We start from the raw sequence: 57671 nt of genomic DNA on the forward strand, positions 1-57671 counted from the left end.
GAGAATGTTTCTCAAATACATATTGAGATGATTAGTAAAGGAGAAACTGTCTTCATAAATAACTTAACATTGATAGCGTATAGAGTAAATTGATAATGTTTATCCGGAATATTTAGTATAGATAGTTTCTACTATCTATATAGGGGAATGACATTTAAAGCTAAGAAGAAAAAATGAATCATTTATTAATCAACTCGTATAATTGTTAGAGAGGCGCCAGTTGATCCACCACCGACTAAATTGACAATTGATAAGAGACCGAATAATTGAAGAGAAATAGTATTACCTGCATTTAATATTGTAATTAAATTATTATTATAACTTGAAGTAGATAAGGCAGGAGATAGAATTGAGCTCAGAAGTGATGTAGATCCGTTTAAAATTAGTCTTGAACCCGCAAGAAGTACAGTTGTAGTATTAATTTGATAAGAAAGATAATAACGTCCCGTTACAGGGACTGTAAATAAATCATTCGCACTATTGACTGCAAAGCTATTAAGGCTTTGGTTGTTTGAGAGTAGTATGTTAGTACCCCCTAGTACAACTGAAACTGTTCCACCCACTGTATTATTTGCAAACATAGAATTTGTTGTAACGTTTATGCCGGTACTACCCGTGGGTCCGGTATTACTCATGAGTCCAGTACTACCAGTAGGACTAGTTAGTCTATAAGGAAGGATAATTGTACGTCATTATTTTTTGGGTTTTCTCTATCTTTATTTTTAATTAAAATCACCTCATTTTTATGATAAAGGAGATACTTTTCATATATTCTATTAATAATATTTTTTATAGTAACGGCATGCTGTTTAAAATACATACATTTTTAGTAAGTTACATTAAATTTGATTTTGTACAAAGATTTTAATCGAGAGATTAATAGTGTTTTTTTAGATAATTCTTTTAACATTTCGGAACATCTAACATTTAATAAATACTATAGAAGGGAGATGCAAATTTGAATCGATATGACAAATTACCAATGTCTAAGGAAGTTATGGATTCTAAAAATATTGGTCCTACATTTCCACCTCTTCCGTCTATTAATTTTCCAACCGGAGCGACCGGAGCAACAGGAGAAACAGGAGAAACAGGGGCAACCGGAGCAACAGGAGCAACCGGAGTAACAGGAGAAACAGGGGCAACCGGAGCAACCGGAGTAACAGGAGAAACAGGGGCAACCGGAGCAACAGGAGCAACAGGAATAACCGGCCCAACGGGAATACCGGGAACAATCCCAACAACAAACCTATTATATTTTACTTTTTCAGATGGGGAAAAACTTATATATACTAATGCAGATGGTATAGCACAATACGGTACAACACAAATCTTATCACCAAGTGAAGTTTCTTATATTAATCTATTTATAAATGGAATTCTTCAACCACAACCTTTTTATGAAGTTACAGCTGGTCAGTTGATTTTATTAGATGCTGAACCACCCTCACAAGGATCTTCAATTATCCTACAATTTATTATTATCAATTAAAAAGGACAGATTTCCTATAAAGAGAAATCTGCCCTTTTTGTTCTAAATTTGGTTAGTTAAAATTAAGTGACGATAAATTCAATTGTAATTGGAATTCCACCGTCTAATACATCTCCGCCAGGAATTGTAATAGCACCAGTAGGACCAGTAGTAACACTGGAGTTTACACTAGGCTGAAGAATACCGTTTATATAGAGATTGTAATACGTAAAAGTTGGGAAGGCAGTTGCAGTAGTACCCGCATCGTTTAAACAAGCTGTGGCAGCAATCGCAAAAGCAGCACCTGTGCCTGTTCCAGCTCCTAGTGTAGAGGTGAATCTTCTAGATGCCATAAATGGTTGAATGATAGGCATTTAATTCTCACTCCTATTCTAAATTTATTGGAACGAAGTTTAGAATAACTTGTCCACTATATAATATGAGAATTTTCTATATTAGAAACGGCATCCTGATTATAGTTTCAACACAATTTTTGTATAGGTAAAATACTAATTATTCTAGTATGGAAAAAGTGATGCCATTATAAGTGGAACATATGTTATCGATTGTTTTAGTGATTACTATGGATAATTAAATTGATAGGCAATTGAATTTGGGAGATAAACGTGGAAAAATAAAATAAACTCTTAAGTTTAGGTATTTAATCTAAGCAGTCAATTATTAAAAACATATAATTAATATGTGAGTCATGAACATAATTAAATTACGTTTTCAAGTTTGATTATAATTCATGTTTCCTATTTTAAGAGAAACATATAACTCAACTACTTTTTTCAATCGCATCTTTTATAGTTCTTAGAATAGGAAAACACTCAACTATAAGAAAAGCAAGGAGGAAATAAATGTCAAATAATAATTGTTTTGGTCATAATAACTGCAATCCGATTGTTTTTTCAGCAGATTGTTGTAAAAATCCACAGTCAGTTCCTATTACTAGCCAACAATTAAGTCAATTAATTACTTTACTAAATTCATTAATATCAGCTATTTCAGCATTTTTTGCAAATCCAAGTAATGCAAACAGATTAGCGTTACTCGATTTATTTAATCAATTTTTAATTTTCTTAAATTCCTTATTACCTTCTCCAGAAGTTAATTTTTTGAAACAATTAACTCAAAGTATTATAGTTTTATTACAATCTCCAGCACCTAATTTAGGACAATTGTCAACATTATTGCAACAATTTTATAGCGCTCTTGCACAATTCTTCTTCGCTCTAGATCTTATCCCTATATCCTGCAACTCAAATATCGATCCTGCAACTTTACAAGTTCTTTTTGGTTTATTAATTCAATTAATCAATGCTACTCCAGGGGCAACAGGTCCAACAGGTCCAACAGGTCCAACAGGGGCAACAGGTCCAACAGGAGCAACAGGAGGCGGAGCAACAGGAGCAACAGGAGCAACAGGAGCAACAGGAGCGACAGGAGCGACAGGAGCGACAGGAGCGACAGGAGCAACAGGAGGCGGAGCAACAGGAGCGACAGGAGCAACAGGAGCGACAGGAGCAACAGGAGCGACAGGAGCAACAGGAGCAACAGGAGCAACAGGAGCGACAGGAGCGACAGGAGCAACAGGAGCAACAGGAGCAACAGGAGCAACAGGAGCAACAGGAGCGACAGGAGCAACAGGAGCAACTGGTGGCGGAGCTATTATTCCGTTTGCTTCAGGTACAACACCATCTGCGTTAGTTAACGCGTTAATAGCTAATACAGGAACTCTTCTTGGATTTGGATTTAGTCAGCCTGGAGTTGCTTTAACGGGTGGAACAAGTATCACATTAGCGTTAGGGATAGGTTCTTATGCATTTGTAGCACCACGTGCAGGGACTATTACGTCATTAGCAGGTTTCTTTAGTGCAACAGCTGCATTAGCTCCATTATCACCTGTTCAAGTGCAGATACAAATATTAACTGCACCAGCAGCAAGTAATACGTTTACAGTACAGGGCGCACCTTTATTATTAGCACCAGCATTTGCTGTAATAGCGATTGGTGCTACAGCATCAGGTATCATACCTGAAGCAATTCCGGTAGCCGCTGGGGATAAAGTATTATTATATGTTTCATTAACAGCTGCTAGTCCAATAGCTGCAGTTGCTGGATTTGTAAGTGCAGGTATTAATATCGTCTAACTTGTTACAATGTTTGTTTGAAATTTAAACAGGCATTTGTATATAGCCCCACCTAATTTTATTAGGTGGGGCTATATTTTTTGTGGGAAATTAGAAATAAATCAATTGAAAAGTTACTCTTTGTTAAGTTGGTATATAAGAAAAATTAAAATTTATGATTTGCACTTTATTGTTTATGGAATAAGTTATATAGTTTGAAAAATTACATATAAACAAAAAAGATGAATTCTATTAAAAACAGAATTCATCCATTAAATAAACTATATACTAGTGGGTTAAATTGTTAATCATGAGCGGTGAAATGTCATTGCTCAAATTAGTAATAAACTATTTATTTTTATTACAGTTACATCCTTTTTTCTTTACATAGCCTTGCTCTGCTAAATCTCTTTGTGACTGGGAATCGGAAGATTGAGAGTTCGAAGATTGAGAGGATGCTGAAGAGCTACTATTTTTATTATTAGAGTAGTTTTTTCGATAGTTATAATTACTCATAGTACTATCACCTCCAATTAAATATATAAATATTATATGTATGTACTCTATTAATTGTTACGATAAAAAATCTCCTCGATATTTTCCGAGGAGATAAATGGTGGTTCTATTAAAATGATACTAATTAATACCCCCAGTATAGAGGGAAGTAATAAGAATCTTGGTAATATAGATTTTGTTGTTGAGTAGGGGGCTGAGTTGACTGATTTATCATGTCGCGGTTTTGATTACAGTTTCCGGGAGGACCAATTACCGTAGTGGATTGAATTGGGGATACTGCTTGTTTCCATTGTTGTTCATTGAGGCAATAAGTATGAGCCATCATATTAGCGGGAGTTAATCTTAAAATATCAGAACCAAAAATAACTTCTGGGGTTGGGGCGTCGAATATAGCTAATAAATGAGTATTATCTGCTGAAGCAATTTCATAATGCCACCACGCTTGTGGAATGTTGGCAACTTGCCCTGGTTTTATCGGTAAGTTTAATATTTGATTCGTAAATGGATTAAGTAAAGAAACAACAGCAGATCCTGAAATACAGTAAACAAGTTCAGCTGCATTTTGATGAATATGTGGTTCTACAACGTTGCCTGTACTTAAATAAATATCTAATAAAGAAGTATTTTCTAAAGTGTTTAATTGTTTTATGCCAAGTACATTTATATAATTTTGGGCATCTTTCTTAAAAAAATTACTTTTACTTAAATCATGAGTGAAATTAGTTGAGGGGGAAGTGTAGTCGATATTAGAAGTCAATTGTATTACCCGCCTTTCTATAGGTAAGTATGGATACAACTTTAGGATATGTGCCTAGTGTTAGTTATGTGCATTTGTCTGTATCATAATAAATTCACCTGTTTTATAAAGAATATAGGTTGTGCTTCTTATTTCTCATAATGTAAATACGGATAAAAATTAGAGCGAACTAATGAAAGTCGGAATTATTGATGTTAGGTTAGGAGTAAAAATATTGAAATTTATTTCGTATATTTTAATGGTTACGTTATATGAAAAGACCAATACCTTATAGAGAGGAATTGGCCTTTTATTTAAGATAGTTTTTGATGAATCATTAATTGTGCTTTAGCAGTATTGGCGTAATTTAGCCATTCTATTGCCAAGTTTTTGTTTTAAATCAAAATGGATTTCAATTACGTCTAAATGAGATATCTTTGTTTTAAGTGGAACAGGCATCCCATTTACTTTTACTTTTTTCATGCTATGTGCAATTTTTGGAAATGCAGAGAAAGAAAAATCAATGATTGTAGCACCATCAGGTAAATAAACTGGTTGTAAATCTGTAGTATAAGCTGTAATAGTATTTTCAAATAGTTCATACGATACTAAACTACGGAAAGTGATTGGATCTGTAGTTAATAAATTGTTATTCACAATTGTATCATCCATTATTTTATAAGATATTGCTTGAATATTTGCAGTTCTATCATTCAATAAAGAAAAAATACCGTTATCTTTCAACGTTTTTGCTATTTGTGTTTGAATGATAATTGTTTGTTCAGCATCATTCATATTGACTTTAGTTTTTAAGTTGTTATTAAAATGGCTATTTTCAAGTGCTATATTATCCTCGAAATAGTTTATAGTTGGTTTATATAATTGATGTATTATTCCAAGAATTTTATAGCAATCTAGTACACTTGTAGTTGTAATACAAATTTGTGTAATACCTGATACATTTTGTATTTCTTGTAATTGTGAATATGCAGTATATACTGGGGGAAACTCATAGTTTATTTCAAATGAAAGGTTTGTATTAGAAAAAGAATGTATTCCTTTTCTTAAATGAGTTATATTTTTTGAAGGTGTGGCACATATTCGGTTAAAAATTTATGTACTTCAGTATATCTTTCTTTATGTAGATATTGAAAAGCAAGATTTTCTAATTCATGCTGGATTGTATATAACCCTAATCGCTTTGCAAGTGGCGCAAATAGTGTTAATGTTTCATTCGCATAAGCTACTTGTTTTGCGGGTTTTTTAACACTCAATGTTTTTATATTGTGAAGGCGATCTATAACTTTAATAATGCCAACACGTATATCTTGTTGAGAGGATACTAGTAATTTTTTGAAATTAATTGCTTCGTATAATACTTTGTTTTGATCTTGTAGTTTTTTTTCTTTTGTTAATCCATTTACAATATATTGAATAGTCGCACCAAAATGTGATTCAATTTCTTCTAGAGAGTATTCGGTATCTTCTACAACATCGTGTAATAAAGCAGCAATCAATGTTGTAATGTCAGCTTTATAATTTAGCAGTATTTCTGTAATCGCGAAAGGGTGAATAATATATGGTTCTCCAGTTTGACGGTATTGTCCATCATGTGCTTGCTCTGCAAAATGTATAGCTTTTTTCAAAAGCTTTAATTCATCAGATCGTAGATAATTTGCCTTTTGTAATAATACCTTGCTCATATATATCCATCCCTTAAATTTATTTTTAATAATAATTCTATATAATAGAATAAATACCCTTTGAAATTGTTTTAAGTGTGTAAAAAAATAAAGATATTGAGATTAAACTATATTCGTATATCCATTCATACTTTGGATTGATGGAAAAAAGTAATGAACATGTTAATTTAATATTACATCAATCATTAAAAAGGGGTGAAGGTTCATGTCATTTAGTGAAATGATTAGAAATGAAGTACTTGGCTGGGCAGGTGTTTCTGAAAAGCCGCATCGATTTGGTGGTATTGAAATAAATTATGGTAAGAAAGAACTTGGTCATTTGCATGGCGATAAGTTAGTTGATTTACCATTTCCAAAGGTAAAGCGGGATGAATTAGTGAGCCAAGGATTGGTGAAACCACATCACGTATTACCTGAATCAGGATGGATAAGTTATTATATAAAGAGTGAAGATGATATTCCATTTGCAATTGAGTTATTTCGTATGCAATATGACAGAATAAAAAAATAATGAAATAAAATAGATAAGTAAAAATATATTTTCATAGTCACATCCCTCCTTAATCGTTCGTCTCGTATGTAGAACGGATAAGGAGGGATTTTATTATGAAACATTTTGATGTAGCAATTGTTGGTGGTGGGCTTGCTGGATTAACAGCATCTATATATTTAGCGAAAGCTGGAAGGAAAGTTATTGTATTAGAAAAGTCCAGTCACTTCGGTGGTCGAGGGATGACTATAAATAAAAACGGCATTTGTATGAATCTTGGTGCACATGCTTTATATAGAGGTGGAGAAGCGTTTATAACTTTTAATGAGCTAGGAGTAAATCTTCCAGGTGGAATCCCATCTACAAAAGCACATGGAATATGGAAAGGGGATATTTATACCATTCCAACAGATTTTCGCTCTATTTTATCAACACCGTTACTTTCATGGTCTGCAAAAGTACAGTTCGCTCGTCTTATGATTCATTTAGGAAACTTAGATGTAGAAAAAGTTCCGAAAATAAGCCTAACTACATGGGCAGAAAATGAAATTAAAGATCCAATGGTTCGAAATATATTTTATGCATTATGCCGAACAACAACATATACGTATGCTCCTACAATACAATTAGCATCTTCCGTACTAAAGCAAATACAGCTTTCTATGAAAGAAGGAGTACTTTATGTAGATGGTGGTTGGGAGACGATAATAACAAATTTAAGAGGAATAGCGAATACTAGTGGTGTAAAATTTCTGGCTAAAAAGCATGTTTTAAAAATAGAGCATTGTGAAGGAAAACAAAGAATACATTGTTTTGACGATGAAGTATTTGAAGCAGGGGCAGTTATTGTAACAACTCCACCGAAAGAGGCATGTAAAATTATAAAAGGTACAGAAGGAACAAGTTTGCAAAAATGGAGTGAACAATCTATACAAGTGACCGTGGCAGCGTTAGATATTGGTTTAAAACAATTACCAAATCCTTTGCATCATTTTGCATTGGGATTGGATCAACCTATATTTTTCACGAATCAATCGAGAGCAGCTAAATTAAGTGAAGATGGATCAATTGTAGTGAGTCTAATTAAATACCATAACCCTGTACTAGAACTGAATCATATTCAAGAAGAGAAAGAACAGTTAGAAAATATGATGGAATTGTTACATCCGAATTGGAAAAGAGAAGTTGTTGCACAGCAATATTTACCGAAAATTACGGTAGTACATGATTTTCCTCATATTGACCGTGTTGAAAAACCAGGCCCTAATATACCTGAAATGCCAGGTGTTTACGTTGCAGGAGATTGGGCTGGGCATGATGAAATATTAGCTGATGCTGCGGTAGCAAGCGGGAAACGTGCAGCGTTACACATTTTAAAGAAATTTGAAAGTGAGGCAGTTCATCATGGAAACGGAGCAGTTATATGAAGCGTATCAACCATTATTATTTTCGTTAGCATATAGAATCCTTGGGAGTGTTATGGATGCTGAAGATATCGTCCATGACGTATTTATATCGTTTAATAATATGGAGGACGTTCAATCTATAGAAAATATGAGAGCCTATTTATGTAAAATGGTAACAAATCGCTCAATTGACAAATTACGTTCGGCAGCACATAAACGTAACGTATATGTCGGAATGTGGTTGCCAGAGCCATTTGTGGAAGAGATTGATGATCCATCAGAGTCATTTGTAATGAAAGAATCAATTTCTACGGCATATTTATTACTTTTACAACAACTGACTGAGGTAGAGAGGGTTGTTTTCATATTAAGAGAGGTTTTTAGTTATGACTACGAAGAAATCGCTTCGATTGTAGAAAAGAGTAGTGTGAATTGCCGAAAAATCTTTCAACGTGCACGAAAAAGTATTTTAGATAAGCCGAAGCAGTCAACATTAAGTACGAAGAAGATGGCTGCTTACGTGGAGAAATTTGTATCATCATTGCAGTGTGGGGATACGCAAGGCATGTTAGAAGTTTTAAAAACAGATGCGATATTTAAAGCAGATGGTGGTGGTAAAGTTACAACTGCAATTAATCCGATTTATTCTGCAGATAAAATTATACGTTTGTTCTTTGGAATTGCAAAACGATTGCCAGAAAAGTATAGTGTTGATTTCAAAATAGTAAATGGTGCACCAGGCGTTATAGTTACAATAAATAATAAAGTGACGTATGTACTTTCATTCATATTTGAGGATGAGAAAATTTCAAACATTTATATGATGGTTAATCCAGAAAAACTTATGCACTTAAATGTAATAGTATAAAAAAGACGCATTTCTTTAGAAGTGCGTCTTTTTTTTTATTTTTCTAACATTTCAAGAGGTACATCTTTTTCGCCGGCTACCTCGAATTTAATTTCCCCGTCTTCTTCATAAATGCGTTTAATAATCGGTATAGTTATCATTAGTTTTTTATGCTGTTTACGTCTTCTAGCAGCATCTAAGTTAATCACGTTCATGTGTAAGCATCCTTTCTTACAGAAATATATAAACAAAAGAAAATGCGTCCGAAAAGGGCGCTTAGTTGAATTAGAAATACCGATTCATTTAAATGGGGTTTAGATTATCTTATAATTGAAAACTGATTGTAAAATAATGTGAATTAAATAATTGCACGTAGAAATTAACTTTACCAAAAAACGAAACAATATGCTATAAAAAATTTTAATTCTTTGTCGTATAACAGGAAAAAGGTGTGCATTTCGCATATAATGAAAAGTAGACGGGCATCATGTACTTTTTCATCATATTGCTTGGAAAGGCGATGGAGAAAATGAATACTCTAGATTCATTATTATTGCAACTTGAACAATATGGAGAAGAGCATGATCGACATAAAGAAAAAAGAGAAGAAAAATTAAGAAATATTTCTCGTGAAATGGGGCAGTTTTTATCAGTATTAGTAAAGGGCTGCAATGCAAAAAAAATTTTAGAAATTGGAACTTCAAATGGCTATTCTACATTGTGGCTAGCAAATGCGGTAGAAGAAACAAATGGAAATGTTATAACTGTAGAACTTTCTTCAGAACGGGTTGGAGAGGCACTTGGAAATTTTGAAAGGGCAAATCTTACACAGAGAATCGATATTCATAATCAAGAGGCTGGGGCATTTTTAGATTCGCAAGTAGATCGTTCATTTGATTTTATTTTCCTAGATTCAGAGCGCACGCAATACATGTGGTGGTGGGAACATATAAAACGTATTTTAGAGCCAAAAGGTTTTCTTGTAATTGATAATGCAACTTCTCATGCGGGGGAATTAGCTGGATTTATAAAGATGATTGAAGAAGACGTTACGTTTGAAACCGTGTTATTAGCTTTTCAAAAGGGAGCATTTGTTGCGCGGAAGAATAATTAGAAGTGGACCTAATATAATTATCACATTGAAAGATAGTATATGTCAAAAGATAGAGCATTGTATGAATTTAAGAAGGTAACTAAATGGAATTTCAAATTAATAGTCAGTGGTGATAAGTAAGGTAAGCTGTGAAGAATCCGTCTTCAGTATGTTGTTCTCTAGGTCTTAAGTCTGAGGAAAATAATGACGAGAACAGGTATACTTATACTATGAAACAGGGAATGACTGCATAAGCAGGTATTTCTTGAAAAATCGATTTCAAGCAAGCAAAAATGTATATGAAATACGATATATTAGATGAAATATAGTGCACATAAATTCGCACATATAAATAAAGGAGCGATTTTGTTGACTGAACTCGAGAAAAAAGAACCTGTATCGATTGTGAAAGATAATAATGTAGAAGTAGTAGTGGATACAGTAATAAAAGATGCAGAACTTGAAGAACTGAATAAAGAAGCAGATCTTTATGTACAAAAGTTAAATAGCGAGCAAAATACAGATTTATCAAAAGTATTGTCGCAGCTTGGAGACTTAGGGGATAAAGAGCAGCAAGCGGCAGGACAAACGCTATCAGCTTTAAAACGTCCTGTGACAGCGATGATGAATGGAAAGAATGAAGAAATTCCAAATACATTGTTAGAATTACGAAAAGTGGTATCAGAACTTGATCCAAACTCATTAAAAGCAACTGGTATGAAGAAACTTATGTTTAAAGTGTTTAAGAAAAATCCGCTTGAAAATTACGTGCATAAATATCAATCTATAGATAAGCAAATCGAGGAGATTATAAGATCACTTCTCATTGGCCGTGATAACTTGCAAGAGGATACGGTTGGTCTTGAAATGTTAAAAGAGCAATCACACGATAAAATTCACGCTCTTGATAAACAAGTATACTTAGGAAGAAAACTTGCTGGTATGCTTGAAGCTGAGAAACAAAATCCAGAACGTCAAAGGGATATTCCGTTAATAAATGATGCATTAGAAAAGATACTTGTGCGTACTCGTAATATGCAACAAGCAAAAAGTGTATTATTACAATCTATCGCATCTGTAGACATCATTAAGAAAAATAATGAAAAGCTATCAGAGGCAATTCGTAATGCAATTACGATGACACAAAACGTTATAACGGTTTCAGCTGCAATTCAGCTCGCATTAACAAATCAACGTAAAACAATTGATGCAGTTAATGCGACAAATGAAGCGATTGAATCAATGGTATTAAGCAATTCTCAAGCATTAAAACAAAATACAGAAGAAACAACAAAACTCCTAGAAAATCCTGCAATTAGCATGGATAAATTGCGTGAATCATTCCAAAATGTATTTGCCGCTATTGAAGCATCTGAGAAATCGTCAGAACGTATTATTGAGTCTAGTAAGAAATTTGTAATTGAACTAGATACATTTAATGATGAGATGAAGCAGAAACTCATTCAGCGTCCAAGGAAATAACAGACTTTTAGAGGAGGTGAAAAAATGAGTTTCATTCAAGGAGTATTATTACTATTAGGATCATTACTTTTAATCGCATTTACTGTCGTTGTTTTAGTTGTATACTTCGGACGTAAACTTTATTTTTCATGGACGAAACCATATAAGAGAGCACAAGATTCCATTGAGAAATTATCAAACAAATCGACACCGTTTTTACAAGAGTTTACGCAACATCCACTCTTTTATCGCTGGATTCGTACGGAAGGAAAGAAAGAACAACATACATTGAATACTCTTTTCTGTACATCAGGTCAACGTACGAGAGAACAAGTATTTTCAATGTTACCGAAAGAAAAACAGAAAAAAGTGCATGTAATGGCAAAAACAACGAAAAAGCTTACAAATGAAGATATCGATGTGGCCGCGATGAAAGTGAAAGATTTCTTAAGACAAGAAACGCAGCAAACTGTAAAACCGACAGACTTATCGTTTTATAAATTGTATTTCTATGATCGATATCCAGATGCATTAAATACAATTCAAGCATATAAACGCTCGATTAATCCTTCACTACAAAGAACAGTTGATGACATTACAATTTCAGTATTAAATGCATTGCCGTACTATCAAGAACAACGCATGTTTGAACAACAACATAAACTTGAAACGTTCTTAATGAAAGATTTAACAGCGATGTTATCATTAGTGGTACAATTACCACCATCACAACGTCCTGAAAAAGAAGAAGAACTAAAAATATACTTGCAAAATTTCCAAAAAGAAATGGAAGTAGTAGAGCGTGATATTCGCGACTCCATTGATCATGATTTGAATGTGAAGATGAGAGCAGCGACTGAGAAGTTTAAGAATAAATAAAAAAGGCGCCTTAAAAGCTAAGTATTTCTCAGCTTTAAGGCGTTTTTTTTGAGATTTTATTTTGCCTTAACGGTAGTAAAACTAGAAGGAATGCTTTCATTATGCAATCGATCAACTGCAGTTACCACATACGTATACGTTTCTCCAGAAATAGCCGTTTTATCTACGTAAATTTCTCCAAGTTTTGTTTTTCTTACAGTAGTAAGTAAATGTTTTGGGTTTTGTATATCCACTTCATTTTTTCCATTCACACGGTAAATGGCGTAATAAGAAGAGTCATTATCTCTATTGTCAATTATTCCTACGGCAATACCTTCATCTCTTGGAATGGCACCTTTTAAAGTAGGTTGTTTTGGCGGATCATGATCAAGCCAAGGCATAGGTGGAATTAATGCAGGGTGTTTATATATGTCTTTTGAGAGTCTATCTTTAATTCCAAGTGGATTGTTATTTATATCTTTTAAACTGAAATGCATACTACCTTTTATTTGTGGATATTGATGGTTTAAAGCGATTTGCTTTGGATATTCTTCTGGCTCAGACCAAGCAGGCACAGAGTTGTTATTTATTTTATAAGCCGCTTGACCGATGTATAGGTGAATCGGTTTGTTATTTGTTTCTTTTACCCACCAATCTACTAATATATCATATGCAGCAGGTGTGAAACCTATATTCCAATATATTTGAGGTGTAATGTAGTCAATGTACCCTTTTTGTATCCACTCACGTGTGTCAGCATAAAGGTCATCGTAGTTTCTTTGACCTGCGGTTGTATTAGAGCCAGTTGGATCGTCAGCTATATTTCGCCATACACCAAATGGACTAATGCCAAATTTCACGTATGATTTTTCTTGTTTTATAGCAGTATTTAAACCTTTTACGAGTTCATTTACATTATTGCGACGCCAATCTTCGATAGTTGAAAAATTCTCATTATTATATGATTCAAATGTTTTTTGATCAGGAAATTCTTCGCCAACTACTTTATAAGGGTAAAAATAATCGTCCATATGAATTGCATCAACATCATAATTTTTTACGATTTCTAAAGCGCCTTCCGTTATAAAGTTTTTCACATCTGGAATACCAGGGTTGTAATATAGCTTCCCGCCGTAAGGTACAACCCAATCGGGATGTTGTCTTGCAGGGTGATTATTTGATAATCGATTTATATCAGTGTGATTCATCGTTATTCGGTATGGATTAATCCATGCGTGGAATTCTATATTTCTTTTATGTGCTTCTTCAATCATAAATGCGAGCGGATCGTATCCAGGGTCTTTTCCTTGTGTACCCGTAATGTATTCAGACCAAGGACCGTAATTTGAAGGATAGAAAGCATCAGCAGTCGGTTTAATTTGTACAACGACTGCATTCATACCAGTGTTTTTTACATCGTCTAATAGTCTTATAAATTCTTGTTTCTGCTTTTCAATAGGTAAGCCAGTTTTTGAAGGCCAATCAATATTGAGAACAGATGCTAGCCATACAGCGCGTAATTCATGTTTTTTGTAAGTAGTATTTACTTCAGCATAAGTAGAGTGAGGGGAAATGAAAGAGAAAGGAGTAAACAATATGACGATACAGCACATCATTACTAAACGTTTCATAATCATTTATACGCCTCCCTATTATACGATTATTTAAAATAATATATGATGTTAGGTTGGCCCTGCAATTGAGAAAAATAAACATTGAAACATTAATTTAATAGGAAAAATATTTTTAGTGAAATTTACTTTCAGTATAACTAAATCGTTTCATTTCTTCATATGCTTGTTAGTAAAGTGAAACTTTCTTTCATTTGAAAGAAACAATTTATAAGTATAGGAGGATTCAATAATGAAAGTTTTATTCGTTTGTTCTGGAGGAATGTCCAGCGCAATTGTTGTAAACGCTTTAAAAAAAGAAGCAGAGAAAAAAGGTATGAACATGGAAGTGCATGCTATTGGAACAAGTGAGGTGGAGGAAGAAGTAAAGAATGGTTGGGATGTTGTAATGGTTGCACCTCAAGTTAGACATCGATTTGACGCTGTAAAAAAACTTACAGAACAAGAATCTATTCCGTGCGGTATTATTCCGCCGCAAGCATACACGCCGCTTGGTGGACCGGCTTTATTAAAAACTGTAAATGAATTAATTAGTTAGGGGGAAGCGTTATGAATAAGTTTGTCACGTTTCTTGATAAAAACTTATCTGGACCGATGGCAAGGCTTTCTGAACAGAGGCATTTACAAGCAATCCGTGATGGAGTTATTTCGGCGTTACCATTTATTATCGTAGGGAGTTTCTTTTTAATAGTAGCATTTCCACCATTACCGAAAGATAGTTTCATATCAGTTTGGGCATTGAAAAATCAAACAAGTATATTAATACCATATCGTTTAACGATGTTTATTATGTCTTTATATATAGCATTTGGTATAGGATACAATTTAGCGAAAAGTTATAAGTTAGATGCTTTATCAGGGGCACAGTTAGCAGTATGCTCACTACTTTTAACATTGACGCCCGAATTAATCGATAAAAAAGGATTTATGCTTCCGATGACAAATCTCGGGGGGCATGGATTATTCGTAACGATGATCGTATCTATTTTATCAGTAGAGATTTTAAGATTTTGTAAGACGAAAAATGTAATGATTAAAATGCCAGAACAAGTACCGCCGTCTGTTTCACGTTCGTTTGAAGCACTTATACCTGCTGCATTCGTAATTATTTTAATGAGTTTAGTAACTGTCGTTTTTAGTATTGATTTACATCATGTAGTTGATAAATTAGCGGCACCGTTAGTAAAAGCTGGTGATAGTTACTTCGGTGTAATCATTCCAGTATTTTTAATTACATTTTTTTGGTCATTCGGAATCCATGGTGTGTCGGTTGTTGGAACTGTTGCCCGGCCATTATGGGAAGTATATTTAGGGAAAAATGGTGAAGCAGTTGCTAGTGGAGCAGATCAGTTGCCATTCATATCACCAGAGCCGTTATACCAATGGTTTATATGGATTGGTGGTTCTGGTGCGACGTTAGGGCTTGTATTAGCTATGATTGTATTTGGTCGATCAAAATATTCGAAAGCATTATCAAGAACTTGTATTGTTCCTGGTATTTTTAATATTAATGAACCTGTTATTTTCGGATTACCGATTGTACTAAATCCAATTTTAATTATCCCGTTTATCATTACACCACTCGTAACAGCAACTGTTGCATATTCAGCAACTGCGATGGGATTTGTAACGCCAACACATATTATGCCGCCGTGGACATTACCAGCTCCAATTGGCGCGTATTTAGCCACAGGTGGAGATTGGCGTGCAGTGGTATTAGTTTTTATAAATATAGCAATATCATTCCTTATTTACCTACCATTCTTTAAAATGTACGACAAAAACATGCTTGAAATTGAGAAAAATGGTGATGGGGAAGCTGTTAATCCGTAAGTTTTATATTTTATTTTTGAGTGATAGGCATTTTGTCTATCACTTCTTTCACATTAAGTCCAGAGAGGGTGAAATAGAATGAATATAAAATTTAGCTATAAAGGTGTATTTTTATTGTTATTTGGAGTGATATGTGCAAATTTACTTTTCGTACCTTTATTAAGAATGCTAAATCTATCACAAATGCATAGTATATGGCTCGTTACAAGCTTTGCGGCAAGTATTTTGCTTACGGTAGTTGTTTCTTTCATTGATGGATCGTTTGCATCGAAAGCACAGTTGTTTTTTAGATTTATATTGTTTTCTGTAGGTTGTACGTTGTTTACTTACATAATTGTTTTTTAGTGAATAGGGGGCATGCATATTATGTATATTGCAGGGATAATGTCCGGTACATCGTTAGACGGAATAGATGTAGCGCTCGTTCATATAGAAGGGAACGGTGTAGATTCTAAAGTCGAACTCATCCATTTTACTACTGTTCCATTTTGCAATGATATAAAAAATGAGATACTGCAGGCTTTATCAATTGATACATCTAATGTTCAATTGATATGCAGTTTGAACTTTAAGCTTGGTTTATGTTTTGCCAATGCTGTGGAGGAAGTTTGTAAAAAGGCTGATTTGTCATTGGAACAATTAGATTTAATAGGTTCTCACGGACAAACGATTTATCATCAGCCAAAGCAAGAAGGCAATAGTATTTCTTCGACATTGCAAATTGGAGAACCAGCAGTTATAGCATATGAAACGAACACTACGGTTATCTCTAATTTTCGAACGATGGATATGGCAGCAGGGGGACAAGGTGCACCACTTGTGCCATATTCAGAGGTCATTTTGTATCGTCATCAAACTAAAAATAGATTACTACAAAATATTGGCGGAATCGGTAATGTTACAGTAATACCAAGTCATCTAAGTGATAAGAGTGTTATTGCTTTTGATACTGGCCCAGGAAATATGGTAATCGATGATGTATGTCAAAGATTATTTCAGTTGCCATATGATCAAAATGGTAGGATTGCAAAACAAGGAGTAGTTGTAGATGAAATTTTGACATATTGTATGAACCATCCATTTTTGAAAGTGAATCCACCGAAATCAACTGGTAGAGAACAGTTTGGAGAAGAGTTTGTAAGTGAATTATTGAAGCGGTTTGAAAAGCATGGTAAAGAAAATCTTTTGACGACTGTCACGATGTTTACAGCAAGTTCAATTGTTCATCATTATAAGGAGTTTATTCTGCCGTATTATGAAATCGATGAAGTAATTTTAGGTGGTGGGGGCAGTTATAATCGTACACTTGTTGAAATGATACGAAATGGATTGAAGGAAGAAAAGTGCGCGATATTCATTCAAGAAGATATAGGCTATTCTTCAGAGGCGAAAGAAGCAATTGCCTTTGCGATATTAGCAAACGAAACGCATCATCGTAATCCGAGTAATGTGCCAAGCGCAACAGGTGCAAAGCAATCTGTAGTTTTAGGGAATATAACATTCCCTCCAATAAGATGATGAAAATGAGGCGAACATATGAAGTATATGATTGGAGTAGATGGTGGGGGCACGAAGACAGAAGCAATTGCATTTGATCAAGACGGAAACGAAGTTGTAAGAGGTACGAGTGGGTTTGGAAATATATTAATAGATTATGAAAAAGCAGTTTCGCATATTATGGAGGCGATCGATCAATGCAAGAAAGCTTTAATAGATGGGCACTGCGTTTGTATTTGTTTAGGGTTAGCGGGTATAAGTGGAGCGAATACAAATGAATTAACATTACGATTAATAAAGAAATATGAAACGAAAATTGAAGTTTTTAATGACGCAATGATTGCACATGCAGCTGCTTTAAAAGGTAAGAATGGAATATTAACTATAGGTGGTACAGGTGCAATTTGTATAGGAAAGAAAGACGAAGTGTACGAGTATAGCGGTGGATGGGGACATATTTTAGGGGATGAGGGAAGCGGTTATTGGATTGCGTTACAAGGTTTAAAGAGAATGGCAAATCAATTTGATCAAGGAGTTAGACTTTGTCCATTAAGCTTAAGGATTCAAGACGAGTTTCGACTTTTAACATCATCTCATATAAAAAAACTAGTATATAGTTCTTCAAAAGATAAAGTTGCAGCAATTGCACCATTAATTATAGAGGAAGCGAGGAATGGGAATGATGATGCACATAAAATTATTCTGCAAGCGGCTAAGGAATTAACGATAATTACGGTGAATATTTACAACAAGATGCAGTTTGATTTATCACCTTTAATTGCAGTAAGTGGCAGTATATTGCGTTTCGTTCCTGAGATATATGCTGAATTTAAGAAATGCTGTGAGAAAAGTATGGGAGAAGTTATATTCGTATCACCATCAGAAATGGCAGTGAAAGGAACATATCATTTAATGAAGGGTGTATATTTTATAAAATAGAAGTATGAGAATTTTTGTATGATTTGTAAAAATATGATGTTAAAATATACAAAGGGATGTAAAGCAAGAAAAAGTACAATATACATATTCATTGAATATTGTATAAGTACTCCCATGTAGAAAGTGAATGATTACATGATTAATAGTATGCAATTTTTGTATTTGGTGGCTTCTTATTTATTTGGAAACATATTGACCGCTTATATAGTAACGAAATGGAAACATAATGTTGATATTCGTGAAGAAGGAAGTGGTAATCCTGGCGCAAGAAATATGGGGCGCGTATATGGAAAAGGGTATTTCGTCGCTACATTTTTAGGTGATGCGATCAAAGGGGCAATCGTGGTTTCTATTGCAAAATACCTTTTCGAAGATTCTACATTTGTAATGTTAGCTTTACTGGCTGTTATACTTGGACATATTTACCCAATTTTATTTAAAGGCAAGGGCGGAAAAGGCATTTCAACATTTATTGGAGGGTTAATTGCATTTGATTATTTGATAGCGCTTACTCTTATTGCTGTTTTCATTATATTTTATTTAATCTTTAAAGGATTTACTAAGCCCGGACTAATTACAATCGCTTGTTTACCAGTTTGCATGATTTTGTATTCTTACTCTATTGTTACGACTATTTTAAGTGCACTTATCATTGTACTTATTTTATATGTAAATCGAGAATGAAATGAACTTTTTATAAGTGGAGTTAATCTCCACTTATAATTTTTATTAAATACATAAAGGAGATACAACATGGGGTTAATTTATAAAGTTGCTGATCAAGCTTTGGAATTTGAAAGTATACATAAATTGAATTATAAAACATTTGTAGAAGAAATTCCGCAACATGAAGAAACGAAAGATCGTGTTCGTATAGATCGTTTCCATGAAGAAAATACATATTTAATTTGTTTAGATGACGATAAGTTAGTAGGTATGGTTGCATTGCGAGGAAAACGACCATTCTCGTTAGATTATAAAATTCCAAATCTAGATTTTTATTTGCAAGAACATGGAGAAAATGTATATGAAATTCGTTTACTTTCAGTAGAACGTGAATATCGAAATGGAAGAGCATTGTTAGGTTTAATTCGCTTTTTACATCGTTATTTGCTTCTAAATGGATATGAATTGGCACTCATTTCTGCTACAACACGTGAACTACCTTTATATGAGCAAATGAGATTCAAATCTTTCCATACGTTAGTTGGTACTGAAGCAGCAGCCTTCCAGCCAATGTATGTTACCCCAGCTATGTTTGAAGAGTCGAGTGTTAGGGGTATTATGACGAAAGAATATACGTTTTTACCTGGTCCAGTGGATATTGTAGAAAATGTTCGAAAGGCATTTTCTACTAAGCCTATTTCGCATCGTTCTAAGTCATTTCAAGTGACAATGGAAAATGTAAAAAAACGTTTACTGCAAATGACAAAAGCAAAACGTGTGCAAATAATGTTAGGAACAGGGACGTTAGCGAATGATGCCATTGCTTTACAGTTGAATTCTTTAAAAGGGAAAGGACTAGTTTTAACAAATGGGGAATTTGGAAATAGGTTAGTGGGACATGCAACACGTGCGCAATTACATTATGATACGCATAAAAAAGAAATGGCAGAGCCGTTTCTTTATACAGAATTAGAAAAAATAATGGCAACTGGAAATTATGAATGGCTTTGGTTTGTTCACCATGAAACATCAACTGGAATGTTAAATAATTTAGAAGAACTAAACATTCTTTGTAAAAAATATCAAATGAAACTATGTGTAGATTGTATAAGCTCAATTGGAGCAATACCAATAAATTTGAAGGATGTATATTTTGCAAGTGGTGTAAGCGGAAAAGCGATTAAATCATATACAGGATTATCTTTCGTTTTTCATAACCACATTGTAAAAGTAAACGAGGCAGTACCTGCTTATATGGACATGGTATGTACGAAGAAAATGAAAGTATCCCATACTCCCATTCATGGAATTTAATTTATGCATTGCAAGAAGCATTGAAGCGACTTGAAGATGAAGAGGCATTTGAAAAAATAAAAGAGGCGTATGCTTATATTGAGCAAGCTATTAATACTATGGGTTTAAAGCTTGTTTCACCTAAAGATCATGCCGCTCAAATTGTTCTTACCATTCAATTAAACGAAGGGCAGTGTTCTAAGGCAGTAGGTGATGCATTAGCATTACAAGGATATATTGTTCATTATGAATCAGCATCTTTACAAAAGAATAACTGGATTCAAATAGCATGTCTGAATCACTATAAAGAACGTGATATGAAGAGGATGTTAAATTGTTTGCAGATGTGTGTGTTAAAGAAAGTTCTTTTAACGTAAATGCTTGTATATTTATTATATAATTTCTACAAGGCTATGAGTCACACTTGCTAAGTGTATAGAAGTGCATTTTTTGACAAGAGTTTAAAAGAGAGCGAAAGCTCTCTTTTAAACTTACTTAAATGAATTACCCACAGATTGGAATACCGAGAACTCTCAAAGCTAGTGCTACTTGAAGAGTAATTTCCAATCTAGCAATTTCGATGCCAGCAACTGTGAGTACTAAAAAAGGTTGGCCGTTTACGAACACAATACAACTTTCCATATATACGCCTCCTTTCTAGTGATCTACTACAGTATATGAATAAAACTATAATACGTTATAGTTGGATTTATGAATTTTATAAAAATAATAGATTTACCCTATGTTTACGAAACAAATGGAGTTTCATAGTGTTAATAATTTAATTGTTAGACAAGGAAGCATCTATAATAAGATGCTTTTTATTATATTTACGTTTCAGCGTGACAATAAATAAAGTTAATCAATGACGAATTGAGAGGGAAATATATTGATAAATATTTGTATGAGGTAAACTAAGAAGGTTTTAGAAAAACGAAAAGGAATTTTTATACTTGTAACATAAAAATTCTAGGGGGATGTTAATATGGAAAAAACTATGATGGTAGAAACAACAAACATGATGATGTCTATGGAAAAAATGATGTGTGAAATGAAGTGTATGAAAATGATGATGAATAACATGATGCAAATGGATGTAGAAATGGATAAGGCAATGATGGTGAAAATGAATGAATGTGATGAAATGATGAAGACTACTATGTCTATGATGAAAGCGATGAAAGAGAAATGTTGTTGAAGTAGCAAACTATAGCGTAAAATGATGATGATCTTGTAAATTTAAATTAGTAAAGAGCCTGTTTTAGTTGGTGAATTAAAATAGGCTCTTTTAACTATTGTTCAAAAATAAATTGAGTTGACAAAAAAGAACTAAAAGATTATTTTAGTTCTTTTTTCTGTATTAACACTGTTCAAATCATTTGTTTAAAAGCTATAGATGATGGTTAGGCAGTGAGAAAAGACAAGTAAGAGCCTATCTTTCTTCGTTAAATGTGTGCTGAAGTAAATAATGATTCCATTTTTATTTTACTCTTCTCTCGAATTTCAGCATCCGCATGTCGCATTACAAATTTATGCGCTACAGCGATTGCTAAAACATCATCTAATAAGCCAATCCCAATAATAGCAGCTATATCTGGAATGAAGTCGATTGCTAATACGTAATAAGATAAAGCGGCTAATATTATGAATTTAGCTTTAGTAGGTAACCCTTTTTTCTCATTGTGTAGTATAAAATAATACTTTCATATACGCTTGATTTCCCGAGGTTTGCTGAGCTTTTTTTGAATTTTTTCCAAAGTGTCTGTTTCTCCATATAAACACTCCTTTTCCAAAAAATAGATTTTTTAAAAGGATGGACAAAGAAGCGAAAGAATAATCAATTTTATTGTTTTTTCTTATTGTATATTTCGATATTTATAAGCGAATACCTGTTCAAAATAAAACAATGCTTGTTAAGCGGATACGATTATGGAGATGGATGAAGAGAAAATCTATTTTGGAAAGCAAATAAGTTTCCGATAGAGGTTTCAATGAATTATTTGCGTTCTGCAACGAAGGCAGAAAAAACTTTTGATTTCTTAATACCAGCTATCTTGACAATAATTATTAGATTGTTTATAGCGTATATGAATCCGAATACAACAATAATATTGAAAGGAATTAAGGATATAAATAATCAATCACTTACATTCATTCCAATTTTAGCTGGTTTTAATATAGCTAATTACCTCGTTCCTTATGATTCTAGTACTTGCTGGTTCATTTGCTACAAGTATTTTTGCTGATAGAACATTTTTATCCCTAATTTACCAAAACAATCATATCGTTTTGGCGTAGGTGTTTATGAGGGCGTAGTAGCTCATAGTACAGCGACTTCTGAAATATTCAAAAGTATGAATCTCGTACATGAAGAAACGTATTTGTTCAATATGCTGTTGATTGAGATGAAACAATCCAAATCGCTAATATAAAATACATTGCATATGGTGGTGGACCTGCTGCTAATAAACGATTTGTACATGTAGAGTTATGTGAAACAGCAGACCATATAAAGCTCGAGCGTTCATATGAAAAATACGTAAAACTTTTAGCGGAAATCTTAAAAGATAACAAGTTATCTGTAAGAAAAGGATTGTGGATTCACTACGATGTGATTAAATATCTTGGCGGTACAGATCATGAAGATCAACTTGATTATTTAAAATCTCATGGGGGATCAGGAGCTCAATCCCGTGCTGATGTACAACGGGCATACAATAATTCTAGTGTGGATGTTTCTGTACCTGAAAGCCACCTAAACCAACAGAAGTACCAACAGCTGTAACCGATGGTATAGCTTATATTGAAGGCTACAACGTTAATTTACGTAAAGGACCAGACACAAGCTATTCTAAGATTCGTCAACTAAATAAATCAGAAGCTTATGTTGAATGGGGCGAAAAGCCTGGTTGGTTAAACCTTGGTGGAGAGCAATGGATTAAGAACAATCCATCCTATGTGAAGTTTAGTAAGAAAAGTACAGTAGATTCTTCTATTGTAGGAAAGCGTGTTGTTTCTAAAGTTAACATTCTACGTTTCTATGATGCTCGATCTTGGCAGGATAAAGACGTGGATGGTTTTGTAGATGTAGGTGAGGTGTTTACAATTTTCAGGAAGTTAAATATGGAAGGTTCAGTACAATTTAAGGCGCACAATAGTATAGGGAAAACATATTATATTACGATCAATGAAGTTTATGTATTTGTAACTGTATTACTACAGTATAGTACACTCATAGGAGGTAGTTATGTGTTTGATAAAAATGAAATACAAAAGATAAATGGGATACTTCAAGCTAATGCATTAAATCCAAATTTAATTGGCCCTACACTTCCCCCAATCCCACCATTTACTTTACCCACAGGTCCAACAGGAGGGACAGGCCCAACGGGAGTAACGGGAGTAACGGGTCCAACAGGAGTAACGGGTCCAACAGGAGTAACGGGTCCAACAGGAGTAACGGGTCCAACAGGAGTAACGGGTCCAACAGGAGTAACGGGTCCAACAGGAGTAACGGGTCCAACAGGAGTAACGGGTCCAACAGGAGTAACGGGTCCAACGGGAGTAACGGGTCCAACAGGAGAGACAGGCCCAACAGGAGGAACTGAAGGTTGTCTTTGTGATTGCTGTGTTTTACCTATGCAAAGCGTTTTACAACAACTTATTGGAGAAACTGTTATTCTTGGCACTATTGCAGACACACCCAACACGCCCCCGCTTTTCTTTCTATTTACTATCACTTCTGTGAATGATTTTTTAGTTACAGTTACAGATGGCACCACAACCTTTGTGGTCAATATATCTGATGTAACAGGGGTAGGTTTTTTACCACCAGGACCACCTATTACATTACTTCCACCTACCGATGTAGGATGCGAGTGTGAATGTCGTGAACGACCAATTAGACAATTACTGGATGCGTTTATCGGATCTACAGTAAGTCTTTTAGCAAGTAATGGTTCTATTGCAGCAGATTTTAGCGTGGAACAAACAGGACTTGGGATAGTACTAGGGACATTACCTATAAATCCAACTACAACCGTTAGGTTTGCGATTTCAACTTGTAAAATTACAGCTGTGAATATAACCCCTATTACGATGTAGTCTATTTCTTTCAGAAGTATCTGTTGCTACTCGATAAGAAAAGCACAGTTTATTTGTCCACCTTGAAAACGTATTGTTTTCAAAGTGGACAATCTACGTTTCTAGGATGCTCCACCTTGGAAATATAAAGATGGAGCTGGTTCTGTAGATGCAGGGATTTATGATTGATGCAAAAGTGAGTGTCAATGGTTCGCCACAGTACAAAGCACACAGCAGTAAAGGGAAAACATACTATGTTATTGCAAATGAAGCCTATTTATTCATCTAATGCACTATACCTTCATGAGTAATTAACCATGCCCCCTTACTCTTTCTATATCCTTCATTTGTAAATTTATTACTACTATATTATTGGCGTACAATACTAAATGTATCTAAATGGTTTTCTAAACGCACAAAATCCCCAAATTGATATGGTAAGGCTATAAAAATTATAATGAAAAATAATAAATATCTCTAATGCACTATTAGGATTTTTCCATTTTATATTGCAAACCATCTTTCTGAAAGATAAGCTCATATGCTAAATCAAAATGAAGGTTATATAATGCTTTCGTATTACATATTAAATTGTAGAACTTAGTTCCTTGATGTACATATTGGTGTAATTTATTTTGAATTGGTGAAACAATGATTTTTAAAATTACGTTAATATCTTCATTAAAGAAGTTATAGGAGGGAATAACTTGGGCTCATTATTTGATGTAATAGCAGATGTTATTTTATCCTCGAAATGACATGAAATTAAAACATTATATCGCAAAATTAAGTGAATTAGAGTGGTTTCGAAATCTACATGAAGATCCGAAGTATACAAGTTTAATTTGGAGTAATAGAAAAATTAAAAAGTATATTTTGACTTCTGCAAATATGGAAGCATTAATAAAATCCGAGAAAAAACAAAAAGAATTTGTTCATCTAGTACAGGATGAATATAAAAAAAGAAGATAAGAATTTTTTTATTTTTCATATTTGGCGAAACAAATGGTACAATGAAAGCTAATGTGAAAAATAAGGAAAAGAAGTGGTCTATTTGAAAAACTTTTTAGAATTAGGAATTAGTGAAACTTTTAATCATACATTACGTGAAAATGGAATTACAGAAGCAACACCGATTCAGGAGAAGGCAATTCCAGTTATTATGTCAGGTAAAGATATTATTGGACAGGCGAAAACAGGAACGGGTAAAACGTTAGCATTCGTGTTACCGATTTTAGAAAAAATCGATCCAGAGTCTAGTGATGTTCAGGCTTTAATTGTTGCACCAACAAGGGAACTAGCACTGCAAATTACAACTGAAATTAAAAAAATGCTTGTTCAAAGAGAAGATATTAATGTACTAGCGATATATGGCGGACAAGATGTAGCACAACAATTGAGAAAATTAAAAGGTAATACACATATTGTTGTAGCGACACCAGGACGATTATTAGATCATATACGACGTGAAACAATTGATTTAAGTAATCTTTCAACGATTGTACTAGATGAAGCAGATCAAATGCTTTATTTCGGATTCTTATATGATATTGAAGATATTTTAGATGAGACACCTGATAGTAAACAAACGATGTTATTCTCAGCAACGATGCCAAAAGATATTAAAAAATTGGCGAAACGTTATATGGAAGAGCCGCAAATGATTCAAGTACAAAGTGAAGAAGTAACGGTAGATACAATTGAGCAGCGTGTCATTGAGACGACAGATCGTGCAAAGCCAGATGCACTTCGTTTTGTTATGGATCGTGATCAGCCATTTTTAGCAGTTATTTTCTGTCGTACAAAGGTTAGAGCAAGTAAGCTTTATGATAATTTAAAAGGACTAGGTTATAATTGTGCTGAACTTCATGGTGATATACCTCAAGCGAAACGCGAAAGAGTTATGAAGAGTTTCCGCGAAGCTAAAATTCAGTACTTAATCGCAACGGATGTAGCAGCTCGTGGACTTGATGTAGATGGTGTAACGCACGTATTTAACTTTGATATCCCTGAAGATGTAGAAAGTTATATTCACCGCATTGGCCGAACAGGACGTGCAGGTGGATCAGGTCTTGCAATTACGTTCGTTGCAGCGAAAGATGAAAAACATTTAGAAGAAATTGAAAAAACGCTTGGTGCACCAATACAAAGACAAATAATCGAACAACCGATGATAAAAAATGTAGATGAAAATGGAAAACCGGTACAAAAGCCGGCTCCAAAGAAATCAGGTCAATATCGTCAAAGAGATAGCCGTGAAGGTTCAAGAAGTGGTCCAAGAACCGATTCAAGAAATAGTTCTAGAAATGATAACAATCGATCATTTAATAAGAAAAGTAGTACAAAACAAGGTCAGCAAAAACGTGGCCGTTAAATAGTTATTATTCAAAAAGAGTCGCAAAGTGTTGCGGCTCTTTTTTGTTTTTATACAACGAAGTCGATATAAGTACAAGGGTGATTACATAGAAACAACCTTTAAAATTTCATTCACCGTATTAAAAATAAATTTTAAAATTCATAAAGGAAATATAAAGTAGGTTGTTGTATATGTACGATAACAGGAAACTTTTCACATACTAAACATATACTTTAAATAAACCGACAGTCGGTCCATAGGAAGGAGTACATGAATGAGGATCGTAAAAGAATATGGGGAACGTAGAAATGAAATTTTAGAAACTGCTGAACGTTTGTTTGTTACAAAAGGGTATACGAAAACTACAGTAAATGACATTTTAAAAGAGATTGGTATAGCAAAGGGGACGTTTTATCATTATTTTAAGTCGAAAGAAGAAGTAATGGATGAAATTATTATGAGGATTATTAAAGCGGATGTTGCTAAAGCGAAAGCAATTGTCTCTAACCCTAATATCCCAGTTTTGGATAAGTTATTTCGAGTTTTAATGGAACAATCACCAAAATCAGGAGATGTAAAAGATAAAATGATTGAACAATTTCATCAGCCAAATAATGCGGAAATGCATCAAAAAAGTATAGTACAATCAATTATTCATTTATCTCCTGTTTTAGCAGAGATTTTAGAACAAGGAATCGCTGAAGGCATATTTTCTACTCCATACCCACAAGAAACGATTGAATTATTACTCTCTTCAGCACAAGTCATATTTGATGAGGGTTTATTCCAGTGGAAGCCGGAAGAAATGATGAGGAGGGCTAAAGCTTATATCAAAATGATGGAAGCATCTGTTGGAGCGAAAGAGGGAGCCTTTGATTACATGGTGGAGGTTTTAATCAAACAGAAATAGTAATTTTCTGTTTGGATATTATCGACCGACAGTCGGTCTGAATCGAATGAAAGGTGTGATAAGGATGTCAGCTAGTATAAGGTCTTCGATGAAAGATTTTCACTTAATGGTGAGTGGACAAATTATTACTATTTTAGGTTCAACACTTTTACGTTTTGCCCTGTCATTATATGTGCTAGATATAACAGGGCGTGCTGATATATTCGCAGGATTATATGCGGTAACGAGTATTCCGTTTTTACTAGCTCCTCTCGGCGGAGCGATAGCAGATCGTTTCAATCGCCGTGATTTAATGGTTATTTTTGACTTCATCAACGCTGCGATTGTATTAAGCTTTATAGTTTTGTTATTTACTGGACCTGTATCTATTATATTGATTGGAACAATTATGTTTTTACTAGCAGTCGTTAGTGCAATGTATTCACCTGTTGTAATGGCGAGTATTCCGCAATTAGTTCCAGAGAATAAGTTAGAGCAAGCGAACGGTATCGTAAATGGTGTGCAATCATTGTCAAATATAGTTGCTCCTGTATTTGGAGGAATATTGTACGGCATAATTGGTTTGAAAATGCTTGTAATAATAAGTTGTCTTGCTTTCTTTTTATCTGCGATTTTAGAAATGTTTATTAAAATACCTTTTATAAAAAGAGCACGAGAAAGCCATATAATACCGACAATTGTAAAGGATATGAAAGAAGGATTTATATATGTTTTAAAACAACCATTTATTTTGAAATCTATGCTTTTAGCTGCATTACTAAATTTAATACTTACACCGCTATTTGTTGTTGGCGCTCCAATTATTATACGAGTAACAATGGAAAGTAGCGACACGTTATATGGAATTGGAATGGGATTGATCGATTTTGCTACTATTTTAGGTGCATTATCGATAGGTTTTTTTGCGAAAAAGCTACAGATGAAAACATTGTATTACTGGATGCTTTTAATAGCTTTATTAGTACTACCAATGGCACTATCAGTTACGCCAGTTATTCTTAATTTAGGATACTATCCACCATTTATCCTCTTTATACTTTCTTCTATTCTAATTGCAATGATCGTGACAATTGTATCCATCTATGTGATTACTGTAGTCCAAAAGAAAACACCAAATGAAAACCTAGGAAAAGTAATGGCAATTATAACAGCGGTATCTCAATGTATGGCACCAATTGGGCAAGTCATTTATGGTTTTATGTTTGAAGGATTCAGTATGAAAATTTATTTACCTATATTAGTTATTAGTTTCATAATGATAATAATAGCGATGGTGACGAAGAAAATATTATGGAATGAAGGGAACTAGCTCCATATGATTAGGAGAATGTTAAAAAGAGATTTCTCTCAAAATAAAATGATAATTACCATTCTATTTATGTTTATCATGTTATCAAGTCTTTTAATCGCAAGTGCTTCAAGTAACGTTATAAATCTATTGAACTCAACGGATCAATTGTTTAAAGTATCAAACGCACCGCACTTCGTACAAATGCATGCCGGAGAAATAAACCAAAAGTCAATTGATTCATTTGTAGCGCAAACTCCTTTTGTAAAAAAACAACAAACAGCAGAGATGGTTCAAATAGGCGGATCTAACATTTTTATAAAGAAGAAAAATCAAGCGGAACATAATAGTGTAATGGACATTAGCTTCGTTAAGCAAAATACTATTTTTGACTTTTTATTAGATTTAAATAATGAATTGATCGATGTTAGGAAAGGGGAAATAGGTGTACCAATTTATTATATGCAAAAATATAATTTGCGTATTGGAGATAAAATTTGGGTTGTTAAAAATAATAATGAGCTAGAATTTACTATTTCGGCATTTGTTCGTGATGTTCAAATGAACCCATCACTTGTTAGTTCAAAACGATTTGTAATAAGCGATGAAGACTTCGAAAGAATAAAGGGGAATTTTGGAGAAAGTGAATATCTTATTGAATTCCAGCTAACAGATTTAACTAAAATAAATGAATTTGAAACTTTATACCAGTCATCAAACTTACCTCAAAAAGGTCCCTCTATTACGTATTCACTCTTTAAAACACTCAATTCATTAACAGATGGAATAATAGCTGCAGTACTTATCATAATAAGTGCATTATTAATGCTAATCGCGATTTTATGTATTAGATTTACGATTATGACTTCAATGGAAGAAGATTATCGGGAAATTGGTGTTATGAAAGCTATCGGCATTCAAAGTAAAGATATTCAAAAACTATATGTAACAAAATATGTTGTTATTTCCGCTATCGGATGTATATGTGGATATATCCTTTCGTTATTTGTTACAAAAATATTTACCTCTAACATCGCACTTTATATGGGGACAGCTAATAAAAGTATTTTATATTATGTTGTGCCATTGATAGTCACAACATTGTTATTTCTAGCCGTTATCCTTTTTTGCCGCATCATTTTGCGGAATTTCAGAAGAATTACAGCAATAGACGCTTTACGATCAAGAGATAAACTAGGAAAAAGAAAGATTAGAAGATTTTTCTCTCTATCAAACTAAAATTACAAATGTAAATATATTTATTGGTATACAAGATGTAGTGAAACGATTTAAGTTATATCGAGTATTAAGTATCGTTTTAATTATTGCAGTATTCATGATTGTTGTACCAGTTAACTTTTTGTACACGATTCAGTCACCGCAATTTGTTAATTATATGGGAACAGGAAAGAGTGATATACGAATAGATTTACAGCAATCTGAAAATATAGAAAAACGGTTTAATGACGTTATATCGTATGTCGGAAACGATGAAGAGGTAGAAAAATATGCAGCATTTGTAACGAGTACATTTAAAATGGTGAAAGCTGATGGTACACATGAAAACTTAAATGTAGAAGTGGGAGATTTCGCCCAATTTCCAATAGAATATGTTCAAGGTATGGCACCAAAAAATGAAAATGAGATCGCTCTCTCTTATATGAACGCAAATGAATTAAAAAAGAATATAGGGGATGAAATCGTTTTATTTGTAGAAGGAAAAGAGAAAATGCTAACTATTAGTGGTATATATCAAGATGTAACGAATGGAGGAAAAACAGCTAAAGCGAGTTTTTCTTATAATAAAGAAAATATATTATGGTACGTAGTAAATGTAGATATGAAACCCAAAGTGAATCTACAAGAAAAAGTGAAGGAGTATAAACAAAATTTTAATTCTGCAAAAATAACAGATACGGATAATTATTTATCTCAAACTTTAGGAGAGACAATTAAACAATTAAGACTCGTGACACAAGTGGCAATTTTGATTGCTATATTGATATCGGTTTTAATAACTGCGATGTTTTTTAAAATGTTATTGGTAAAAGATTCTTCGCAAATATTAATTATGAAAAGTATCGGCTTTTCATACAAAGATATTCGTATACAATATGTTACTCGTTCTATTTCTATAGTATTAGTAGGTATTTTAACAGGGACATTTATAGCTGCTACGTTTGGAGAAACACTAATAAGCTGGTTAGGTTCATTTATGGGAGCAGCTCACATAAAGTTTGTTGTTAATCCGATCATTTCTTATGTAATATGTCCAGCTATTTTATTTATATCTGTGACCGTAGCAACAATTTTCAGTAGTTTTACAGTGAAACAAACAAATGATTTAAAGCTAAATGGGGAGTAGGAGATGTGTAATTTGAAAAAAAATTTAGAAGTAAAACAATTAAATAAAGAATACGCAATGGATGGAAATAAAACTTACCATATGTTAAAAAATATAAATTTAGAGATTTATGAGGGAGAGTTTATATCGGTCATGGGACCTTCTGGTTCAGGGAAATCGACGTTACTATATAATATTAGCGGAATGGATCAAATGTCATCAGGAAGTGTGAAAGTTGATAGTAAAGAAATAACATGTATGAAAGAAGAGGTGTTAGCAAAATTACGACTCAGCGAAATGGGATTTATTTTTCAACAGAGCAATCTTCTTAGAAATTTGAATCTTTTTGATAATATAGTTTTGCCTGCGTATTTAGCAAAATTTGAGAGCAGGAAAATAATAAATAAACGTGCACTTGAATTGATGAAAAAAATGGGAATTAGTCAAATTGCAACTAATAATATAACTGAAGCATCAGGAGGAGAATTACAAAGGGTATCTATTTGTAGAGCACTCATAAATAAACCTAATATTATTTTTGCTGACGAACCAACGGGTGCTTTGAATTTAAAAGCGACAGAAGAAGTAATGGATATTTTAGCACATATAAACCGTACGGGAACTACAATTTTGCTAGTTACTCATGACGTAAAGGTAGCAGCTAAAACAGAAAGAGTTCTTTTTATGGTGGACGGAGAAATTGTTAGCGAAATACAGATGGGTAAGTATAGAAACGATGATTTGAAGGTGCGAGAAGAGCAGTTGTTAAAATGGTTAACTGTACTTGGATTTTAAAGAGATAATATTTTTGACTCCTATTGAATATAGGAGTTTTTTCTTTGTTTGAAAGTTTAAAAAGAGATATAATAATTTTCTGACTATTAATTATGGAGGGGTATAAATGAAAAGTGAAACGTTACACACTCAAGAAGATATATTAAAAATGCTGGATTCTTTATTAAGACCTGCAGTACCATTTTGGAATGAATTTTACACAAATAGAGAAAAGGATGTTCCTTTTTTTGCAAATATTCCAGATGAGAATTTAGTTTCATATATACAAAAAGAATGGATTTCAAAAGGAGAAGTGTTAGAGCTTGGATGTGGTCCAGGAAGAAATGCAATTTATTTAGCGAAACAAGGACTTGATGTAACAGCAGTCGATTTGTCTATAGAAGGGATTAATTGGGCCAAAGAGAGGGCGTTAGAAAACGGAATAGACATACAGTTTGTTTGTGAATCGATTTTTAATTTGGATTTTCAAGATGAATATGATTTTGTATATGATTCCGGTTGCTTGCATCACATTCCACCACATAGAAGAATGAATTATGTTGATTTAGTTAAAAACTCATTAAAATCGGGTGGTTATTTCGGATTAACATGTTTTGCAGCAGGCGATTTAGATGAGCGAAATGGATCAGAAATAACAGATTGGGATGTATATAGAAGCTGGAGTCTGCAAGGTGGTCTTGCTTATTCAGAAGAAAAATTAAGAGAGATATTTAATGAGTTTGAAGTGGTTGAAATTAGAAAGATGAAGCAACTTGAACAACCAAATAATATGTTTGGAGAATCATTTCTTTGGACAGCATTATTTAAGAAGAAATAAAACATAGATAATTGACAAACTCATCGTTTTTATAGACAATACACTTATAAGAATATACGTTCGGTTTTATTGTCCGATGTATGTTTTGCATAAATACATAACAAGGGGATGTCTCTAAATGGGTAACACAAATCAAAAAATCACTACGTTTTTAATGTTTGAGGGCAAAGCTGAGGAAGCGATGAATTTTTACACATCGCTATTTAATCAATCAGAAATTGTAAGTATCTCTCGTTATGATGAGAATGGACCAGGTAAAGAGGGAACTGTAATTCATGCAACTTTTACGCTAAATGGACAAGAGTTCATGTGTATTGATAGTTATGTAAAGCATGATTTTACATTCACTCCAGCTATGTCTCTTTATGTAACTTGTGATACGGAAGAGGAAATCGAAACAGTTTTTAATAAACTAGCACAAGATGGAAAAGTTCTTATGCCTTTAGGTTCATATCCGTTTAGTAAAAAGTTTGGCTGGTTAAATGATAAGTATGGTGTGTCTTGGCAGTTAACTCTTGCTGGAGATGAATAATTAAAATAATATGGTGATATTAATGTTATAAAAAATAAAAGGGATGATACAAGATAAATATGTATCATCCCTTTTATTTTTTGTTTTACAACCGTCATCGGTTGTATTTATAACGACTTTAGGGGTGCTTTTTAAGTTTTTTATATAATATAAAACTGCTAATTTAATTTTTCAGCTTATCTAGTAATTGAATTCATTAACTGGAAGAAGTATTCAGGCTTATAAGTCTTATTTAGGTTATACCATGAATGTAACGTATCTGGTGCAAATACATCAATTTTTTTCAATACTTCCATTGCAAATTCCAGAGGAGCTACTCCTGATGCAGTAATCAAATTTTCATCACATACTGCAGGTTCCATCTTATAAAGTTGTTCTCCTTTATAATTAGGACAAACCATTTTAATATATTCTAAATCATTGCTTGTATGTTTTCTAGAATCTAGGTATCCAAAATTCGCTAACCCCTCAGTTGCACCACAAATGGCAGCAACAATAGTGCCGAGTTTTAACGCTTCACCAATTTTTTTAAGATAGGGTGATGAATGCTTTCCCCCAAGTAGTCCCTCCAGGTAAAACTAAAAGATCGTTACTCTCAAGAGTACATTCATCCAGGGAAATATCTGGCTTTATGCTCAGTCCTCCCATCGTAGTAATAATTTCATTATTAGCTCCTACTGTAACTACCTTTAAAGGGGCTAACTCTTTTTGAAATATCTTCCTGAGTTTAGTTCTGCAATTAAATGTCCATATTCCCAGTCTGACATCGTATTAAATACATAAAGATAAACTTTTTTGTTTGCATACAATAACACTCCAATCACAATTGAGTTTTTAAAAAAATATTAATAAATAAATTTTACAATATTTATCATTTGGATTTAACCTATTTCCTTAAGAATTCTTTAAAAAATAATTTGGATACTTTATTTGAAGGTATGATTTACGAATTAAACAACCTTCAAAAAATATAATAGTTGAAATTTGTTGGTTTTAGAATGAAGAAATTAGGCTCAATATACCAACTTAATTATTCATAATTGAGTTGTGGTATAATTTACATACAGGGGGAAAGTAGATGACACAACATAAAGAAGAGCAAATGAATGAGGCATTAGCATTATTTTACTTTGCATATAAAACTTTTACAGAAAAACCAGATGAAATAATAAAAGAGTATAGTATACAGCGTGTACATCATAGAATTCTGTTTTTTATCGCTCGTTTTCCAGGGCTTAGTGTAAATGAGCTGCTATCACTTTTAGAAATAAGTAAACAAGCTCTTCACGGACCGTTGCGCCAACTGTTAGATAAAGGACTTATTGAGAGTAATGAAGCTGCACATGATCGTCGTGTGAAACAGCTGTCTTTAACAGAAGAAGGAACAGACTTAGAGAAAAAACTGAGCGATGTTCAAAGAGAACAAATGGGAGCTATTTTCTCACAGTTTGGCGAATCATGTGAAGAAAATTGGCATCAAGTTATGAATGAAATGGCAAATAGCCGTTCAGGATTTGATGCATGGACGTCTAAGCGTGAAATACCAGTAGAATAAAAGATAGAAACAGTATCTTGTTTTGTAGTTTGAAAAATCATAAATTTTTATCTGTATATTTGGCAACTATGGATAAAAAATTCACATTGCCAAAAACTTTATATGTGTACGTATTGAAATTTTAAAATTCATATTTCCGAGAGGGGAATTATAATGATAAAACTTGTACTCATTCGTCACGGACAAAGTTTGTGGAATCTTGAAAATCGATTTACAGGATGGACAGATGTGGATTTATCAAAGAATGGATTAAGTGAAGCGAGAGAAGCAGGAACAATATTAAAAAAGAATGGATATACATTTGATGTTGCGTATACCTCGGTACTAAAACGAGCAATTCGTACATTATGGATTGTACTGCATGAAATGGATCTCACTTGGGTCCCTATACATAACTCATGGAAGTTGAATGAACGCCACTATGGTGCACTACAAGGATTGAATAAAGACGAAACTGCAAAAAAATATGGAGATGAACAAGTTCATATTTGGAGAAGAAGTATAGATGTGAGACCGCCTGCACTTACTGAAGATGATCCTCGATATGAGGCGAACAATCCAAGATATAAAACGTTAAAAAAAGATGAATTCCCATTGACTGAATGTTTAGAGGATACGGAGAAAAGAGTAGTTGATTATTGGCATTCAGAAATTGCACCGTCATTAAAAAGTGGTGAGAAAGTAATTATTTCATCGCACGGTAATACAATTCGTTCGCTAGTGAAATACTTAGACAACCTTTCAAGTGATGGTGTGGTTTCATTAAATATTCCAACTAGCATTCCGCTTGTTTATGAGTTAGATGAAAAATTACGTCCGATTCGTCATTATTACTTAAGTATGGATGGAGAAGTACCTGAAGGGGAAATTCCGAAACATATTTCTTTTTAACATGAAAATTTGAAACGCATGCTTGTCTACATATACAATGTAGATTCATGATAAAGTGAAACTTTAATCAGTGGAGGGTGTTCATCCCGCACTGATTATTAGCCTTCACCAATCGGGCTTTTATGGGCAGTTGATCCCTCACCTAACTGAGGTGGGGGGGCTTACTGCCCGTTAATGCGGGATAAAAGACGTGGCCTGCTTCTAATGTATATGCGATGTTGCTAACTTTAGAAGGTTGTCCACGTCTTTTGTCATAAAGAGAGCTGTTTGTGCATGTAATGGTATCGTGAGTAGTTTTGGAATGGAGGGTGATGTGATTGACGATCTCTAACATTCGAATTGGCTTATTTATTTTAGCAATCGTCTTTATTGTTCTTGTTTTCTTTTATTGGAGAAATGAAGAGTTGTACGAGGAGAAGAAACAACGAATTCGAAAAACGTGGTACGGTTTGTTCATAACATCAGTCACAGTTTATTTCACGATAAAAGGAATAGATTTAACCCTCTGGAAAAATCTTTTAATGTTTACTGCGATGGTAATTTTCGTTGATATTGCATTCATTTTGACACCAAATATTTCAGAAATATGGGGCGCAAAATTCAGCGATATTGGAAAGACGGTCCAATCAATTAAAAGGTCATTAATTGCTTCAAAAGCAAGAGGAGAAATATATACGACAATTATTCAAAATGTGAATCCAACAGCCTTTGGGACAATGGAATGGCATACGGAAGAGGAATATACAAAAAACTTAAACACATTTTTAGATTCATATGGGGAAAAGATTGGTGCGAAAATTGTTGTATTTGAAGCGGTGAAGGAATTAAATACAAACTTTCGTGGTATCCGCTCTCAATTTAGTATTATTGTTCCATTAGAACACATCGAGCAATTGAATGAGCAGAAAGCGGTGCAAGTAGAAAATGTCGGAATTATACCAGCAAAAATAGTTAGTGATGTTTTCATTGTTATTGATGGGAAGAAAAATAACCTTCAAGATCGAGATTTTGAAAATGTATATAATTTAACAATTCATCATAGTTATTTTAGTAAATAAGGACAGAATCTTTTTCTGTCCTTTTCACCTATACATAAAGGGAGAACAAATTCAGACAAGCTTGTATAAAATTGGACAATCATTCCTACACTAGCACGTAGAGGTGATTGTAGTGATAAAAGATTATGACAATGATTTTTTTAAAGAAGATAATGAAGATACAACAGATTTCTCTTTAATAAAAGGAGATACTTTGCAGCAAGTAGAAGAGTTAGAAGAAGAATTAAAAAGAAAATGATACGTGTACACTCTGTCTGCATTTGCTATATAATATAAATAAAAGGTTGTATCTTTTTGAAAAGGGGGAGAAGAGATGGCAGAAGTAAATGTTCAAAAATCTTCGTTTTTTAAAACTAAAAAAGAAGAATCAAATACAGATTTCTCTCTTGTGAAAGGTGCATTAACAGAAAATATAAATCGTTTAGAAAAACTTATGGATAGTAATAGTTCGAAATATGCTCGAGTGAAAAAATACAGGAAAATGCATAAGAGCATTTTCCTGTATTTTTTTATTTTGCATTAAACTTTTCTTTTACTCTTAAAGGTAAATCCGCTTTTTGAATTTCTTCATAGGATTTTACTTCAATCGATGATATTTCATTTTTATCTTTATTTTCTTGGTCTACATAAATGCACAAAAATGCCTTTTCATTTAATTTTTGATCGTTTGATTGTTTTTTACTTCTAAATGTAATTTGTTTTCTTACTCCATCTTCATCATATGCCGGCAATGTGTAGTTCCGTAAGTTTCTACCTTCTATCTTTTCAATAAACCCTTCACCTTTTATCTGTACGTAATATACATCCTTACCGATTCTATTTAGAGAAGCTCTTTCGCACCCGATAGTTAAGTTGCAAAATAATAAACTTAGTGTAATAACAGATAAAAATTTTTTCATTTTCATTATCTCCTTTAAATTATGTATTTAAAGTATGCGGTTATTTTTTAAATAGAAAAATCGATTTTGATTACAGCACTCTTACAATCTTGTAAGAGTATAGCTTATTTACACTAAATTAAAAAATATGAGGATGGAATGAATAGGTTATAATGAATTTTTGAAATCTTAAAATAAAAGTAAAATAATGAATCATGGTATAATAATAAAGGACGTACATATTATTTTGTCAATTGGAGAGGAGCTTAAAAATGTATTCTACTTTAGAACAATTAACAAAGCACCCTGTATTTTATCATTTTGCAGAAATTTCAAAGATTCCTAGAGGATCAGGTAATGAAAAAGAAATTAGTGATTACTTAGTGAGTTTCGCAAAGGAACGTAATTTAGAAGTTATTCAAGACGAAGCGTTAAATGTCATTATAAAAAAAGAAGCTACTTCTGGTTATGAGAATGTTCCAGCTATTATCATTCAGGGGCACTCTGATATGGTGTGTGAAAAAAACCAAGCGACAGTTCATGATTTTGAGAAAGATCCAATTGAATTAAGAATTATTGGAGATATGTTATATGCAAACGAAACTACTTTAGGTGCTGATAATGGTATTGCCGTTGCATATGCATTAGCATTATTAGATTCAACAGACATCCCGCATCCAGCTTTAGAAGTTGTTGTTACAACTGAAGAAGAAACGACAATGGGCGGTGCATTCGCTGTTGATTCAAATCATTTTGATGGAAAAATATTTATTAATATTGATTCTGAAGAAGATCATAAATTACTAGTGAGTAGCGCAGGTGGTGCGAAAGCAGTTGAAACGATTTCAGTGATTTGGGATGAAGCGTCAGTAGATATGGACACATACCGACTATATGTTGGGGGACTTAAAGGTGGACATTCTGGTTTGGAAATTGATAAACAACGCGGTAATGCGAATAAAGTATTAGGACGAGTTTTACGTGATTTATCACTTCACATTCAGTTTAATATGAGTGAAGTTCATGGCGGCTTAAAAACAAATGCAATTCCGCGTGAAAGTGTAGCTACAATTTTATTACGTGCAGAAGATGTACAGCAAGTAGAAGAAAAACTAAAATCATGGACACGTATGTTACAAGAAGAGCTACGTGCTGTTGATCCGGATGTTCATGTTTCACTTACAAAAGTAGAAGAAAAGGCGGGAAAAGTCTTTTCTAAAGAAACACAAAAACAGCTTATTTCTTCATTATTCTTAATTCCAAATGGTATACAAAGTATGAGCATGGATATTAAAGGTCTTGTAGAAAGCTCAACTAATTTAGGAGTTATTCAAACACTGCAAGATGAGATTAAATTACGAAGCGAAGTGAGAAGTTCTGTAAGTAGCTTAAAACAACATATTGTAGATGAAATTAAGTATATTGCGGAATTAGTAGGGGCAACATTTGAAAAAGAGTCTGAATATCCAGAGTGGCCATATAATCCTAATTCGCCTATCCGTAATTTATTCGAAAAAGTGCACCAAGAAAAATACAGCAAAGATGCTGAAATCTTCGCAGTACATGCAGGAATTGAGTGCAGTGTATTTGTTCAAAAAATGCCTGAGTTAGATGCAATTTCATTCGGTCCAGATATCTTTAATGTTCACACTCCAGATGAACATATTAGTATTTCTTCTGTTGTGAATAACTGGGGATTTTTCGTTGATGTAATGCAGGGAACGAAAGAATTAGCTAAGTAATAAAAGACGGAATAAAAAGCAGCCTAAATTTATAGGTTGCTTTTTTGTATAGAATTTTATGTGAAGCAAAATAATGGCCAAGAAATTTACCTATTGTTGATCTAAAATAAAGTTTGATAAAAAGATCTATTTTGCAGAGTATCTCTTTCTTCAACAATCGGGCCATTTAATTGAATAAGACTACACAAAAAGTCGCTTTCCCTTACCTAAGGAAAGCGACTTTTTAGATTGATTTTCCCCTTGTTATCAAGCTTTTTACTTTAAGTTCCTTTGACTAATAAGGTTTACTTAAGTAAAATAAGGTATATTATATTTGTTGAATAGATTCTCTTTAAAGATAAGAAAAGTAGGTGAACAAAGTGGGGAAATATCAATTGGATTACAAAGGTCAGGCAGCTGTGGCAAAGTTTCATGAAAAACAGACGCCTGCCAAATTTGATAAAAAGCAGCAACTTGAAAAATTGCGTGCGGAGTATTTGAAAAAGAAGCAAAAACAAACAGATAAATAATATGTTAAGTTTTTCTGGATTTTCTGTATATAGTGCAAACTAACACAAGAAAATAGGTGAGTTATTCATCGTTCAAATATATACAGGCTATTTTTTCAAACCTCTTACTTAATGAACTAACGTATGCGTTAGTTCATTAGGAATAACTAAAAAGTCGATTCCTTGAGATGGAAATCGGCTTTTTTAATAAGTGACATTTCCTTAGCGTTGTAAATCCGCATTTTCCTGACGCTACCCCAAGAAGTAATTGAGGATAATGTATCTACCACAGTCGGGCGCTTTAATTGAGTAAGGTTCACAAAATCATCAAACTTTTTTCTATTCGCTCTTTTATCAAGGTTTATTAAGTTAATTTAATCAAACTTTATTCAAAAGCTACATCTATGTAAAAGTGCTGCTGTAATATTATATCCTCTTGATAAGGAGAAAGTATTACTACACAAGTGTCATGTGAATTTCATGTACCGTAATTTAAATAAAAAAATAAAGAGTTTCAAAAAAAATATAAAATGGTTTTCTTGTCCGCATTCTCGGATTTATTATAACTTGGTTAATTTGACTTGTGTAATTTATTACGTTATGATTTTTCATTATAACTGAAAGGCTTGAAGATAATGATTCGTCGTTTGAAAAAGTTTAAAAATGTCGCTGTCGTATTAAGCTTCTAAGAAAATTGCAAAAATCTACAATACTTAGAAGCGAGGAATATAGTTATGAAGCATCCATTATTTAATCATTGGTCTGAAACAAAGTATTTAAAAGATATAGTAACAAATCCACTCATTGAAGTAGGAGAGTACTCCTATTATTCAGGGTATTATGGAAATCAAAATTTTGAAGATGGTTGTGTAAGGTATTTATGGGGCGATGCTAAGTCCCAAACACTTTTCAATCCAATTGAACAGATGGGTTGGCATCTTGATAAGCTCATTATTGGAAATTATGTTTGTATTGCAAGTGGAGTTGTCATTCTAATGGGTGGGAATCATAATCATCACGCTGAATGGATTACAGTGTATCCATTCGCTGAGCAAATCGGACAATCTTATGAACCGAAGGGTGATACAGTCATTAAAAGTGATGCCTGGATTGGTATGAATGCTACAATAATGCCTGGCGTTACAATCGGTGAAGGTGCAATCGTTGCGGCAGGATCTGTCGTATGTAAAGATGTTCCGCCATATACAATAGTGGGCGGTAATCCTGCTAAGGAAATAAAAAAACGGTTCACTGATACAGAAATTAATATGCTAATGGAAATGCGTTGGTTTGATTGGGATAGAGAATTGATTGAGAAGGCAATTCCTCTTTTATCTAGTCCAGCCATTGAACCATTATTTACTTTTTATAAAAATGAAGTGAAAAATAAATAAATCAGCTAGAAAAACTACATTCTATATGGGATGTAGTTTTTTTACTACAAAAAACTAATAGTTTAGATGAAGAAGAATTCATATTTGGTATGAGTCTAGCAAATAGTTGGATTTAATAATTGAAATTCTTAATATCCAATAAACTAACGCTAGTAGTAAAGTCTGTATAAAATAGTTGGCAATTTTAATATCTGATTAATATAGGACTTACAATATATTTTTGTGAAATTGAAATGAAGTAGCAAGTTATGTTAAATTAAACATTATTCCAAAGTCACGAAGATAAAAGTCATTAAAATATTGTGTTATGGTTTCTTATATCAACGCACTAAGTATTAAAATTTTTTGAAAAAAACAACAAATATATGCTTTGTTTTATATTAATTGCATTTAAGGATGCATGTAATATATCAACTCTATTAAATAAATTAAATATAAAAAGCCAAACGAACTTTAAAAATCACACTGCCATTAGAGGAGAGAAAGATATGAATACAATCATGATTGTAGAAGATGATATAAAAATCGCTGAATTACTGGGAACACATATTGAAAAATATGGATACCAAAGTGTTATGATAGAGGATTTTGAAAATGTTTTAGATACATTTCAAAAGATTAAACCAGATTTAGTGCTATTAGATGTAAATTTACCCAATTTTGACGGTTATTATTGGTGTCGCCAAATACGAGCTATTTCTACTTGTCCAATTGTATTTCTATCTGCAAGGAGTGGAGAGATGGATCAAGTTATGGCTTTAGAAAATGGTGGTGATGACTATATTACGAAACCTTTTTATTATGAAGTTGTAATGTCTAAAATCCGTAGTCAACTCAGAAGAGCATACGGTGAATATGCTCCTAAAGTAAAAGAACGAATAGTTGAGCAATCAGGACTATTCCTGTTCCCAGAAAGAATGGAACTTCAACTAGAAGATAAGACAATTATACTTACTAAAAAAGAAACAACTTTATTGGAAATATTGATAACAAAGTCTCCACTTCTTGTAAAACGTGAAGTGATTTTGGAACAACTATGGGATAGTTCATATATAGACGAGAATACATTGAGTGTAAATATAGGGAGAATTAGAAGGAAGTTGCAAGATTTAGGTATTGAAAATGCACTGGAGACAGTTCGTGGTGCTGGATATCGTTTGCATGCTACTTGGGAGAAGGAAGGAAAGGAATAATGAAATTATTTTTACAAGAACATATTCCACTCATTTGTTATACATTTGCCCAATTGCTTATCATTCTTTTTATATATTGGTTTGATGGTTATCCACATATTTTGACAGCATTATATTCTGTATTTTTGGGTGTTTTTTTATTAATGGGTTATCTAATATATCGTTATTATAGTCATCGTTCATTCTACAAGCGTCTATCAACACCAATGGAAACGTTAAATGAGTCAATAAAAGATAGTGATTTGACGCCATTATCAATGGCCTTAGATAAATTACTACAAACTCAATATCAATATTATCAAAACCAATTAAAAAAATGGGAACGAAAACAACAAGAACAAATGACCTTTATGAATCAGTGGGTTCATCAAATGAAAACACCTCTTTCTGTTATTGAGTTAATTACACAAGATGCAGATGACTCTCGATTTGACAGTATTAATGAAGAAACGGAAAGAATAAAAAAAGGATTAGAAATGGTCTTATATGTTGCTCGTTTAGAAACATTTGAACAAGATTTTCATGTAGACAGATTGCAATTATTGGGAATGATTGATTCTGTTATTCATGAAAATAAACGTCTGTTTATACGTAGTTATGTGTATCCACAGGTAAAAGTAGATCCGAGTCTTATTGTAGAAACAGATAAGAAGTGGTTTCGATTTATACTCAATCAAGTGCTGTCAAATGCAATTAAATATTCATCAAGTAAGAAAGAGAAAGTAATAGTATCGGCGTATTCCAAAGGACGAGCAATTATTTTGGAAGTAAGAGATTATGGAGTGGGTATCCCTACTGCGGATTTACCACGTGTTTTCCATCCATTTTATACTGGAGAAAACGGTAGAAAATTTAAAGAGTCTACTGGCATGGGATTATATCTTGTTAAAGAAGTATGTGGAAAATTAAATCATAAGATTGAGCTAGAATCTGAGGTAGATAAGGGAACAATAGTTAGAATAATATTCCCGTATGCATCTCGTTAACCGATGAAAGGTAAACTTTTCATCGGTTTTTTCTTTTGAATCTTACAAACTTGTTAGATAAATGTTAGGGAAATCGATATGAGACATACTATATATAGGTTACACTTCATGTATCGAAAAGAGAAATGGAAGGTGAAATACTTGTGGAGATACTACATGTTTCAGATTTAGGGAAAGTTTATCCTGGGAAAATTTCATATACAGCATTATCCCATATTGATTTAAAAATAAACAAAGGTGAATTTGTAGGAATTATGGGGCCATCTGGGAGTGGTAAAACAACGCTATTAAATATGGTGTCTACTATAGATGCTCCAACATCAGGAGAAGTAGTAATTCATGGAGAAAATCCATATCTGTTATCTCCAGATCAGTTGTCTTTATTTCGGAGACGTGAATTAGGGTTTGTTTTTCAATCATTTAATCTCCTTAATACATTGACAGTGAAAGAAAATATTGTTCTTCCACTTACGCTTGATGGTGTAAATCCTAGAGAAATGGAAAGGAAAGTGGAAGCTATTGCTGAAAAACTTGGGATAACTGAAATATTAGATAAACGTACGTATGAAATTTCTGGGGGACAAGCACAAAGAACCGCAATCGCGCGTGCTACTATTCATAATCCAAAATTATTACTTGCAGATGAACCTACAGGAAATCTGGATTCAAAATCAGCGCGTGATGTGATGGAACTATTGACAAGGCTTAATAAAGAAAATAGCACAACGATGATGTTAGTGACACATGATGCAATGGCTGCAAGTTATTGTGATCGAATTGTGTTTATCAAAGATGGACAGTTATACAATGAGATTTATTGTGGAGATAATCGCAAAGTATTCTATCAAAAAATTCTAGAGGTTTTAGCATTGTTAGGAGGAAATGCAAATGACTTTTCGACAGTTCGCGTTTAATAACGTCATTCGAAGTAAACGAACATATTTGGCTCATTTTTTAAGTAGTACGTTTGCTATTATGATTTTCTTTACTTATGCATTACTTGCATTTCATCCTAATTTACAAGGCGATCTTGCTACCAGTGTAACAATCAATACAGTTGCAAAGTCAGGACTACAGATATCGCAGGGGTTAATATTTTTCTTCTCATTCTTCTTTATCCTATATTCTGTAAGTGCATTTTTAAAAACAAGAAAAAAAGATTTTGGAATTCTAATGCTACATGGGATGTCACGTTCACAGTTGAATAAATTAGTATTTATTGAAAATATAATAATTGGTATCGCTTCTATTTTAACAGGAATTACAATTGGAATGGCGTTCTCTAAGTTTATCTTAATTATGAGCAACAATCTGTTAATAATTGATAAAGGACTCCCATTTTACATGCCCTTTAAAGCAATTGGAATAACATTTGGAGCTTTCTTCTTACTATTTTTATTTATTTCACTTTTCACTACTCGACTAGTAAATGTAGAGCAATTAGTAGAATTAATAAAAGCAGAGGAAAAGCCAAAGCCTGAACCAAAATCATCCTTTTGGCTATCTTTATTCGCACTTATTAGTATTGGATTAGGATATACGGCTGTTTTCCATAGTATTAACGCAATTCAGTACAAGGGTTCGAATTATGTATTATTCATGATGGGGGCAGGGGTGAGCTTTGTTGTACTTGGAACGTACTTCTTATTTACCCAGCTCAGTGTGTATGTGTTACGTGCATTAAAGAAAAGGGAAAATATTTTCTTTAAGAAAACAAACATACTAACCATCTCAGATTTAGTGTATCAATTAAAAGATAATGCAAAAATGTTTTTTATGGTCACTATTATTTCTACCGTTGCCTTCACTGCAGTGGGGACTTGTATGGGATTAGGCAACTCATCCATGGCTGAATCGGAAAGTCCTTTTGCATTTTCTTATCAGTCTTATAATAATAACCATTTAGAAAAAGAACATTTAAAAAAATAGAAAGCGAACTCCATGATGGTAAGTTTAATTTCAAACAGGTGACTTATTCAATAAAACAAATTCGAGATACTCTCTATAACAGTAATTTATTATCAACCGTTATAAAATTAAGTGATTATAATAAGTTAGCTAAGGCATTTGGTTTTGAAAAAGAAAGCTTAAAAGATGAAAATGATAGTGTTGTCATACCTTCAAGAAAAGTTGCTAATACAAAATCTAATCAAAATAACTTTCAATTGTTGTATAGAGATATAAAAAAGATATGCATGTAAATAAAATACTTACTCCGAAAGAATTACAAGATACAAGAGTAACGATAATTATTGTACCAGACGCTGTATATAATCAAATGATACCGGATCCAGAGAATTACTATTTTGAAAACACTATTAATGGTTTTATTGTGAAAGATTGGGAGAAAACAAAAAAAGTTGCGGAAAATATTGTAGCTGCTTTTCAGAAGGATAATAAAGGTATAAATGAGCATATAGTAGACAGCGAAAAATATACATTTTCGGCTTTAATTCTTACATGGATAGAGATGAGGCAAGGGTTTGGACTTGCATCTATCATGAGTGTATTAATAGGCATTGTTTTCTTTACGTTTGCCGCAAGCTTTTTATATTTCCGGTTATACACAGACTTAGAACGAAATCAGCAGCAATATAAAATGATAGCAAAGGTCGGTTTAAGCAAACCGGAATTAAAGAAAGTTGTGTCACGTCAACTTACATTGTTATTCTTTTTACCAATTTCAATAGCGATTACACATAGTACGGTTGCTTTTATGGCCTTACAAAAGTTAGCCAATTTTTCAGTCTTGGGTAGTTCAGTTATGGTATTAATTTGTTTCTTAGTTTTGCAAATTATATACTTTTACTTTGTTCGTTCTCAATACTTGAAAAAAATGTATAAAACGATTTTTTAATTCAAAAATAATTAAAAGAAGGAGAATATAGGTTGAAAAAAAGACTAAGATTATTAATAGTAGCAGGTATTTCTATTACCATGTTAGGAGCATGTTCATTATTTGGTGCAAAAGATTCTCCAGCAAATGGACTTGCAATAGAGGTTGGCGAGATAGACGAACAAACTAGAAATTCTATAATAGATTTATACAAAGATATAACTATATCAAAAGACTTATATGCAATAAAAAAAGGGACCATAGAAAATAAAAAACACAACATAAAGCTCCCAGCGGATTTTGGGGATTCTAATAATAGTGAAGTGCTATTTATAAGTAAAACAACTGCTGAAAAAATGAATAAAAAAGGGCTTATACGTGAGAGAGATAATAATAGTGGACTCACATCTTCAATTCCCCTGGATTCTTTACACAAAATAAAAAAAGATGAAATTATTTTATTTGCAAATAAAGAATATAAAGACTTGAAAGAACTAACATTTGATGAGAAAAAATGAATGTTCAATATAAAGGGGATGTATGGCTATCTCCATATCGTGGTGGATCCAACGTGATCCTATTAATTGTAGATGATACATTATTTAAAGAAATAAATGGGAAAGAAAAAACAAGACAATTTCTATCTTTTAATAAATCTTTTGGGAATCTTAATTTAGTCAATCAAGGGAAAGCACCCGAATTAAGAAAGGAAATAGATAAAGTGAATACGGCTTTAGGCACTGAGGACAAGAGAGCCGTCAATTTTGTAAATATTACAGAAAAGTAAAAAATTACGTCTATATGGATAGAACCAGCACCTTCTATATTTATTGATATTTTGTAATATTGAAAAATATAGAAGGTGCTTATTTACCTTGGAGCTGAAATGAAATTCGTTTTACTTAATTTTAAATTTTGCAATAGAATTATTCTAGCAAATAACTTTTTATGATTTACTACTTTATACGGAATTACATCGTTAAGATGTATCTCACAAATAATTTTTCCAACAGATCATGGATGTGGTGTTTAATATTTCTGTTGGTATAACAAATAATATTATTTAATATTGTTCATCGGAATATAAAACGAAATTTTAAAGAGTATCTAAATATATCAAAATAGAACGAATTCAAAATTTTATACTCAATCAAAAAAATTTATAATACACGATATTCGAAACGCTCAATGGATACGGATTTAATTTGGGGACAAGCGAGATACGTGTAAAAATATGTTATAGACTTACTTTTATTATGAATTAGATTTTATACTTTTAGAGAGCGCCATATATGCTCACTTAATGAAAATATCCTTTGTAAACTACGTATTTCCCTCTATTCCTGCAATATGTTTTTTTATTACACCTTCTATATTGCAATTTAAAAAGCAGAATGTATGTCTCGATCTACATATCAGGTGATTGGCATGGAATAACTGCTTTAAAGTTGATTCCAATAGGAATCAATATCTAATTTTGTTTTTTATTATTTGTACTAGAATCAATTATGAAATAATCTCCCCATTATGGTTTGGTTTTTATAGATTATCTTAAGAAAAATTAAGAAATATAATCAGTAGTTCTTAATATGTTTTATTTATAATTCAAATGATTACACAAAATTGTTTCTTCATTCTAAAACCGTAAATTTCTAAGTGTACAAGGGTGTTTTTAGCTTATGGGACTAAAATAATTTGAATAATATTTTATATTCTAACATGGAGGAGACCCAGGAAACTGATTTTAATGTAAAAGTTCATTTTATTACATAAGGTAAATGCAAAATTAATTAAATAGCAGTTTATTTTAAAGAAATGTAAAACGGATAATGAAAAAACAAACGTAGGAGGATATATATGATAAAACCAGTTGTAGATGTAAAAAACATTCAAAAAGTGTACGGTAAATAAGGTGAGAATCAATCACATGTGTTAAAAGTTGTATCATTCTCAATTCAAGAGGGCGAGTTTGTAAGAATTATGGGGCCATCTGGTTCTGGTAAAACAACAATATTAAATGTAATTTCGACACTTGATAAAGCAGCGTTATTAAAATTGGAGGAACGGATATTACGAAAATGAAGCAAGGTGAGCTTTCAGATTTCCGTACGTAAAAGTTAGGATTCATTTTCTAAGACTTTAATTTATTAGAGAATTTATCTATTTACGAAAATATTGTACTTCCACTTTCCCTTAAAGGTGTTCCATCACGAAATATTGGGCCGAAAGTAGAAAAGGTAGCTGATATGTTAGGAATTTTAGCAATACTTCAAAAGTATCCATTTGAAGTATCTGGTGGACAAAACAGCGTTCAGCAGTATGTGCACTTGTGCATGAGCCGGCCATTATAAAGTTTATAAAGGATGCAGCAATGATTCTTTTTTTGTGAGATGGCGAAAAGGGATTTTTTATGTGCAATTTACTATAAGGAGTTAGATTTCTGTATAGTTTTTATTTGCAATTCATTGTGTTTTCTTAACAAAACACCTAGTGCTTTCTTATCTTAAAGGGGAACATATTTATTACTTAGATTGTCTATTACATGTATTACTAAAAATGGATATTCAAATTAAATACAATAAATCCCGTTGGATACCTACTTTTATGTATTACAAAAGTATGAAAGGACTTATTATTTTGAAAAATAAAAGGATGTGTATTGGTGGTGGACAAGTTTAATACTTTTACAGATGAAGCATTGCAAGTAGAAACGAAAAAGACATAACTCAAACAGTAGCTTATCAATCATACAAACGTAGGAGGATATATATGACGAAACCAGTTGTAGACGTGAAAAACGTTCAAAAAGTGTACGGTAAAAAAGGTGAGAATCAATCACACGCATTAAAAGGTGTTTCATTCTCGATTCAAGAGGGGGAGTTTGTCGGTATTATGGGGCCATCTGGTTCTGGCAAAACAACATTATTAAATGTAATTTCGACACTTGATAAAGCGACAGGTGGTGTTATTGAAATTGCAGGAACGGATATTACGAAAATGAAACAAGGTGAGCTTTCAGATTTCCGTTCACAAAAATTAGGGTTCATTTTCCAAGATTTTAACTTATTAGAGAACTTATCTATTTATGAAAACATTGCACTTCCACTCTCCCTTAAAGGTGTTCCATCACGAAATATTGGGCCGAAAGTAGAAAAGGTAGCTGATATGTTAGGAATTTCAGCAATACTTCAAAAGTATCCATCTGAAGTATCTGGTGGACAGAAACAGCGTTCAGCAGCAGCACGTGCACTTGTGCATGAGCCGGCAATTATCTTAGGGGACGAACCAACAGGAGCTCTTGATTCTAAAAATGCAACGAGTTTACTTGATGCCATGACAAGCTTAAATAAAGAGAAAGGTGTATCTATTATGATGGTTACACATGATCCGTACAGTGCAAGTTACTGTCAGCGTATTTTATTCATTCAAGATGGTGAGCTATATAAAGAAATTCATCGCGGTGGTATACGTGAAGAGTTCTATAAAGAAATTTTAGACGTACTTGCAGATTTAGGCACACAAAAAGCGTAAGAAAAGGGGTTTGGGCATGTTATTTAAACTTTCCATGTCAGGGTTAAAAAGTAAGTTACAAGATTATATTGTCTTACTTGTTGGTCTTATTGTATCTATTTCAATTTTCTATATGTTTCAAACGCTAGCACTAAATAAAGGGTTCCTTGAATCTAATGCACATGTGGGTCCTATTGTATATATATTCCACATTGGTTCCTTTTTATTAGCAATTGTAACATTTTTTTATATTTTATATGCAAACTCTTTCTTATTATCTCTTCGCCAAAAAGAGTTTGGCATGTACATGATGTTAGGAGCAAAAAAGCATAAAGTTACCTTACTTATGTTTATCGAAACAATCGTATTAGGTGCCGCATCTCTTGTAATCGGAATTGTAGTTGGTGTAGGACTTGCAGAGGGTATCGGTCGGCTATTAATGAAACAATTGGAGTTAACTGGAGAAGGTTACAAAGCTTTGTACATTCCATCTATGGTTGTTACTTGCATCTTCTTCTTTGCATTATTTGTACTATCAGCAAGTATGAATAGTATTAAATTATCACGTATTTCTGTATTACAACTTGTACATGCAGATGCACAAACAGAGCATGTCGCGGTAAAAGGAAAAATGGCAGCTGTAGTTGCATTCCTTGGTCTGATTTTGCTAGGTATTGGTTATGCATCACTGATCTATATACCACATGAAAAAGATCTAGGAACCGTTCCTAAATTAATGGCTCTTGGATTAATCACAGCAACAGTTAGTACTTACATGTTATTTGGATCACTTCTCCCAGTTATGATTAGAAAGTTAAAGAGTAATAAAAAACGTAGTGAAAAAGGGCTTAATGCTTTTACTTTTGCTCAATTAAACTTCCGCATTAATGGCCTAACAAATGTGCTTGCAACGGTAGCAATTCTAGTGGCTCTTGGCGCTGGTGGAATTGCGTGTGGTCTGGCATTTAAAAACGACGTTCTAAAGCAGACTGATAAAGGAACAATTTACGATTCGGTAGTTCATAATCCAACAGCGGAAGAAAAGGACATTTTGAGTGGTATCTTATTCCAAGAGAATCTTGAATATCGCTACAAAGTAGATGATAAGTATGTTTATTATATAAAAGAAGATTTAGAGAAAAATCGTCCTTTAGTAAAAGATAGAAAAAATGGGAAGACGTTGAAAGTTTCAGAGAAAATTCCCATGGATGCATTTGCATTGTCAAGACAATGGGGTAAAGATGATGGGAAACCAAAACAATGGAGCGACGCTTTCCAAACAATCCAGCCAATATATATGTATCCTGATCATAAAGTGAAAATTGTCGATCAAAACATATACGATAGTATGAAAGGTACAGAAAATACGGTGTTTATTGGGAAGACAGATGATTTTGGATCATACATAAAAGAATGGAAAAAACTTGATGAATTACAGGTAGCGAAATATAAAAATGTGAAAGAGGAAGAACTGGATAGTAAGTATCAAACATATAATATGAATCATGGTTTTGCCAGCGGACTAATGTTTATGGGTTTCTTCGTTGGAATTGCGTTCTTAGCAATGATGGCGAGTTGCTTAATGTTTAAAATTCTATCTGGTGCATCCAAAGATAATACACGTTATCAAATGCTTCGTAAAATCGGTGTTCGCCGGGAGTTATTAATACAATCGATTTATAAGGAGTTATTCTTCGTATTTTTAGTCCCAGCAATTGTGGGTATTGCTCACATATTAGTTGGTATGAACATGTTTGGCCCTCTTTTAATTGATCCGTACTTTCGTATTTGGTTACCAATTGTTATTTTTGTAGTGATTTACTCGATTTACTACTTGATTACAGTTCAATTGTATAAAGGAATTGTACTTCCGAAAGAAAATTAATGTAATAATGTTATGTATACTAAGTATCAACATAATTGGCCCCCGTATGATGAAGTGAAAAAATACTATGTAAGCAAAATAGAAAGTGAATTTGAGATACAAATATGCAGCAATGAGCGGCAGAAAGTGTTAGAAGAAAAGTAAATACAAGTAGGGGTCGCATTTCATGTATAACTTACAAGAAGTTATGTATGAGCAATTAAAAGAGAAAATACTATTCTTTCTATATCTTAATAATGAAGGGAAATGAAGAGGCAAGATAGCATCGTTCCTACATTGAGTACTACTTTAACCTCATTTGTAGGAACTCTTGCACTATCCCATTACAATAAAATTGAATAATCATCCAATATTAATTGTTAACTATAATCAAAATTTTGATAGGATGGAATAATTATCAAAATAATATCTTGTATTCATTGTATTTATTATAGCTATTATTTAAAATTGGGTCTGCACCAAAAGAGTGTTAATAAACATAAAACTTGTAAACCTTATTCATCATAAGGATTATCGTTTTAGAAAAGGAGTGTATGTTGAAAAAATTTTTAAAGGTAATTTTAATCTTATTAGTAATATTTATAGGAATTATGTTGGGAAGCATAATTTTAAATAAAACATATCATACAGAGTTTAAGTCTTTAGATAACACGGATCAAAACATGTTAAAAGAATTATCTACTATTTATAAGAGCTTCGAAGAATCGAGTGATAAACTTTGGAATGAAGATTATCGCTTCGAAAAAATGCCATTGGTTCTGATACGTAGTAATAAAGACGGGGGATTCTTTAGACAAGAAGCTTATGCAGTTAATGTACCGGGATTAGAAAATAGTATTTTTGCAAAGGAAATAAAAGTCTCAAATTCTCTGCATCTACCTAAAATCTATCGCTTAACTCGTTTTGATTTTAGAACTATTTCTACCTGGATTCCTTGGAACTTTGGGATAATAAATATTAACGATATGGATGTGTTTTATTTGAAATATTATCCTAAAATGTTTAGTAATCCAGATTTATATTTTGATTTTTCGTCTTTCTTATTACATGAAGCTTTTCATGCTTATAAACAAAAAGATTGGACATATGATGCAAATGATGGAGAGTCTATTCACGAATATCCGATTAATAAAGAAAATTACGCGCTAATGGGATTAGAATTTAAGCTATTAGATAAAGCAATGATTGATACAAGCCCAGAAAGTATTAATCAAGCATTATATGATTGGACAATTGTACGTAACTATCGCTATAAAAAATGGCCTCAATTAATTGGAGAAACAAAAACTGAAGCAATAGAAGGTTCAGCACGATACTTAGAGTATCGTTATAGTAAGTTAACTGGTGGAAATCTTATGGTACTTGCAAAGAAACAGAAGCCATATCATGTTACTTTTATGGAGGCGTTCAACTTCGTTGCTAATGGACAGGCAGAATCTCCAAAGTTTTTAGAGCGGAATATGAGATATGAGACTGGTTCAGCCCTTGAATTAAGCATGGACAAAGCAAATATTCCATGGAAAGAAGCTATTGAAGATAGTGCAACCAAACAAGGAAAGACACCATATGAAGTATTAAATACGTACTTTAATATAAATAATACGCCCACAATTGAAAATAAAATTAAAGAAATTAAAGAGAACAATGACTATGAAACACTTTTAGAACAAGGAGAAAAACTGGTTAAAATAAGTAACGAGTAAAGAAAATAAGATTTGAAAAAGAATTTCCTTTAATGAGCGTATTGAAGAGGATTCTTTTTTCATTTTATAAGTTATATAAACTACAGGTGTAATCAAAAAAGTTTAATTAAAAGAAGGAATCTCAAAATAATTATTTTTTATTAAAAGCTAAATTTAATGAAGAAGAAAACTTATTAATTGTAAATGGATCTAAAGAAAAATTCGAACAATATTTAAGACATTATCTTTTATACCGATTATGTTATTTTGGCGCTTTTAATTGCAAGTATATACTAAAGAGAGGATAGAAATGTACCACCTGCTTTTGCCTTTAGTTGTTCAATACGAGAAAAATGTGGAGGAATATGATGGAGTCAAAAATTCTTATTGTTGATGATGATAAAGAGATTAGAAATCTTATCTCTGTTTATTTGGAAAATGAAGGTCTGAAAACTCAAAAGGCAGAAGATGCTATTGAAGCTTTAAAATTGTTAGAAGAAAAGAAGTTCGATCTTATTATTTTGGATATTATGATGCCTAATATGGATGGTATTGAAGCATGTATGAAAATTAGGGAAGAACGAAATATGCCTATTATCATGCTATCTGCAAAATCAGAGGATATAGACAAAATTCAGGGGCTAGCGTCTGGTGCCGATGATTATTTATCAAAACCGTTTAACCCGTTGGAGTTAATCGCTAGAGTAAAATCCCAATTAAGAAGGTTTAAAAAATACAATACGCATACAGATAATAATAAAAGCATCTTAGAAATTGGTGATTTAACCGTGAATACAGATACACGTCAAGTGTGGGTAAGAGGAACGGAAGTAAGGCTAACTCCAAAAGAGTTCGATATACTCAAACTACTTGCTCGTAACAAAGGAATTGTTCTCAGTGTTGCAAAAATATATGAAGCAGTTTGGAAAGATGCTTTTTATAAATCGGATAATACTGTCATGGTGCATATTACAAAAATAAGAGACAAAATTGAAGAGGATTCTAAACATCCAATTTATATTAAAACTGTTTGGGGAATTGGGTACAAAATATGAAGAAGGTTAGTTTTAGAAATAAGATAATTATAAAACTTCTTGGTGCTGTTGCAGTTAGTTTTTTTGTTTCGTTTGGTTTAACAATCCTCACTTTTCTATATGTCATAATACCATTAAATCTAAATCACTATCTTGATGATCTTAGTACATTTGAAAATAATATGCTTACATTTCTTATATTCGCGTTAGCAATCTTTACTTTTATAATCATTTTTTTGATATTGGTTCGAAAGAAAATAATATATTTAAAGCTCATTTCTGATAGTGTTAATGATATTGCCAATGGAAAGCTGGGTTTGACAATTGGGATTGAGGGAAAGGATGAATTGACTCATCTTGCTCAAAATATTAATTATATGTCCAAGGAATTGGAGAATACATTTGAACAGGAAAGACAATTGGAACGTACAAAAAATGAACTCATAACCAACGTATCTCATGACTTACGCACACCGTTGACATCTATTATCGGCTATGTAGATTTATTAAAAAAGAGGGCAATACGACAGTAAAGCACAATTACAGGAGTATCTCGAAACCACTTATTTAAAATCACAGAGATTGAAATATCTAATTGATGAACTATTTGAGTACACCCGTTTATCAGACATCGATGCTAAGTTAAACATTAACGAAGTTGATTTATCAGGCTTGTTGGAGCAAATAGTTGGAGAATATATTCCTATATTTGAAAAGGCAGGTTTAAGTGTTCAAAAATCAATAACGGAAGGAACAATACCTATTTTCATGGATGTAGAAAAAATGGTACGTGTTTATGAAAATCTGTTTATGAATGCGATAAAGTACAGCATGAAACCATCCGAATTATCAATATGTCTTGAACTAATAGGTAACAAAGCAATTTTGAAAGTATCAAATAAAGTCGAGAAGCCGCCTGTTAGCGATCCTAATAAATTATTTGAAAGGTTTTTCAGGGGTGATAAGGCAAGAAAAGATGATCAAGGAAATGGGCTGGGACTCGCTATCTCAAAAAGAATTGTTGAACTTCATAATGGTAATATACATGCAGAATATAAAGTAGGCTGGATGTCCTTTATTGTTGAACATCCAATTAAATAGAATGGCTTATGGAATGAAAGGTTCCATAAGCTTTTTTTAAACTTAAGAAACTTCTTAAGTTAATAATTCAAGTAGGCCATTCATAGTAGACATGATACTGATAAGTTAATTTGATTTATTATTATAAAGTGATTAATCGAATAAAGGGGAAGTTCATTGATATGAATAATGTAAGAGACGATAGTAAATTTAGCAACCAGTGTGTTTTGGTATTCAACCGGGGCACACTGGTTTTATTTTTTATAAATGTGGAACAAATGTATTACTTGGATTGTCTATTAAGTGTAATCCTAAAAGATATGAAAGTACAGATCATTTCGAAAAATACAAAGGTATTAAAAAGAGGGATATGTGTGGGAACACTAAGTGTCAGTGTGCCTAAAAGGGTGGGATGAGATGGTCTATATGAAATTGGTTCTAATGTCTTATATGTATATAGAATTTGATAACGCTGTCTATTTTTTGGAGGATTATGTTAAAATAACGTTTTTTGAGTACAAAGATATTGGAGGTAACAGAAGTGAAAAGTATGTTTTGCAAGAGATTTATTACAATAGTAACAGTGCTTACACTATTTTGTAGCATGGCCGTTACATTTGGAAGAGCATCAGCGGAAACAGTTCCTGCTATAGACGTAGAAGCAGGATCAGCAATTTTAGTAGAAGCAAATTCCGGGAAAATTTTATATCAAAAAAATGCAGATGAATCATTAGCAATTGCTAGTATGACAAAAATGATGAGTGAATACTTAGTTCATGAAGCGGTGGATAAAGGAAAACTTAAATGGGATCAAAAAGTTAAAATTTCTGAATATGCATATAAGATTTCGCAAGATCGCTCATTATCAAACGTTCCATTAGAAAATGGTGGCTCTTATACGGTCAAAGAGTTATATGAGGCAATGGTAATCTACTCTGCAAACGGTGCAACAATTGCTTTAGCTGAAGAGATTGCTGGAAAAGAAGTCAATTTCGTGAAAATGATGAACGATAAATCAAAAGAGTTTGGAATGAAAAATTATAAATTTGTAAACTCTACAGGTTTAACAAACCATGATTTAAAAGGATATCACCCAGAAGGGACAACTCCAGACGAGAAAAATAAAATGTCCGCAAGAGATTGTGCGATTTTAGCACAACGTCTTATTCAAGATTTCCCGAAAATATTAGATACAGCAAAAATCCCTAAAAAAACATTCCAAAAAGGTGGCAAGTATCCGATTGATATGACGAACTTTAACTGGATGTTAAAAGGCTTAATTAAGCAATACGAAGGTGTAGATGGGTTAAAAACAGGAACTACTCCAGAAGCCGGAGATTGTTTTACTGGTACAGTAGAAAAAAACGGTATGCGTCTAATCTCTGTAGTTATAAAAGCAAACTCTCATACAGCACGTTTTGATGAAACAAAGAAATTATATGATTATGGATTTGCAAATTTTGAAGTGAAGAAGGTCTATGGAAAAGATTCAGTAGTAAAAGGTCATGAAACAGTGCGAGTAGCAAATGCAAAGGACAAAGATATAGTTGTTCAAACGAAGCAAGCTGTTTCACTTCCAATGCCAAAGGGCAACAAAGACGTTTATAAAAAAGAATTTAAAGTATCGAATAAAGAACAAGAAGCGCCTATTAAAAAAGGTGTAACAATTAGTAAAATGACTATATCACCTAAAGATAGTACAGATCCTGGATTTTTATCAGGTAAATCATTACAAGTAGACCTTGTAACAAAATCTGAA

Annotated in this window: 47 protein-coding genes and 12 pseudogenes (1 of these 59 running past the window's edge); 48 read left to right on the forward strand and 11 right to left on the reverse strand. The window is 32.8% G+C overall.

Annotated elements, in window-relative coordinates:
• Positions 1-185: 185 nt before the first annotated feature.
• Entirely contained in the window at positions 186-635 is a 450-nt protein-coding gene (locus JFU54_RS17545; protein WP_201065717.1) for a BclA C-terminal domain-containing protein, read from the reverse strand.
• A gap of 323 nt (positions 636-958) precedes the next feature.
• Here JFU54_RS17545 and JFU54_RS17550 point away from each other — a divergent pair, with 323 nt between their 5' ends.
• Complete coding sequence (locus tag JFU54_RS17550; protein WP_201065718.1) at positions 959-1492, forward strand: DUF4183 domain-containing protein; 534 nt, start codon at positions 959-961, stop codon at positions 1490-1492.
• A 62-nt stretch (positions 1493-1554) separates the two neighbouring features.
• Here the strand turns inward: JFU54_RS17550 and JFU54_RS17555 are convergent, their stop codons facing one another.
• Positions 1555-1845 (reverse strand): DUF4183 domain-containing protein, encoded by a 291-nt coding sequence (locus tag JFU54_RS17555; RefSeq protein ID WP_002012883.1) that lies wholly within the window; start codon positions 1843-1845, stop codon positions 1555-1557.
• 489 nt (positions 1846-2334) lie between these two features.
• On the opposite strand from JFU54_RS17555, the gene JFU54_RS17560 reads away from it, so the two are divergent.
• Complete coding sequence (locus JFU54_RS17560; RefSeq protein ID WP_201065719.1) at positions 2335-3627, forward strand: exosporium glycoprotein BclB-related protein; 1293 nt, start codon at positions 2335-2337, stop codon at positions 3625-3627.
• A 619-nt stretch (positions 3628-4246) separates the two neighbouring features.
• Here the strand turns inward: JFU54_RS17560 and JFU54_RS17565 are convergent.
• Both JFU54_RS17565 and JFU54_RS17570 read right to left on the reverse strand, forming a co-directional pair.
• A complete protein-coding gene (locus tag JFU54_RS17565) occupies positions 4247-4879 on the reverse strand; it encodes a cupin domain-containing protein (RefSeq protein ID WP_002141757.1) in 633 nt (210 codons plus the stop codon).
• 293 nt (positions 4880-5172) lie between these two features.
• A pseudogene (locus JFU54_RS17570) lies at positions 5173-6561 on the reverse strand (HD domain-containing protein).
• 205 nt (positions 6562-6766) lie between these two features.
• Between JFU54_RS17570 and JFU54_RS17575 the strand changes: the two are divergent.
• The 3 genes from JFU54_RS17575 (at position 6767) to JFU54_RS17585 (ending at position 9325) form a co-directional block, all read left to right on the forward strand.
• The gene (locus JFU54_RS17575) at positions 6767-7072 is read left to right on the forward strand and encodes a luciferase domain-containing protein (RefSeq protein ID WP_002085572.1); all 306 of its coding nucleotides are present in this window, start codon (positions 6767-6769) and stop codon (positions 7070-7072) included.
• A 95-nt stretch (positions 7073-7167) separates the two neighbouring features.
• Complete coding sequence (locus JFU54_RS17580; protein ID WP_201065720.1) at positions 7168-8478, forward strand: phytoene desaturase family protein; 1311 nt, start codon at positions 7168-7170, stop codon at positions 8476-8478.
• Positions 8456-9325, forward strand: a complete 870-nt coding sequence (locus JFU54_RS17585; RefSeq protein ID WP_002141760.1) for a sigma-70 family RNA polymerase sigma factor — start codon at positions 8456-8458, stop codon at positions 9323-9325. The genes JFU54_RS17580 and JFU54_RS17585 overlap by 23 nt, the downstream gene beginning before the upstream one ends.
• Positions 9326-9360: 35 nt before the next feature.
• On the opposite strand, the gene JFU54_RS17590 is transcribed toward JFU54_RS17585, so the two are convergent.
• Positions 9361-9519: a hypothetical protein gene (locus JFU54_RS17590; RefSeq protein WP_002085567.1), complete on the reverse strand. Its 159-nt coding sequence runs from the start codon at positions 9517-9519 to the stop codon at positions 9361-9363.
• 305 nt (positions 9520-9824) lie between these two features.
• Between JFU54_RS17590 and JFU54_RS17595 the strand changes: the two genes are divergently transcribed.
• From JFU54_RS17595 to JFU54_RS17605, 3 genes are all read left to right on the forward strand, one after another.
• Positions 9825-10418 carry an O-methyltransferase gene (locus JFU54_RS17595; RefSeq protein ID WP_002085565.1) on the forward strand — a complete coding sequence of 198 codons (594 nt, stop codon included), beginning with the start codon at positions 9825-9827 and terminating at the stop codon, positions 10416-10418.
• Positions 10419-10766: 348 nt separating this feature from the next.
• Positions 10767-11879, forward strand: a complete 1113-nt coding sequence (locus JFU54_RS17600; RefSeq protein WP_002085564.1) for a toxic anion resistance protein — start codon at positions 10767-10769, stop codon at positions 11877-11879.
• Positions 11880-11903: 24 nt separating this feature from the next.
• Complete coding sequence (locus JFU54_RS17605) at positions 11904-12737, forward strand: DUF3974 domain-containing protein (protein WP_002035109.1); 834 nt, start codon at positions 11904-11906, stop codon at positions 12735-12737.
• A 56-nt stretch (positions 12738-12793) separates the two neighbouring features.
• Here the strand turns inward: JFU54_RS17605 and JFU54_RS17610 are convergent, their stop codons facing one another.
• The gene (locus JFU54_RS17610; RefSeq protein WP_002035110.1) at positions 12794-14353 is read right to left on the reverse strand and encodes a glycoside hydrolase family 10-like protein; all 1560 of its coding nucleotides are present in this window, start codon (positions 14351-14353) and stop codon (positions 12794-12796) included.
• Between the two features lie 226 nt (positions 14354-14579).
• Between JFU54_RS17610 and JFU54_RS17615 the strand changes: the two genes are divergently transcribed.
• The 7 genes and pseudogenes from JFU54_RS17615 to JFU54_RS17645 all read left to right on the forward strand — a co-directional run bounded on the left by JFU54_RS17615 (position 14580) and on the right by JFU54_RS17645 (position 20952).
• Entirely contained in the window at positions 14580-14885 is a 306-nt protein-coding gene (locus JFU54_RS17615; protein ID WP_002189604.1) for a PTS sugar transporter subunit IIB, read from the forward strand.
• An 11-nt stretch (positions 14886-14896) separates the two neighbouring features.
• Positions 14897-16180: a PTS sugar transporter subunit IIC gene (locus JFU54_RS17620; RefSeq protein WP_002136305.1), complete on the forward strand. Its 1284-nt coding sequence runs from the start codon at positions 14897-14899 to the stop codon at positions 16178-16180.
• A gap of 78 nt (positions 16181-16258) precedes the next feature.
• Positions 16259-16525, forward strand: a complete 267-nt coding sequence (locus tag JFU54_RS17625; protein WP_002136308.1) for a hypothetical protein — start codon at positions 16259-16261, stop codon at positions 16523-16525.
• 21 nt (positions 16526-16546) lie between these two features.
• A complete protein-coding gene (gene anmK / locus JFU54_RS17630; RefSeq protein ID WP_201065733.1) occupies positions 16547-17698 on the forward strand; it encodes an anhydro-N-acetylmuramic acid kinase AnmK in 1152 nt (383 codons plus the stop codon).
• Positions 17699-17716: 18 nt separating this feature from the next.
• Positions 17717-18616, forward strand: coding sequence for a BadF/BadG/BcrA/BcrD ATPase family protein (locus JFU54_RS17635; RefSeq protein ID WP_002141766.1), 900 nt, complete (start codon positions 17717-17719; stop codon positions 18614-18616).
• A 135-nt stretch (positions 18617-18751) separates the two neighbouring features.
• Complete coding sequence (gene plsY, locus JFU54_RS17640; RefSeq protein WP_002085555.1) at positions 18752-19300, forward strand: glycerol-3-phosphate 1-O-acyltransferase PlsY; 549 nt, start codon at positions 18752-18754, stop codon at positions 19298-19300.
• Between the two features lie 69 nt (positions 19301-19369).
• Positions 19370-20952 (forward strand): annotated as a pseudogene (locus tag JFU54_RS17645) (aminotransferase class V-fold PLP-dependent enzyme).
• 127 nt (positions 20953-21079) lie between these two features.
• On the opposite strand, the gene JFU54_RS17650 reads toward JFU54_RS17645, so the two are convergent.
• Positions 21080-21217 carry a DUF3956 domain-containing protein gene (locus tag JFU54_RS17650; protein ID WP_002127410.1) on the reverse strand — a complete coding sequence of 46 codons (138 nt, stop codon included), beginning with the start codon at positions 21215-21217 and terminating at the stop codon, positions 21080-21082.
• 343 nt (positions 21218-21560) lie between these two features.
• Between JFU54_RS17650 and JFU54_RS17655 the strand changes: the two genes are divergently transcribed.
• The gene (locus JFU54_RS17655) at positions 21561-21773 is read left to right on the forward strand and encodes a hypothetical protein (protein WP_000416118.1); all 213 of its coding nucleotides are present in this window, start codon (positions 21561-21563) and stop codon (positions 21771-21773) included.
• 247 nt (positions 21774-22020) lie between these two features.
• Here JFU54_RS17655 and JFU54_RS17660 read toward each other — a convergent pair.
• A pseudogene (locus tag JFU54_RS17660) lies at positions 22021-22349 on the reverse strand (YkvA family protein).
• 217 nt (positions 22350-22566) lie between these two features.
• Between JFU54_RS17660 and JFU54_RS30225 the strand changes: the two are divergent.
• The 4 genes and pseudogenes from JFU54_RS30225 to JFU54_RS29470 form a co-directional block, all read left to right on the forward strand.
• Positions 22567-22821 carry a hypothetical protein gene (locus tag JFU54_RS30225; protein WP_002085542.1) on the forward strand — a complete coding sequence of 85 codons (255 nt, stop codon included), beginning with the start codon at positions 22567-22569 and terminating at the stop codon, positions 22819-22821.
• A pseudogene (locus JFU54_RS30230) lies at positions 22775-23782 on the forward strand (N-acetylmuramoyl-L-alanine amidase); the annotation flags it as partial. The gene JFU54_RS30225 and the pseudogene JFU54_RS30230, both read left to right, overlap by 47 nt.
• 42 nt (positions 23783-23824) lie before the next feature.
• Positions 23825-24679, forward strand: a complete 855-nt coding sequence (locus tag JFU54_RS17665) for an exosporium leader peptide-containing protein (RefSeq protein ID WP_307838311.1) — start codon at positions 23825-23827, stop codon at positions 24677-24679.
• Positions 24680-24745: 66 nt separating this feature from the next.
• Positions 24746-24947, forward strand: a pseudogene (locus JFU54_RS29470) (N-acetylmuramoyl-L-alanine amidase); the annotation flags it as partial.
• Positions 24948-25158: 211 nt separating this feature from the next.
• On the opposite strand, the pseudogene JFU54_RS29820 reads toward JFU54_RS29470, so the two are convergent.
• Positions 25159-25347 (reverse strand): annotated as a pseudogene (locus JFU54_RS29820) (hypothetical protein); the annotation flags it as partial.
• A gap of 18 nt (positions 25348-25365) precedes the next feature.
• Here JFU54_RS29820 and JFU54_RS17670 point away from each other — a divergent pair.
• From JFU54_RS17670 to JFU54_RS17705, 8 genes and pseudogenes are all read left to right on the forward strand, one after another.
• Positions 25366-25630 (forward strand): annotated as a pseudogene (locus JFU54_RS17670) (hypothetical protein).
• Between the two features lie 73 nt (positions 25631-25703).
• Positions 25704-27032, forward strand: a complete 1329-nt coding sequence (locus tag JFU54_RS17675; protein WP_201065722.1) for a DEAD/DEAH box helicase — start codon at positions 25704-25706, stop codon at positions 27030-27032.
• 256 nt (positions 27033-27288) lie between these two features.
• A complete protein-coding gene (locus JFU54_RS17680; RefSeq protein WP_002069302.1) occupies positions 27289-27924 on the forward strand; it encodes a TetR/AcrR family transcriptional regulator in 636 nt (211 codons plus the stop codon).
• Between the two features lie 46 nt (positions 27925-27970).
• Positions 27971-29233, forward strand: a complete 1263-nt coding sequence (locus JFU54_RS17685) for an MFS transporter (protein ID WP_258169442.1) — start codon at positions 27971-27973, stop codon at positions 29231-29233.
• 6 nt (positions 29234-29239) lie between these two features.
• Positions 29240-31577, forward strand: a pseudogene (locus tag JFU54_RS17690) (ABC transporter permease).
• A gap of 12 nt (positions 31578-31589) precedes the next feature.
• Positions 31590-32351: an ABC transporter ATP-binding protein gene (locus tag JFU54_RS17695; RefSeq protein WP_033716353.1), complete on the forward strand. Its 762-nt coding sequence runs from the start codon at positions 31590-31592 to the stop codon at positions 32349-32351.
• Positions 32352-32457: 106 nt separating this feature from the next.
• The gene (locus JFU54_RS17700; RefSeq protein ID WP_201065723.1) at positions 32458-33168 is read left to right on the forward strand and encodes a class I SAM-dependent methyltransferase; all 711 of its coding nucleotides are present in this window, start codon (positions 32458-32460) and stop codon (positions 33166-33168) included.
• A gap of 118 nt (positions 33169-33286) precedes the next feature.
• On the forward strand, positions 33287-33700 hold the full coding sequence (locus JFU54_RS17705) for a VOC family protein (protein WP_002012925.1): 414 nt from the start codon (positions 33287-33289) through the stop codon (positions 33698-33700).
• 176 nt (positions 33701-33876) lie between these two features.
• Here the strand turns inward: JFU54_RS17705 and JFU54_RS17710 are convergent.
• Positions 33877-34467 (reverse strand): annotated as a pseudogene (locus tag JFU54_RS17710) (type 1 glutamine amidotransferase family protein).
• Between the two features lie 311 nt (positions 34468-34778).
• On the opposite strand from JFU54_RS17710, the gene JFU54_RS17715 reads away from it, so the two are divergent.
• The 5 genes from JFU54_RS17715 to JFU54_RS17735 all read left to right on the forward strand — a co-directional run bounded on the left by JFU54_RS17715 (position 34779) and on the right by JFU54_RS17735 (position 37727).
• Positions 34779-35255 (forward strand): MarR family winged helix-turn-helix transcriptional regulator, encoded by a 477-nt coding sequence (locus JFU54_RS17715; protein ID WP_002017049.1) that lies wholly within the window; start codon positions 34779-34781, stop codon positions 35253-35255.
• A 153-nt stretch (positions 35256-35408) separates the two neighbouring features.
• Positions 35409-36146: a 2,3-diphosphoglycerate-dependent phosphoglycerate mutase gene (gene gpmA / locus JFU54_RS17720; protein ID WP_002032137.1), complete on the forward strand. Its 738-nt coding sequence runs from the start codon at positions 35409-35411 to the stop codon at positions 36144-36146.
• Between the two features lie 317 nt (positions 36147-36463).
• Complete coding sequence (locus JFU54_RS17725; RefSeq protein ID WP_201065725.1) at positions 36464-37204, forward strand: type II toxin-antitoxin system SpoIISA family toxin; 741 nt, start codon at positions 36464-36466, stop codon at positions 37202-37204.
• A 112-nt stretch (positions 37205-37316) separates the two neighbouring features.
• Entirely contained in the window at positions 37317-37442 is a 126-nt protein-coding gene (locus tag JFU54_RS17730) for a hypothetical protein (protein WP_000588712.1), read from the forward strand.
• 75 nt (positions 37443-37517) lie between these two features.
• Entirely contained in the window at positions 37518-37727 is a 210-nt protein-coding gene (locus JFU54_RS17735; protein ID WP_201065727.1) for a hypothetical protein, read from the forward strand.
• Here JFU54_RS17735 and JFU54_RS17740 read toward each other — a convergent pair.
• On the reverse strand, positions 37714-38103 hold the full coding sequence (locus tag JFU54_RS17740; protein WP_201065728.1) for a YxeA family protein: 390 nt from the start codon (positions 38101-38103) through the stop codon (positions 37714-37716). The two genes, JFU54_RS17735 and JFU54_RS17740, sit on opposite strands and share 14 nt — an antisense overlap.
• Before the next feature lie 251 nt (positions 38104-38354).
• Here JFU54_RS17740 and JFU54_RS17745 point away from each other — a divergent pair, with 251 nt between their 5' ends.
• The 15 genes and pseudogenes from JFU54_RS17745 to JFU54_RS17815 all read left to right on the forward strand — a co-directional run.
• Positions 38355-39824, forward strand: a complete 1470-nt coding sequence (locus JFU54_RS17745; protein WP_201065729.1) for an aminoacyl-histidine dipeptidase — start codon at positions 38355-38357, stop codon at positions 39822-39824.
• 359 nt (positions 39825-40183) lie between these two features.
• Positions 40184-40333 carry a hypothetical protein gene (locus JFU54_RS17750; protein WP_002069316.1) on the forward strand — a complete coding sequence of 50 codons (150 nt, stop codon included), beginning with the start codon at positions 40184-40186 and terminating at the stop codon, positions 40331-40333.
• A gap of 713 nt (positions 40334-41046) precedes the next feature.
• A complete protein-coding gene (locus JFU54_RS17755; protein ID WP_002185858.1) occupies positions 41047-41706 on the forward strand; it encodes a CatB-related O-acetyltransferase in 660 nt (219 codons plus the stop codon).
• Between the two features lie 488 nt (positions 41707-42194).
• Positions 42195-42899, forward strand: coding sequence for a response regulator transcription factor (locus tag JFU54_RS17760; protein ID WP_002085517.1), 705 nt, complete (start codon positions 42195-42197; stop codon positions 42897-42899).
• On the forward strand, positions 42899-43885 hold the full coding sequence (locus tag JFU54_RS17765; RefSeq protein ID WP_002127431.1) for a sensor histidine kinase: 987 nt from the start codon (positions 42899-42901) through the stop codon (positions 43883-43885). The genes JFU54_RS17760 and JFU54_RS17765 overlap by 1 nt, the downstream gene beginning before the upstream one ends.
• 143 nt (positions 43886-44028) lie before the next feature.
• Positions 44029-44799 (forward strand): ABC transporter ATP-binding protein, encoded by a 771-nt coding sequence (locus tag JFU54_RS17770; protein ID WP_002141793.1) that lies wholly within the window; start codon positions 44029-44031, stop codon positions 44797-44799.
• Positions 44774-46742 (forward strand): annotated as a pseudogene (locus JFU54_RS17775) (FtsX-like permease family protein). The gene JFU54_RS17770 and the pseudogene JFU54_RS17775 overlap by 26 nt, the downstream one beginning before the upstream one ends.
• Before the next feature lie 32 nt (positions 46743-46774).
• Positions 46775-47508 (forward strand): annotated as a pseudogene (locus tag JFU54_RS17780) (lipoprotein BA_5634 family protein).
• Positions 47509-48650: 1142 nt separating this feature from the next.
• Complete coding sequence (locus JFU54_RS30235) at positions 48651-48803, forward strand: ATP-binding cassette domain-containing protein (RefSeq protein WP_002017044.1); 153 nt, start codon at positions 48651-48653, stop codon at positions 48801-48803.
• 687 nt (positions 48804-49490) lie between these two features.
• Positions 49491-50252: an ABC transporter ATP-binding protein gene (locus JFU54_RS17790; protein WP_002032159.1), complete on the forward strand. Its 762-nt coding sequence runs from the start codon at positions 49491-49493 to the stop codon at positions 50250-50252.
• A 16-nt stretch (positions 50253-50268) separates the two neighbouring features.
• Positions 50269-52116, forward strand: coding sequence for an ABC transporter permease (locus tag JFU54_RS17795; protein WP_016120213.1), 1848 nt, complete (start codon positions 50269-50271; stop codon positions 52114-52116).
• A gap of 536 nt (positions 52117-52652) precedes the next feature.
• Positions 52653-53819 (forward strand): hypothetical protein, encoded by a 1167-nt coding sequence (locus tag JFU54_RS17800; RefSeq protein ID WP_201065730.1) that lies wholly within the window; start codon positions 52653-52655, stop codon positions 53817-53819.
• Positions 53820-54166: 347 nt separating this feature from the next.
• On the forward strand, positions 54167-54853 hold the full coding sequence (locus JFU54_RS17805; protein WP_002085507.1) for a response regulator transcription factor: 687 nt from the start codon (positions 54167-54169) through the stop codon (positions 54851-54853).
• Positions 54850-55933, forward strand: a pseudogene (locus JFU54_RS17810) (sensor histidine kinase). The gene JFU54_RS17805 and the pseudogene JFU54_RS17810 overlap by 4 nt, the downstream one beginning before the upstream one ends.
• A 520-nt stretch (positions 55934-56453) precedes the next feature.
• Positions 56454-57671, forward strand: the 5' portion of a protein-coding gene (locus JFU54_RS17815; RefSeq protein WP_307838310.1) for a D-alanyl-D-alanine carboxypeptidase family protein. The gene runs 96 nt beyond the window's last position; the window shows 1218 of its 1314 coding nt (coding positions 1-1218); it begins with the start codon at positions 56454-56456; its stop codon lies beyond the right edge, outside the window.

It is taken from the genome of Bacillus sp. TH19 (assembly GCF_016651075.1).
GTDB lineage: Bacteria > Bacillota > Bacilli > Bacillales > Bacillaceae_G > Bacillus_A > Bacillus_A mycoides.

What these genes read in the sequence shown, in the direction of transcription:
- JFU54_RS17755 (WP_002185858.1), top strand. Translation starts at nt 41,047, where the DNA reads ATGAAGCATCCATTATTTAATCATTGGTCTGAAACAAAGTATTTAAAA.
- JFU54_RS17615 (WP_002189604.1), top strand. Translation starts at nt 14,580, where the DNA reads ATGAAAGTTTTATTCGTTTGTTCTGGAGGAATGTCCAGCGCAATTGTT.
- anmK (WP_201065733.1), top strand. Translation starts at nt 16,547, where the DNA reads ATGTATATTGCAGGGATAATGTCCGGTACATCGTTAGACGGAATAGAT.
- JFU54_RS17545 (WP_201065717.1), bottom strand. Translation starts at nt 635, where the DNA reads ATGAGTAATACCGGACCCACGGGTAGTACCGGCATAAACGTTACAACA.
- JFU54_RS17685 (WP_258169442.1), top strand. Translation starts at nt 27,971, where the DNA reads ATGAAAGGTGTGATAAGGATGTCAGCTAGTATAAGGTCTTCGATGAAA.
- JFU54_RS17625 (WP_002136308.1), top strand. Translation starts at nt 16,259, where the DNA reads ATGAATATAAAATTTAGCTATAAAGGTGTATTTTTATTGTTATTTGGA.
- JFU54_RS17735 (WP_201065727.1), top strand. Translation starts at nt 37,518, where the DNA reads ATGGCAGAAGTAAATGTTCAAAAATCTTCGTTTTTTAAAACTAAAAAA.
- JFU54_RS17795 (WP_016120213.1), top strand. Translation starts at nt 50,269, where the DNA reads ATGTTATTTAAACTTTCCATGTCAGGGTTAAAAAGTAAGTTACAAGAT.
- JFU54_RS17715 (WP_002017049.1), top strand. Translation starts at nt 34,779, where the DNA reads ATGACACAACATAAAGAAGAGCAAATGAATGAGGCATTAGCATTATTT.
- JFU54_RS17745 (WP_201065729.1), top strand. Translation starts at nt 38,355, where the DNA reads ATGTATTCTACTTTAGAACAATTAACAAAGCACCCTGTATTTTATCAT.
- JFU54_RS17555 (WP_002012883.1), bottom strand. Translation starts at nt 1,845, where the DNA reads ATGCCTATCATTCAACCATTTATGGCATCTAGAAGATTCACCTCTACA.
- JFU54_RS17650 (WP_002127410.1), bottom strand. Translation starts at nt 21,217, where the DNA reads ATGGAAAGTTGTATTGTGTTCGTAAACGGCCAACCTTTTTTAGTACTC.
- JFU54_RS17760 (WP_002085517.1), top strand. Translation starts at nt 42,195, where the DNA reads ATGAATACAATCATGATTGTAGAAGATGATATAAAAATCGCTGAATTA.
- JFU54_RS17805 (WP_002085507.1), top strand. Translation starts at nt 54,167, where the DNA reads ATGGAGTCAAAAATTCTTATTGTTGATGATGATAAAGAGATTAGAAAT.
- JFU54_RS17790 (WP_002032159.1), top strand. Translation starts at nt 49,491, where the DNA reads ATGACGAAACCAGTTGTAGACGTGAAAAACGTTCAAAAAGTGTACGGT.
- JFU54_RS17575 (WP_002085572.1), top strand. Translation starts at nt 6,767, where the DNA reads ATGTCATTTAGTGAAATGATTAGAAATGAAGTACTTGGCTGGGCAGGT.
- JFU54_RS17705 (WP_002012925.1), top strand. Translation starts at nt 33,287, where the DNA reads ATGGGTAACACAAATCAAAAAATCACTACGTTTTTAATGTTTGAGGGC.
- JFU54_RS17700 (WP_201065723.1), top strand. Translation starts at nt 32,458, where the DNA reads ATGAAAAGTGAAACGTTACACACTCAAGAAGATATATTAAAAATGCTG.
- gpmA (WP_002032137.1), top strand. Translation starts at nt 35,409, where the DNA reads ATGATAAAACTTGTACTCATTCGTCACGGACAAAGTTTGTGGAATCTT.
- JFU54_RS17680 (WP_002069302.1), top strand. Translation starts at nt 27,289, where the DNA reads ATGAGGATCGTAAAAGAATATGGGGAACGTAGAAATGAAATTTTAGAA.
- JFU54_RS17655 (WP_000416118.1), top strand. Translation starts at nt 21,561, where the DNA reads ATGGAAAAAACTATGATGGTAGAAACAACAAACATGATGATGTCTATG.
- JFU54_RS17620 (WP_002136305.1), top strand. Translation starts at nt 14,897, where the DNA reads ATGAATAAGTTTGTCACGTTTCTTGATAAAAACTTATCTGGACCGATG.
- JFU54_RS17560 (WP_201065719.1), top strand. Translation starts at nt 2,335, where the DNA reads ATGTCAAATAATAATTGTTTTGGTCATAATAACTGCAATCCGATTGTT.
- JFU54_RS17605 (WP_002035109.1), top strand. Translation starts at nt 11,904, where the DNA reads ATGAGTTTCATTCAAGGAGTATTATTACTATTAGGATCATTACTTTTA.
- JFU54_RS17765 (WP_002127431.1), top strand. Translation starts at nt 42,899, where the DNA reads ATGAAATTATTTTTACAAGAACATATTCCACTCATTTGTTATACATTT.
- JFU54_RS17585 (WP_002141760.1), top strand. Translation starts at nt 8,456, where the DNA reads ATGGAAACGGAGCAGTTATATGAAGCGTATCAACCATTATTATTTTCG.
- JFU54_RS17590 (WP_002085567.1), bottom strand. Translation starts at nt 9,519, where the DNA reads ATGAACGTGATTAACTTAGATGCTGCTAGAAGACGTAAACAGCATAAA.
- JFU54_RS17595 (WP_002085565.1), top strand. Translation starts at nt 9,825, where the DNA reads ATGGAGAAAATGAATACTCTAGATTCATTATTATTGCAACTTGAACAA.
- JFU54_RS17635 (WP_002141766.1), top strand. Translation starts at nt 17,717, where the DNA reads ATGAAGTATATGATTGGAGTAGATGGTGGGGGCACGAAGACAGAAGCA.
- JFU54_RS17610 (WP_002035110.1), bottom strand. Translation starts at nt 14,353, where the DNA reads ATGATTATGAAACGTTTAGTAATGATGTGCTGTATCGTCATATTGTTT.
- JFU54_RS30225 (WP_002085542.1), top strand. Translation starts at nt 22,567, where the DNA reads ATGAATTATTTGCGTTCTGCAACGAAGGCAGAAAAAACTTTTGATTTC.
- plsY (WP_002085555.1), top strand. Translation starts at nt 18,752, where the DNA reads ATGATTAATAGTATGCAATTTTTGTATTTGGTGGCTTCTTATTTATTT.
- JFU54_RS17740 (WP_201065728.1), bottom strand. Translation starts at nt 38,103, where the DNA reads ATGAAAAAATTTTTATCTGTTATTACACTAAGTTTATTATTTTGCAAC.
- JFU54_RS17580 (WP_201065720.1), top strand. Translation starts at nt 7,168, where the DNA reads ATGAAACATTTTGATGTAGCAATTGTTGGTGGTGGGCTTGCTGGATTA.